At 44.6% G+C, this 57,671-nt stretch carries 54 protein-coding genes and 1 tRNA gene (2 of these 55 only partly in view); 8 read left to right on the forward strand and 47 right to left on the reverse strand.

All coding sequences use genetic code 11. The annotated features are described in order from the left end of the window. The 4 genes in view from ACHZES_RS10455 to ACHZES_RS10470 are tightly spaced (at most 10 nt apart) and all read right to left on the reverse strand, a layout consistent with a single transcriptional unit that may run on beyond the window. Nucleotides 1-255: the start of a phage tail sheath family protein gene (locus ACHZES_RS10455; RefSeq protein ID WP_395548035.1), read on the reverse strand. 1,044 nt of this gene lie to the left of the window's left edge; only the first 255 of its 1,299 coding nucleotides appear in the window; the start codon lies at nucleotides 253-255; the stop codon falls past the left edge of the window. Next, a complete protein-coding gene (locus tag ACHZES_RS10460) occupies nucleotides 249-449 on the reverse strand; it encodes a hypothetical protein (protein ID WP_395548034.1) in 201 nt (66 codons plus the stop codon). The genes ACHZES_RS10455 and ACHZES_RS10460 overlap by 7 nt, the downstream gene beginning before the upstream one ends. A 10-nt stretch (nucleotides 450-459) precedes the next feature. Next, nucleotides 460-873, reverse strand: a complete 414-nt coding sequence (locus ACHZES_RS10465) for a DUF6838 family protein (protein ID WP_395548033.1) — start codon at nucleotides 871-873, stop codon at nucleotides 460-462. Further along, entirely contained in the window at nucleotides 866-988 is a 123-nt protein-coding gene (locus tag ACHZES_RS10470) for a hypothetical protein (RefSeq protein WP_395548032.1), read from the reverse strand. Before ACHZES_RS10470 ends, ACHZES_RS10465 begins: the two co-directional genes overlap by 8 nt. Nucleotides 989-1,323: 335 nt before the next feature. On the opposite strand from ACHZES_RS10470, the gene ACHZES_RS10475 reads away from it, so the two are divergent. Genes ACHZES_RS10475 through ACHZES_RS10485 form a run of 3 tightly spaced genes read left to right on the forward strand, consistent with a single transcriptional unit; the run spans nucleotide 1,324 to nucleotide 2,526 of the window. After that, the gene (locus ACHZES_RS10475) at nucleotides 1,324-1,806 is read left to right on the forward strand and encodes a helix-turn-helix transcriptional regulator (RefSeq protein WP_353655143.1); all 483 of its coding nucleotides are present in this window, start codon (nucleotides 1,324-1,326) and stop codon (nucleotides 1,804-1,806) included. Between the two features lie 16 nt (nucleotides 1,807-1,822). Continuing rightward, on the forward strand, nucleotides 1,823-2,284 hold the full coding sequence (locus ACHZES_RS10480; protein ID WP_334290958.1) for an ImmA/IrrE family metallo-endopeptidase: 462 nt from the start codon (nucleotides 1,823-1,825) through the stop codon (nucleotides 2,282-2,284). Nucleotides 2,285-2,343: 59 nt separating this feature from the next. Further along, on the forward strand, nucleotides 2,344-2,526 hold the full coding sequence (locus ACHZES_RS10485) for a DUF6774 domain-containing protein (RefSeq protein ID WP_038280980.1): 183 nt from the start codon (nucleotides 2,344-2,346) through the stop codon (nucleotides 2,524-2,526). Between the two features lie 87 nt (nucleotides 2,527-2,613). Here the strand turns inward: ACHZES_RS10485 and ACHZES_RS10490 are convergent, their stop codons facing one another. The 21 genes from ACHZES_RS10490 to ACHZES_RS10590 all read right to left on the reverse strand — a co-directional run bounded on the left by ACHZES_RS10490 (nucleotide 2,614) and on the right by ACHZES_RS10590 (nucleotide 33,799). Further along, entirely contained in the window at nucleotides 2,614-3,816 is a 1,203-nt protein-coding gene (locus ACHZES_RS10490; RefSeq protein WP_395548031.1) for an AI-2E family transporter, read from the reverse strand. 55 nt (nucleotides 3,817-3,871) lie between these two features. Then, nucleotides 3,872-4,843 carry a DNA polymerase III subunit delta gene (gene holA / locus ACHZES_RS10495; RefSeq protein WP_038280982.1) on the reverse strand — a complete coding sequence of 324 codons (972 nt, stop codon included), beginning with the start codon at nucleotides 4,841-4,843 and terminating at the stop codon, nucleotides 3,872-3,874. A gap of 37 nt (nucleotides 4,844-4,880) precedes the next feature. After that, nucleotides 4,881-7,277, reverse strand: coding sequence for a DNA internalization-related competence protein ComEC/Rec2 (locus ACHZES_RS10500; RefSeq protein ID WP_395548029.1), 2,397 nt, complete (start codon nucleotides 7,275-7,277; stop codon nucleotides 4,881-4,883). Between the two features lie 53 nt (nucleotides 7,278-7,330). Next, on the reverse strand, nucleotides 7,331-8,320 hold the full coding sequence (locus ACHZES_RS10505) for a GerMN domain-containing protein (RefSeq protein WP_038280985.1): 990 nt from the start codon (nucleotides 8,318-8,320) through the stop codon (nucleotides 7,331-7,333). Nucleotides 8,321-8,337: 17 nt separating this feature from the next. Beyond that, on the reverse strand, nucleotides 8,338-9,780 hold the full coding sequence (locus tag ACHZES_RS10510; protein ID WP_038280987.1) for a cell wall metabolism sensor histidine kinase WalK: 1,443 nt from the start codon (nucleotides 9,778-9,780) through the stop codon (nucleotides 8,338-8,340). 27 nt (nucleotides 9,781-9,807) lie between these two features. Continuing rightward, nucleotides 9,808-10,674 carry a DegV family protein gene (locus ACHZES_RS10515; RefSeq protein ID WP_038280989.1) on the reverse strand — a complete coding sequence of 289 codons (867 nt, stop codon included), beginning with the start codon at nucleotides 10,672-10,674 and terminating at the stop codon, nucleotides 9,808-9,810. A 101-nt stretch (nucleotides 10,675-10,775) separates the two neighbouring features. Continuing rightward, nucleotides 10,776-12,554, reverse strand: a complete 1,779-nt coding sequence (locus tag ACHZES_RS10520) for an ABC transporter ATP-binding protein (RefSeq protein ID WP_038280991.1) — start codon at nucleotides 12,552-12,554, stop codon at nucleotides 10,776-10,778. Nucleotides 12,555-12,562: 8 nt separating this feature from the next. Beyond that, complete coding sequence (locus ACHZES_RS10525) at nucleotides 12,563-13,810, reverse strand: hypothetical protein (protein WP_038280992.1); 1,248 nt, start codon at nucleotides 13,808-13,810, stop codon at nucleotides 12,563-12,565. 167 nt (nucleotides 13,811-13,977) lie between these two features. Then, nucleotides 13,978-15,516: a 2,3-bisphosphoglycerate-independent phosphoglycerate mutase gene (gene gpmI / locus ACHZES_RS10530; protein ID WP_395548028.1), complete on the reverse strand. Its 1,539-nt coding sequence runs from the start codon at nucleotides 15,514-15,516 to the stop codon at nucleotides 13,978-13,980. A 205-nt stretch (nucleotides 15,517-15,721) separates the two neighbouring features. After that, entirely contained in the window at nucleotides 15,722-16,474 is a 753-nt protein-coding gene (tpiA, locus tag ACHZES_RS10535; RefSeq protein ID WP_038280997.1) for a triose-phosphate isomerase, read from the reverse strand. Between the two features lie 23 nt (nucleotides 16,475-16,497). After that, a complete protein-coding gene (locus ACHZES_RS10540; RefSeq protein WP_395548027.1) occupies nucleotides 16,498-17,709 on the reverse strand; it encodes a phosphoglycerate kinase in 1,212 nt (403 codons plus the stop codon). Between the two features lie 167 nt (nucleotides 17,710-17,876). Beyond that, nucleotides 17,877-18,908 (reverse strand): type I glyceraldehyde-3-phosphate dehydrogenase, encoded by a 1,032-nt coding sequence (gap, locus tag ACHZES_RS10545; protein ID WP_038281001.1) that lies wholly within the window; start codon nucleotides 18,906-18,908, stop codon nucleotides 17,877-17,879. A gap of 120 nt (nucleotides 18,909-19,028) precedes the next feature. Next, nucleotides 19,029-20,699: a Na/Pi cotransporter family protein gene (locus ACHZES_RS10550; RefSeq protein ID WP_038281002.1), complete on the reverse strand. Its 1,671-nt coding sequence runs from the start codon at nucleotides 20,697-20,699 to the stop codon at nucleotides 19,029-19,031. A 234-nt stretch (nucleotides 20,700-20,933) separates the two neighbouring features. Next, nucleotides 20,934-24,050, reverse strand: a complete 3,117-nt coding sequence (locus ACHZES_RS10555) for a hypothetical protein (RefSeq protein WP_395548026.1) — start codon at nucleotides 24,048-24,050, stop codon at nucleotides 20,934-20,936. Nucleotides 24,051-24,057: 7 nt separating this feature from the next. Beyond that, a complete protein-coding gene (locus tag ACHZES_RS10560; protein WP_038281005.1) occupies nucleotides 24,058-24,879 on the reverse strand; it encodes a carbohydrate ABC transporter permease in 822 nt (273 codons plus the stop codon). A 16-nt stretch (nucleotides 24,880-24,895) separates the two neighbouring features. After that, a complete protein-coding gene (locus tag ACHZES_RS10565; protein ID WP_038281007.1) occupies nucleotides 24,896-25,789 on the reverse strand; it encodes a carbohydrate ABC transporter permease in 894 nt (297 codons plus the stop codon). Nucleotides 25,790-25,862: 73 nt separating this feature from the next. Then, complete coding sequence (locus ACHZES_RS10570; protein ID WP_395548025.1) at nucleotides 25,863-27,188, reverse strand: ABC transporter substrate-binding protein; 1,326 nt, start codon at nucleotides 27,186-27,188, stop codon at nucleotides 25,863-25,865. A gap of 104 nt (nucleotides 27,189-27,292) precedes the next feature. Next, on the reverse strand, nucleotides 27,293-28,861 hold the full coding sequence (locus ACHZES_RS10575) for a response regulator (RefSeq protein ID WP_395548024.1): 1,569 nt from the start codon (nucleotides 28,859-28,861) through the stop codon (nucleotides 27,293-27,295). Beyond that, nucleotides 28,833-30,572 carry a sensor histidine kinase gene (locus ACHZES_RS10580; RefSeq protein ID WP_395548023.1) on the reverse strand — a complete coding sequence of 580 codons (1,740 nt, stop codon included), beginning with the start codon at nucleotides 30,570-30,572 and terminating at the stop codon, nucleotides 28,833-28,835. The genes ACHZES_RS10575 and ACHZES_RS10580 overlap by 29 nt, the downstream gene beginning before the upstream one ends. Nucleotides 30,573-30,630: 58 nt before the next feature. After that, on the reverse strand, nucleotides 30,631-31,035 hold the full coding sequence (locus ACHZES_RS10585) for a hypothetical protein (protein WP_395548022.1): 405 nt from the start codon (nucleotides 31,033-31,035) through the stop codon (nucleotides 30,631-30,633). Nucleotides 31,036-31,096: 61 nt separating this feature from the next. Then, complete coding sequence (locus tag ACHZES_RS10590; protein ID WP_395548021.1) at nucleotides 31,097-33,799, reverse strand: GH36-type glycosyl hydrolase domain-containing protein; 2,703 nt, start codon at nucleotides 33,797-33,799, stop codon at nucleotides 31,097-31,099. 197 nt (nucleotides 33,800-33,996) lie between these two features. On the opposite strand from ACHZES_RS10590, the gene ACHZES_RS10595 reads away from it, so the two are divergent. Genes ACHZES_RS10595 through sdaAA form a run of 3 tightly spaced genes read left to right on the forward strand, consistent with a single transcriptional unit; the run spans nucleotide 33,997 to nucleotide 36,396 of the window. After that, nucleotides 33,997-34,794: a histidinol-phosphatase HisJ family protein gene (locus ACHZES_RS10595; RefSeq protein WP_038281016.1), complete on the forward strand. Its 798-nt coding sequence runs from the start codon at nucleotides 33,997-33,999 to the stop codon at nucleotides 34,792-34,794. Between the two features lie 39 nt (nucleotides 34,795-34,833). Further along, a complete protein-coding gene (gene sdaAB / locus ACHZES_RS10600; protein WP_038281018.1) occupies nucleotides 34,834-35,490 on the forward strand; it encodes an L-serine ammonia-lyase, iron-sulfur-dependent subunit beta in 657 nt (218 codons plus the stop codon). Nucleotides 35,491-35,499: 9 nt separating this feature from the next. Beyond that, nucleotides 35,500-36,396 carry an L-serine ammonia-lyase, iron-sulfur-dependent, subunit alpha gene (gene sdaAA / locus ACHZES_RS10605; protein ID WP_395548020.1) on the forward strand — a complete coding sequence of 299 codons (897 nt, stop codon included), beginning with the start codon at nucleotides 35,500-35,502 and terminating at the stop codon, nucleotides 36,394-36,396. Here the strand turns inward: sdaAA and ACHZES_RS10610 are convergent. The 15 genes from ACHZES_RS10610 to ACHZES_RS10680 all read right to left on the reverse strand — a co-directional run bounded on the left by ACHZES_RS10610 (nucleotide 36,391) and on the right by ACHZES_RS10680 (nucleotide 51,887). Beyond that, nucleotides 36,391-36,882: a YcxB family protein gene (locus tag ACHZES_RS10610; RefSeq protein WP_395548019.1), complete on the reverse strand. Its 492-nt coding sequence runs from the start codon at nucleotides 36,880-36,882 to the stop codon at nucleotides 36,391-36,393. The two genes, sdaAA and ACHZES_RS10610, sit on opposite strands and share 6 nt — an antisense overlap. A gap of 146 nt (nucleotides 36,883-37,028) precedes the next feature. Beyond that, entirely contained in the window at nucleotides 37,029-38,321 is a 1,293-nt protein-coding gene (locus ACHZES_RS10615; RefSeq protein ID WP_038281024.1) for a TRAP transporter large permease, read from the reverse strand. Next, the gene (locus ACHZES_RS10620) at nucleotides 38,321-38,845 is read right to left on the reverse strand and encodes a TRAP transporter small permease (RefSeq protein WP_038281026.1); all 525 of its coding nucleotides are present in this window, start codon (nucleotides 38,843-38,845) and stop codon (nucleotides 38,321-38,323) included. Before ACHZES_RS10620 ends, ACHZES_RS10615 begins: the two co-directional genes overlap by 1 nt. Nucleotides 38,846-38,911: 66 nt before the next feature. Beyond that, nucleotides 38,912-39,985 (reverse strand): TRAP transporter substrate-binding protein, encoded by a 1,074-nt coding sequence (gene dctP, locus ACHZES_RS10625; RefSeq protein ID WP_038281027.1) that lies wholly within the window; start codon nucleotides 39,983-39,985, stop codon nucleotides 38,912-38,914. A 227-nt stretch (nucleotides 39,986-40,212) separates the two neighbouring features. Beyond that, nucleotides 40,213-41,586, reverse strand: a complete 1,374-nt coding sequence (gene argH, locus ACHZES_RS10630) for an argininosuccinate lyase (RefSeq protein ID WP_038281029.1) — start codon at nucleotides 41,584-41,586, stop codon at nucleotides 40,213-40,215. Between the two features lie 35 nt (nucleotides 41,587-41,621). Further along, nucleotides 41,622-44,507: a YfhO family protein gene (locus ACHZES_RS10635; protein ID WP_395548018.1), complete on the reverse strand. Its 2,886-nt coding sequence runs from the start codon at nucleotides 44,505-44,507 to the stop codon at nucleotides 41,622-41,624. A gap of 15 nt (nucleotides 44,508-44,522) precedes the next feature. Then, nucleotides 44,523-44,948 (reverse strand): GtrA family protein, encoded by a 426-nt coding sequence (locus tag ACHZES_RS10640; RefSeq protein WP_038281031.1) that lies wholly within the window; start codon nucleotides 44,946-44,948, stop codon nucleotides 44,523-44,525. Nucleotides 44,949-45,066: 118 nt separating this feature from the next. Next, nucleotides 45,067-46,032 carry an FAD:protein FMN transferase gene (locus ACHZES_RS10645; protein ID WP_395548210.1) on the reverse strand — a complete coding sequence of 322 codons (966 nt, stop codon included), beginning with the start codon at nucleotides 46,030-46,032 and terminating at the stop codon, nucleotides 45,067-45,069. 32 nt (nucleotides 46,033-46,064) lie between these two features. Then, complete coding sequence (locus ACHZES_RS10650; protein WP_404820365.1) at nucleotides 46,065-46,841, reverse strand: sirohydrochlorin cobaltochelatase; 777 nt, start codon at nucleotides 46,839-46,841, stop codon at nucleotides 46,065-46,067. Next, complete coding sequence (locus tag ACHZES_RS10655; protein ID WP_395548016.1) at nucleotides 46,816-47,019, reverse strand: hypothetical protein; 204 nt, start codon at nucleotides 47,017-47,019, stop codon at nucleotides 46,816-46,818. The genes ACHZES_RS10650 and ACHZES_RS10655 overlap by 26 nt, the downstream gene beginning before the upstream one ends. 14 nt (nucleotides 47,020-47,033) lie before the next feature. After that, on the reverse strand, nucleotides 47,034-48,224 hold the full coding sequence (locus ACHZES_RS10660; protein WP_395548015.1) for an iron-containing alcohol dehydrogenase: 1,191 nt from the start codon (nucleotides 48,222-48,224) through the stop codon (nucleotides 47,034-47,036). Nucleotides 48,225-48,348: 124 nt separating this feature from the next. Beyond that, nucleotides 48,349-49,269 (reverse strand): LysR family transcriptional regulator, encoded by a 921-nt coding sequence (locus ACHZES_RS10665; protein ID WP_154522539.1) that lies wholly within the window; start codon nucleotides 49,267-49,269, stop codon nucleotides 48,349-48,351. 17 nt (nucleotides 49,270-49,286) lie between these two features. Beyond that, complete coding sequence (locus ACHZES_RS10670; RefSeq protein WP_395548014.1) at nucleotides 49,287-49,949, reverse strand: redox-sensing transcriptional repressor Rex; 663 nt, start codon at nucleotides 49,947-49,949, stop codon at nucleotides 49,287-49,289. Between the two features lie 56 nt (nucleotides 49,950-50,005). Then, complete coding sequence (gene queA, locus ACHZES_RS10675) at nucleotides 50,006-51,055, reverse strand: tRNA preQ1(34) S-adenosylmethionine ribosyltransferase-isomerase QueA (RefSeq protein ID WP_038281037.1); 1,050 nt, start codon at nucleotides 51,053-51,055, stop codon at nucleotides 50,006-50,008. 64 nt (nucleotides 51,056-51,119) lie between these two features. Further along, on the reverse strand, nucleotides 51,120-51,887 hold the full coding sequence (locus tag ACHZES_RS10680) for a hypothetical protein (RefSeq protein WP_395548013.1): 768 nt from the start codon (nucleotides 51,885-51,887) through the stop codon (nucleotides 51,120-51,122). A 112-nt stretch (nucleotides 51,888-51,999) separates the two neighbouring features. On the opposite strand from ACHZES_RS10680, the gene ACHZES_RS10685 reads away from it, so the two are divergent. After that, nucleotides 52,000-52,071: transfer RNA gene (locus ACHZES_RS10685), tRNA-Arg, on the forward strand. A gap of 270 nt (nucleotides 52,072-52,341) precedes the next feature. On the opposite strand, the gene ACHZES_RS10690 is transcribed toward ACHZES_RS10685, so the two are convergent. Continuing rightward, the gene (locus ACHZES_RS10690) at nucleotides 52,342-52,590 is read right to left on the reverse strand and encodes a hypothetical protein (protein ID WP_154527208.1); all 249 of its coding nucleotides are present in this window, start codon (nucleotides 52,588-52,590) and stop codon (nucleotides 52,342-52,344) included. 159 nt (nucleotides 52,591-52,749) lie between these two features. Here ACHZES_RS10690 and ACHZES_RS10695 point away from each other — a divergent pair, with 159 nt between their 5' ends. Continuing rightward, nucleotides 52,750-53,715: a DUF5688 family protein gene (locus ACHZES_RS10695; RefSeq protein ID WP_395548012.1), complete on the forward strand. Its 966-nt coding sequence runs from the start codon at nucleotides 52,750-52,752 to the stop codon at nucleotides 53,713-53,715. On the opposite strand, the gene ACHZES_RS10700 is transcribed toward ACHZES_RS10695, so the two are convergent. The 6 genes in view from ACHZES_RS10700 to uvrB are tightly spaced (at most 30 nt apart) and all read right to left on the reverse strand, a layout consistent with a single transcriptional unit that may run on beyond the window. Further along, nucleotides 53,678-54,097 carry a threonine/serine exporter family protein gene (locus ACHZES_RS10700; protein WP_038281095.1) on the reverse strand — a complete coding sequence of 140 codons (420 nt, stop codon included), beginning with the start codon at nucleotides 54,095-54,097 and terminating at the stop codon, nucleotides 53,678-53,680. The two genes, ACHZES_RS10695 and ACHZES_RS10700, sit on opposite strands and share 38 nt — an antisense overlap. After that, on the reverse strand, nucleotides 54,091-54,867 hold the full coding sequence (locus ACHZES_RS10705; protein WP_154527205.1) for a threonine/serine exporter family protein: 777 nt from the start codon (nucleotides 54,865-54,867) through the stop codon (nucleotides 54,091-54,093). The genes ACHZES_RS10700 and ACHZES_RS10705 overlap by 7 nt, the downstream gene beginning before the upstream one ends. 24 nt (nucleotides 54,868-54,891) lie before the next feature. Continuing rightward, nucleotides 54,892-56,889: a ferrous iron transport protein B gene (gene feoB, locus ACHZES_RS10710; protein WP_395548011.1), complete on the reverse strand. Its 1,998-nt coding sequence runs from the start codon at nucleotides 56,887-56,889 to the stop codon at nucleotides 54,892-54,894. Further along, a complete protein-coding gene (locus tag ACHZES_RS10715; protein WP_038281099.1) occupies nucleotides 56,882-57,115 on the reverse strand; it encodes a FeoA domain-containing protein in 234 nt (77 codons plus the stop codon). Before ACHZES_RS10715 ends, feoB begins: the two co-directional genes overlap by 8 nt. Beyond that, a complete protein-coding gene (locus ACHZES_RS10720) occupies nucleotides 57,102-57,224 on the reverse strand; it encodes a hypothetical protein (protein ID WP_404820366.1) in 123 nt (40 codons plus the stop codon). Before ACHZES_RS10720 ends, ACHZES_RS10715 begins: the two co-directional genes overlap by 14 nt. A 30-nt stretch (nucleotides 57,225-57,254) precedes the next feature. Then, a protein-coding gene (gene uvrB / locus ACHZES_RS10725) for an excinuclease ABC subunit UvrB (RefSeq protein ID WP_154527201.1) crosses the window boundary here: on the reverse strand, nucleotides 57,255-57,671 show its end. 1,569 nt of this gene lie beyond the right edge of the window; only the last 417 of its 1,986 coding nucleotides appear in the window; its start codon lies beyond the right edge, outside the window — the gene reads right to left on this strand; it ends in the stop codon at nucleotides 57,255-57,257.

Consider the following 57,671-nt stretch of genomic DNA (forward strand, 5'->3'; position numbering starts at 1 on the left):
ATTCTGGAAAAGTTCTCTGACTGGAAGCATAGCCGCATCATCCATTGCATAGCCAAATATTTCTTTGCACCTTTTCTGGAAATCCTCTGCTGTAACCTCAAATACCTCTTTCTCCGGTCCCCATTCAAGAACCATAGGGATTGCTGCCACCCCCCGGTTTCCCATGGATGCCCCAGCCGAAGCGGTACTTACAAAATTGATATATGCACCAGGAAATATTTTATTTTGAATTGTAAAATTTCCTCCACCTAACATACTTTCACCCTTCCTTTCATAAATTGATTCATGATTTCTTCTGCTTCTTCTACGGAATATACTTTCTTACCGTCAAGCAAAGCACTTAATAAGTCCCTCTGATTACGATACTTTTCTGAACGGATCAGCTGATCCTTCGTGTAACGTGCACCAATGGCCTCATCCGTTTCTTTTACGTTCTTTTTTGCCACCATAACACCTCTTTCATTTTAATTTAATATCTTCCATAACTTCTTCTGACTCCCTGTTCTTTAAAATGTAGACCTGATAATCCACTAGGAAGTTTAAGGCCTCCCCCTCAAATTTCCCCTTTCTGCTGCTACCTCTTATCAAAGAGCCGTTTTCCAGAGTAATGTATTCCAGCTTGTCCATTAAAACATCCAGAACAAGATACCTGTCCCTAGATGGCTGTTCTGAATCCTGGCAGTAATATGATACATACATGCTTATGCTGCGGAAATAACGCTGCCCATTCACTGGCTTTTCAAATGTTTCTAAAAGTCCGACCTCAAAATAAGGTTCAACAATGCCTTCCCCATAAGGACTTGAACTGATCCTGGCTTCCGGAAAGAGCTCTTTCAACCGTTTGATAACTCCATCCATGATTTCGTTATACATGTAATCCCTCCTTTCCTATTATTCCATCCTTTCCCTCCGGCACCTGCCCTTGCCTATAACAGATACATTCCTTTTTTGTCGGGCTCCTTACCTTTCCCTGTTCCTTTACTTTCATAGGACTCTCCTTTTCCCATTATGTATGTAGTCATTTTGCCTACGCTGCGGGCAAAAAAATACTTATCCTGCAATAATGTATTCTTCAACAACCTACATAGTCTTTTGTCCGTTTGAAATACCCAGTTCTGCTATAGCTCGACCCTTTTCAGTTCGGACTTCTTGATTTCGTCAATCAGCTAAACTGTATCTTTCATACTTTCCTCTTTTCCCTTTGTAGTCATATCGTCTACAATCGTTATCATACTACTATGTCCTATATATGTCAACAACAATTTGAAATTTTGTTGAACATTATTCTACACCGTGATATAATGCTGCTATGGAGGTGATCCTGTGGAAATAGGACAGATTATTAAAAGAAGACGGGAAGAGCTTGGAATCTCACAGGAAGAACTGGCGTTAAAGGCCGGCTATAAATCCCGTTCTTCCATTAATAAAATCGAGGTAGACGGAAGAGGGCTTCCCCAGTCGAAAATCATAGCAATCGCCAATGCCTTAAGGACAACCCCAGCCTATCTCATGGGTTGGGAAAGCGATACTGCTTCTGCTTTTGATTATATCAGCGGCCGTTTCGGGGAATATGCAGGAGAATTGATTGAGAATTTTCACCGTTTAAATGAGAAAGGGCAAATGGAAGCATTAAAACGTATCAAGGAAATGGTTCATATCCCCGAGTATGTAAAAAGCCAAAGCCCGGTTAAGATTTTAAATACTGACAGCAGAGCCTATCTGGAGCCGGTAGCTGCCCATGAACGGACCGACATTGAAGTGACAGAAGAAATGAAACAGCATGATGATGCCTTTTTTGATGAATGAGAAATAACTCATTGAGGTGATTTATTTGAACTATGAATCTTTATTAGAAGAAGCGGATTCCCACGGAATCATCATAAAGGAACGGCCGCTGATAGCCAATGACGGCAGGATAAAGGGTACCCAGATACTGATCCGCCAGGATATGACAGACTGTCAAAAGGCCTGCGTTCTGGCGGAAGAGCTGGGACATTACCATACCACCACCGGCGACATTCTGGATCAGTCTGATGTATCCAACCAGAAGCAGGAACGTACCGCAAGACTTTGGGCTTACAATAAGATGATAACCATAGATAAGCTGGTTGCGGCAAAAGAAGCTGGATGCCGGAATGGGTTCGAAATTGCAGAACATTTAGATGTAACGGAAGAGTTTTTGCTGGAAGCCATTCACTGCTATCAGGCCATATACGGAAAAGGAATGCAAAAAGACGATTATCTGATACTTTTTGAACCTTTAAACATCTATAAGTTAGTGTAAGAGATTTTTTCTGACTTACCGCCCGTCTGCCACATATACTATCCAGAGGTGATATATTTATGCAACCCTGCGAACTAGTAGTGCTTATATCAACCCTGGCCTGCCATATCGCCGAGGGCCGGTCTGCCGATGAAATCGCTTTGATAAGTTCCATATTCTCACAGCTTGGTGACACACTGAGCACTATTTCAGCCTTTCAGGATCTCTGTTGTGATAACGAGGAGGAAAAAGATACCAACTAATGAAATGAAAACCCGGTCCATAAAGAAAGGAGTGCTGCTTCCATAGACAAACAATTATCTATGAAAGCAGCACTCCTTTCTTACACCCTAATCCAAATGACTGGAAGAGCCCTCCGGGGAAGGGTCCACACTTACTGGGATCGGGGCTGTATGAGCTTCCCGAACCTTTCTTTCTCTGGCCGCAATGATATCTCCGGCAATTGTCTTAAATATATGAACAACGGGTACCGCCAAAACCATTCCCCATATCCCGGCCATGGCGCCACCTACAGTGATTCCTATAACGATCAAAGCCGGGCTTAAGGAAAATGAGTTTCCCATAAGCTTTGGCTGTATCACATTCCCATCAATCTGCTGCGTAACAAGTAAAACCAGTCCAGCAATCGCACCTGTATTGATACCGCTTGTACACGCAATGATAATAACAACGCCAATGGAGCCAAAAATTGATCCAAAGTAAGGTACAATATTACAGATACCCAGCATAACCCCAAGCGCCAGCGAATACCTGGAACCAAGTATGGTAAATTCAATGGTGGTAATCGTACATAAAATCAGAGAATCTAAAAGCTGGCAGACAATAAATTTCTTAAAGCTGTCATTTATTATGGTTCCGTACCTATAAGCTACTTTTCTGATGTTTTCTTGAAGAAACAAATCCATGAGCCGCTTTATCTGGAATGTAACATTATGAGTTTCCAGAAGGAAATACACGGAAGATACAATTGTAATAAATCCGCTGAAAATATGGGAAGTAACTCCCAAGACAGCATTTAACGAGCCCATTACCTCTTTTAAGCCGACTCCCTCCAACACATTTTTCCAGGCAGTCTGGGTTGGCAAAATCTCTTCCAGCTTATCCGATAAGCCAAACTTTTCCAGCGGCAGCTGTTCAATAGCCGTTATTGCGTTATTATAATAAGTATTAAAGTTTGTTATAAAATCCAATATGCTTCTCTGAAGAAGGGGAATGCCCTTGTTTATGACCAGAACAACAACAGAGATAAATAAAGCATAAATAATAAAAACACTGATCCCTCTGGAACTTTTTTGAAACGGACCAGATTTAAACCTGTTTAAGCGCCGTTCCAGCGCAGAGCATGGGATATTCAGCAGATATGCTATGACAAATCCATAAAAGAAGGGAATAAGTACCTTAGTAAATGACTTAAGCCAAATCATCACATCTGAAACGTTCATAACAATTTTATAAAATATAATAACTAGCATGGCAAGCAGCAGCCTTGATAAAAATACCCTTATCTGCTTTTTTTTCAATAATTCTTCCATCCTGCCCTCCTTTCCAAGATAATTAACCAAATTTTACTAGTTTAATCGTTAAACCCTAATATTTTTGTGTCAGCAGCAATTCCACTGCCATTCGGTCATTTAACCTACCGGTCTTAACTGCTTCTTCCGTTTCTACGCACAAGTTTACATAAGATAGAATCTGATCTTTGGAAAAAGTCCTTGCCTGAGGCATGATCTTTCCTGCTGCAAAAGGAGGGATCTTAAGCTTCGAGGCAATGCCGCCCTTATCCATTCCCTTCCCCATCAGCTCCTTTGCCTGCAGAATCTGATTAAACTGCCTGGCGATCAGAAACAATATCCTCATGGGAGGTTCCTTTAATGTGAGTAAGTCCTCATAAAGGTCCATGGCTTTTTTGGTCTCTCTGTTCACGATCGCCGCCACCATATCAAAGATTTTATTGGTTGTCCGAACGGTACAGATGGTTTCTACATCCTCATCCGTTATTATCTCTCTTCCCAGAGTATAGCTTATGAGCTTCTCCAGTTCCATACGGATGTTTTCCATATCATCTCCGGTCATATGAAGAAACAATTCCATGGTACGTCCTGTGATCTTCTTTCCTTCCCTGGAAAGCAAAGTCCCTGCCCATCTGGCAAGCTGGGCCGTATCCTGGCGTTCCATTTCAGCCGCATAACCCAGTTCCTTCACCTTTTTAAACAGCTTGCTTCGCTTATCTACCTCTGATTCCACAAAGATCAGGCAGGTGGTATCCGGCATCTGGGGCAGATAAGATACTATTTCATCAGAAGCCGATTTTAAAAAGCCGCTGTTCTCTACCAGGATCAGGCGTTTTTCCGCGAAAAAAGGCATGGTATCTGCTAGGCTGATGATTTCCCGCACATCGATCCCTTTTCCTTCAAACTGGTTAAAGTTCATGGTATCGCCTGCCGTAATGGCTGCCTTCATTTGATTTTTATAGCTGTTTCTCAAGAAGGCTTCTTCTCCATATAGAAGATAGACCGGCTTAAAGCTGTGATTTTTAATATCCTGAGTCAGCGTCTGCATGGTATCCTCCCTTTCTGGCATGACTTTTTTATCCCATCTAATTATACCGGGAGAATTTCTCCCCGTCAACGAAACTTTCAAATCGGATCTTCTCCCCATCGGTCCACATCATAATGGCCCCTCCTTCTCCTGTTTTGAAAACCTCGGTTTCCCTCTCTTTTAAACGATCCAAAACCTCTTGATGAGGGTGTCCATAAGAATTGCCCACTCCATAAGACACCACTGCCCACCGGGGCTTTATTGCGTCGAGGAACGCCTCCCCGGAAGAATTTTTCGAGCCGTGATGGGCCACCTTTAGCACATTCACATCCGCTAGCATCTTCCTTTCCCCGGGCCTTTCCAATAACTCTTTTTCTCCTCTTTCCTCCATATCTCCCGTAAACAGCATACGGCAGTTTCCATAGTCCATTTTTAATACTTCTGACTCCTCATTGGTCGTTTCCGGCCGGTCTTCTATTCCCGGATACAGGCAGGTAATTAAAAGGTCCTCTACCTGGACCTGATCCCCTCCTGCCACATAAATCACATTGGTTCCCTGCCGCTTTGCAAGCTCTTCCAGTTTCTTTATTTCCTCATCCTCCCTTCCATGATAGGGAAGCATGAGATTTTCAATTTTTATATCTTCACTATTTTCCAAAAGATAGGCAACACCGCTTAAATGGTCCTGATCCCCATGGCTGATAAATGCAAAGTGAATCACAGGTACTCCCATACTTTTTAAACAAGGCTCCAGAGAATATTTGCCCAGTGATTTTTTAGAAGAACTTCCTCCATCAACTAAAACCGCGGACCTTCCTGTCCGCAGCAGGATGCCATCCCCTTGTCCCACATCAAGAAACACCGTTTCCAGACCTTTCACAGGGCCGGGCTTCAAAAACAGAATACAAAAGCAATACATCCCTGCCAAAGTAAGAACCTTTAATCCATAGAAGCTCCTTTTCTTTTTCTCTTCCTTATTCTCACCGGTTCTTTTCTCCTCATACTTCTCCCAGACTTTCAAACAGGCCAGCCCTGCAAACAGAATAAGACCGTAAGCTGCAAGACGCCCGAATTCCGGCCTGCCAAAGGTCAGACTGTATCCAGAAAGCCCTTCCATGCTTTTACAGATCCATTCATAAAAGGCTAGTATGTAATGTCCTGTTCCTGCCGCGCCGATCCCAAGAAGGGGACTGAAGCTTCCAAGAAAGATAATGCCGATTCCGGAACAAACCACCCAATCCATGAGTGGTATAAGCAGTAGATTTAAAAACAGTCCATAGAAGGGAATCTGAAAAAAATGATATAGTGTAATCGGCATAGTGACCATTTGTACCGCCACTCCTGTGGAGATAGCACCAGACAGAAATTTTTTCCTTCCAAGCCATTTTTCAAGTATGGGCCCTGCCCCTCCGATTGCATAAACAGCTCCAAAGGACAGCTGTACACCTCCATTCATAAGGAGCATAGGTGACTTAAGTCCCAGAAGCAGCAGAGCCAGGGAAGCAGAAGTTAAAAGGTCATAGGTCCTTCCAAGATAGGAGGCCAGAAATGCAACAGACATCATAATCACAGCCCTCACCACCGAAGGACCGCTGCCTGTTAAGATCCCGTACAAAACAACCAGGACAGCTCCCGCCAAACCTGCGCTTCCAAGGCCCAGACCGGTTTTCCTTAAAATCCGGTAAAAAGAAAGACCAAGAAAGGACATGTGCATTCCGCTGATTGCAAGAAGATGGGAAATTCCGTTCTTCTGATATAAAGATTTAATATCTTCCGGAAGCCCGCCTGTATCCCCTAGAACAGCGGCTGTTAATACGCCGGCATCTTCTTTGGATGTATACTTATAAAGGAGGGAGCGACCCCATTCCCTGACCTGGCGTATTCCATCTAAAAGAGGATCTTCTCTTGGATCCAGAATCTCCAGCTCCTTCCCAAGAAACCTTCCGTCAATCCCCAGTCCCTTATAATATCCCTTGCTGTCAAACTCTCCCGGATTCCTGGCCGATGAGAAAGGCTGTACCTCTCCTTTCACTTTGAGGAGCTGCCCCAGACGCAGACTTATATCCTTATTATCACCAGTTCTTTTGGGATATAACAACGTGTCTGTCCCCGGCTCCCCTAAAAGCTTCACAGACACCATCAGACCTGGGACTAAATAGCAGGTTTCCTGTTTCCATACCTTAGTATTCTTTAAAACAATCTGAAGAGATCCATTCTTTTCTTCAAAAGAAGAAACCCTTCCCTCTGTTTCTACAAAATCAAGGGAAAGCTCCTCGATGGTTCTTTCCCTTTCCTCCCACCTTTTGCAATCGTATCCGGCCCGGGCCGCACCAAGGTATAAAAAAAGAAGAGGCAAAAGAACCCAAAGCCGGTTTCTGCCTCTCCAATAACCATAAAGAACAATCCCGGCAGCTAAAAAAGCCGGAACCAAAAGCCAGGATGTCAAAACCAGCAAAGCGGCAGTCTCTCCAAGTACAAATCCCCCTGCGATCAGACATAATGGGCGTTTTATTGTTCTGTTCCTCCTATATCACTGGATACTTCCTCATTTTCCGCATTGTAATCCAGGTTGCGTTCAAAAAGCTGGTTCAAGGAAATGGAATCACGGAACATGACTTCCTGTGAACCGTTTACCGTAATCTGCACCTTATTAATGGAGGAGGCTGCAGCCAGGGAATTCACGATAGAATAAATCGGGATATATTCCTTTACCTCCAGGGTGTTGTTAAGAAATGCGGAATCAAAATTAATGTAACAAATATTTTCATTGACCGACACATTAAGAAGCTTTGTATCCTTCGGCAGAGTCGGATTCATCCCCGGCCTTCCCGGTCCGGCGATCAGCTGTTCAATGACCAGCTTTTCTAAGGATGTGTTTACGTTATGCACCACTTCCCTTGTCTCTTTCACCAGCTTCTCACCGGTATCATCAGAGAAATACAAGGGCAGCTCTGTCTTCTCATAGGAATTGACGTTGCTGATGTTGTCAATAAAATCAGAATTAGCCATAGGCCCTACCGGACTTCCGGAGCTGTCCATCAGGGGCTGTTCCGCAGTATACACGGCAACATAATCCACTCCTTTTACCTGAGTCAGTGTTCTTACCAGGGAAGCCCTGCATAAAATCTCTCTGGTCCCATTCATCATGGCATAATTGTTGTCAAAATACAGATATAGGACCGTGTCCTCCAGCTTGTAGCGTTCAAAGCCCACCTTATCCGGTACCGCTGCCTGCCGGTCTAAGTCCTTAGGCACTGTCCGGAGCTGCTCCATCAGATTCCTGATTCTCCAGTCCGTCACATCTTCCAAGTCATTTTCCGGTTTCTGAGTCATGTGATAATCCTGAGGCTCCAGCTTTGTCATGGCAGAGTTCAGATAGTAAATCTTATACACATCTTCAATGGTTTCCGTTCCCTTTCCTTCTCTTTTTCCACAGCCGGTCAGACATAGAAAGCACACCAGGAAAAGGAGCCCCCTCCTTAGCAGTTTCAGTTTCATCTAATAGCCTCCTGTTTCTAAGAAATATACGTGAGCGGAATCCGTACAGTAAATGTGGCTCCCTCGCCCTCTTTGCTTTGAAGTTTCAATGCTCCCTGGTGCATCAGCACAATTTTTTTGGTAATGGACAGACCAAGGCCTGTGCCTCCTGTTTCTCTGGATCTGGCCTTATCCACCCGGTAGAACCGCTCAAACACATGCTCTTGGAACTCTTCCGAAATTCCGATTCCGGAATCAGCTACCTTTACATAAAAAAACTTATGGTCCGCGTCAAGGGTCACCCGTACCCAGCCGCCTTCTACATTGTATTTGATGGCGTTCTCCACCAGATTGCTTAAAGCCAGGGACAGCTTCATCTCATCCACATCGGCGGTGACCTCCCGAATGCTTTCAAAGGTAAGCTCTACATTGCGTTTTCCGGCAATGGGGCGCAGCCTCTTTAAGATCAGCTCCATCAGACCGTTGATATTCACCTGGGCAATGTTTAAATTTCCTCCAGCAGTCTTGTCCATGCGGACTAAAGACAGCAGGTCATCAATGATCTTATTTTCCCTCTCTATTTCATCGGATATATCACTTAAAAATTCCCGGTAAAGTTCTGCCGGAACATCTTCCATTCCCACCAGAGAATCGGCAAGCACCCGGATCGATGTGATCGGAGTCTTCAGTTCATGGGAAACATTTGACACAAATTCTTCCCTGGACTGGTCCACTGCCTTTAGCTTCTTAAGAGTTAAGTTAATGGTTTCCGTAATCTGCATGGTTTCCTTATAAGCATAGGGACTGATGTTCTCGTCCATATCCCCCTCTGCGGCTCTGTTTAACGTCCGCTGCAGCTCCCGGAAGGGCTTCATCATAAATTTTGCGAGAAAAACCACAAAAATTGCCAGGACGGAAAAGATCATAAGCTGAAGAAACGCTCCCTTTTCCGATACCACAGAAACCCGGTTCAGCAAATCCTCCGTAGACGCCGTCACAATCATAACCCCGGCAATTTCCTTTTCCTGGCTGTTGGAATAAATAGGTATCGTCAGAGCCGAATAATGTTTATCAGAATTATATTTGCTGCTGTTTTCTCCGTCAAAGCAGCGGAGAACCTCCTCAGATATATTAAGCTTTCCCACAGAAAGGGAAAAGGTATCGCTGATGATCCTGAAATTCCGGTTCACCACCACAATCCGTCCATTGAACATATCTGCCTTTACGGACATTTCATTATCTAAAAGCGGGTCCCTTGGCTCCATGGTCAGGTACCCGATCCTTGTCATTTTGTTGCTTAAAATCCAGCACTGGTTTTGGATGTCCTGCATTCTGGACTCAATGAGGTTCTGCCGGTAAGTACCCAGCATGACGGAATTCTGGATAAATACCGGAATGGTTCCAACCACCAGAAGGGCTATAATCAGGGTAACCCGCAGGCTTATGGCATGTTTCTGATTAAAAAGCTTTATCTGCAACATGACCCTGCACCTCCAACCTTATTCCTGTCATACATCCAACCTTTTCGTACATGCGATGGCCAGCGCTCCCGGCCCAATGTGGCAGGATACGCTTAAAGAAAGATTGTCCACGTAGATTTCTCCTGTATTTGGAAAAACCTCCTCCAGCTCCTTCTTAAATTCCATGGCAGCCGCTTCATTGTTGGAATGAGCAATGGCAATACTGGTACGGTTTCCTTCCGGATCGCCAAATCGTTCCTCCATATCTTTTTTCGCAGCCGTAATCATCATGGTTTTTGCCTGCTTCATGGTTCTTGCCTTGGCGAAGGCGTCCAGCTTCTCTCCCTGAATGGTAAGAACCGGTTTGATCCTCAAAAATGTCCCCAAAAGAGCCGCTGCCGGAGTGATTCTTCCACCCTTTTTTAAATATTCCAGCGTATCCAGGGTAATATAAATGGTAGATTCCATTTTCGTCTCTTCCAGCTTTTCCTTAATGGCAGCCGCGGTCATTCCTTCGTTTGCCATTCTCTTCGCTTCCAGAACTGACTGTCTCTGAGTGACAGAAATCCTCTGATTATTGACGACAAATACCTTTCCCTCATAATCTTCCGCCAGCATAATGGCAGTCTGACAGGCACTGCTCAAACCGCTGGACATGGGAATGTGTACAATTTCCTCATATTCTTCTAACAGTCCGTTCCACAGATCCAAAAGATCGGCCGGAGATGGCTGAGAGGTGGATATATCTACCCCTCCCTCCAGTTTTTCATAGAAATCCTTCTGTGTCAGGCTGATATCCTCATAAAACGTTTCCTCCGCCATCATAAATGGCATGGGTACTACGTAAATCCCAGCTTCCTCTCCTTGTCTTTGGGTAATTCCGCTGTTGCTGTCTGTTACAATCGCTACTTTCATTTCTGTTCTCCTTTATTTCTGCAGGCAATGAGCCAGGCGCATAAATGCTTGTATTTATGCATCGGGCGAATGCTGTCCGTAGTCTGCTGCATGGTATTTGACTACCTTGTAAGGGCAGCCTGTCCTTCTTCATCCGCAGACGTATAAAGCTGATAGTACATTCCCCGCTTTAAAAGCAGCTCCTCATGATTTCCCTCTTCCACAATATTGCTGTCGGACAGCACCAGGATCCGATCCGCATTCTGGATCGTAGTTAAGCGGTGGGCAATGGTCAGTGTGGTGCGGCCTACTGCCAGACGTTCCAGGGACTGAGAAACCAGATGTTCGCTCTCGTTATCAAGAGCAGAAGTGGCTTCATCAAGGATCAGCACCTGAGGATTTTTAAGAAATACTCTGGCAATGCTGATGCGCTGCTTTTGTCCTCCTGAAAGCTTTACGCCCCGCTCTCCCACATAAGTATCGTAGCCGTCCTTAAGCCCTGTAATGAATTCGTGAGCTCCGGCCAGCTTTGCTGCCTGGATCACTTCCTCCTTGGAAGCTCCGGGGTGACCATATTCAATATTTTCAAAAACCGTTCCTGAGAACAGATATACATCCTGCTGCACCACGCCTACAGTGCTTCTTAAACTCTCTAAGGTCACGTTCCTGATATCCTGGCCGTCAATGAGGATCTCACCTTCCGTCGGATCATAGAAGCGGGGGATTAAGTTGCATAACGTTGTCTTGCCGCCTCCGGAAGGGCCGACAAGGGCCACCTTTTCTCCCTTTTTGATATCAAGGTTTATACTGCTCAGCACCGGATTATGGTCATCCGGGTATTCAAAGGATACATGATGAAAGGTGATATTTCCTTTTACATCGCAAAGCGGCTTCGCTCCTTCTTCATCAAAGATGTCTACGTTGGCATCCATTAACTCCATAAAACGTTCGACTCCAGTTATTCCTCTCTGGAACTGTTCTGCAAATTCAATGATCCTGCGGATTGTGGCAAGCAGAGTGGTCACATATAAGGTGTAAGCCACCAGATCCCCGGGCTCGATCAGTCCTTTAATCATGAATATGCCGCCTGCAACGATAACCACCACATACATCAGACCGTCAAACATCCGAATGGTATTCTGGAAAGCAGCCATGTATTTATAGGTTTTTCGTTTAATCTCTAAAAATGCCAGATTATCCCGGTTGAACTTTTCAATCTCGATTTTTTCATTGGCAAACGCCCGGACTACCCGGTTTCCTAAAAGGCTGTCCTCAATCCTGGCATTCAGCTCACCAATGTGATTTCTTTGATGTTTAAACGCATTTTTCACCTGTAAGTTAAAGTAGGTACAGGATATCCCCATAACCGGAATCAGCAGGAAGATAATAAGCGTCAGAGGGAGATTGATCCCTGCAAGTATAATAAAGGATACCACCGTCTTTAAGAATGCAATGAAAAATTCCTCCGGGCAGTGGTGGGCAAATTCCGTCACGTCAAATAAGTCGCTGGTGATCCGGGACATGATCTGCCCAACCTTTGTATTGTTAAAATAGTTATCCGACAGCTTCTGCAAATGTTCAAATGCATCCTGTCTCATATCAGTCTCAATCGCCGCTCCCATAACATGGCCAGTGTAAGCCATATAGAAGCTGGCCAATCCATCTATGATCCTGAGACCAAAATAAAGGGCACCGATCCCGATGATCGTACGAATCGTAAGGGTTGTTACGTCTCTTAATCCCTGATTGGTAATATAACGTAAGATCAAAGGCAATACCATCTCACAGATGGTGGTAAGTGAGGCACAGAATAAATCCATGACCATGACTTTCGTATATTTTTTATAGTAGGGCACAAAGCGTTTTAACAATGTGCCCGTTTTCATCTCATTTTGTTTCATATAATCCTCTACTCTGTAATCTTAATATTTTTAATAAGCCCCAAAGCCCAATCCCTTTCTCCAGGCTTTCTGCTTACAATATTAATGTTCATGCGCTGCTCCTTGTAAAGTACCTGTGCGGACATCACATAAAGAATTTCCCCGTCCTTCTCTTCCGGTTCATAAAAAGCCACCCGTGCTTTGGCCTTTTCTATGTCAAAATCCTCGATTTCCGGACTTTTCCCCTGCTCAAACCACTGCTTCTTAAACTCGGCCTTACGTCCTTCAAAAACTGCGGCGTAGACATAATAATCATGGCCACCATACCCTTTCCCGTCATAGTAGTGATCCATGCTGCCGCTATTTGACTCATCATAAAGAAAATTTCCCGGTATCCCGAAGCTCATATTGCCGATCTTTCGGTAAACCAGGTGCTTCCTGCATCCAATGGAAACCTCCTCTGAAAAGGGTGTAACTCCTTCCAGATTCACAGGAACATGGCCGGCAAGGCTGCATACCTCCAGATATTCCTTCTTGGGGAAGGGAAGCCTGCGGTCCATGGAAAGCGTTGTCTCCAGGAACTGGATGATCTGCTGGTTCACCTGCTCATCCTGCCTGCTGCGGACTGAAGGCATGAAATAACAGAATTGGTGAAGCAAAACCATGGCGCTGTTTCTGTAATAATAAGCATCCCTCTCCAATTCATTCCATACAAAAAAATCCCTGGCAAATGCGACGCCTATACCAGAATGCATCATCCCTTTTATCTCTTTAAAAGAAAATGACCGAATATGGGTGACCAGTTTTCCCTCCTGACGGTCCGGTATATAATAGACCGCAGGCCAGCAAAACATGTATTCCCCATCCCCGCTCCATCCGGATACCAGCTTCATAAGATCGGAAAACCACTGGTAAAAGTACTTTTGCCTCATGGCAAGAAAGTCCCTCTTAATATAATATCCTGTCCTGTCCTCGACCTTTAGCCTTAGCTTTTCTTTTTTTGCCAGCCGCTCCAGAAAATCGATAGCTGCCGCATGGAAACCAGGGCCGGCAATATTCGTCTGGCTCTCTCCTTGAAGCTTGCTCTTGCTCCACTTAAACCAGACATAGCCTTCCTGGCATAGCTGCACAATCATAAATCCTTCGATCCGAAAACAGCGGTACCCCATTTCCTTTGCCAGCTTTTTTGCCATACCTTCCGCTGACTGGCCATTCCAGTCTATTCCTGAAAATATTTTTTTCTTTGGCTCCAAAGAAAATCTGATTCGAATACTCATCTGAAACCCTTCCTAAGATATCTTTCTCTATTCTATCTTATTTTCATTAGAAATGGAAGCATAAAAAAAATAAGGACAAATTTAATTTTCCTGTGGATTCATCCATATACAAAAATGAGGGCTGTCCAGCATGCCGCTGGAAAGCCCTTATTTTTAGCATCGTTAACTTATTTTACGAGTAATGATTTACCTGTCATCTCTTTTGGCTGCTTTAATCCCATCAGTTCAATCAGAGTAGGAGCGATATCAGCCAGGCAGCCGCCTTCTCTTAACTTATATGCCGGGTCAGCATTTACCAGGATAAACGGAACCGGATTGGTGGTATGAGCGGTAAATGGTTCTCCTGTCTCATAATCCAAAAGCTGTTCTGCATTTCCATGATCAGCGCAGATGAACATAATTCCATCTGTTTCCTTGATCGCCTCCACAGTTCTTCCTACACAAGCGTCAACCGTTTCAATTGCTTTAATAGCTGCGCCTTCGATTCCTGTATGGCCAACCATATCCGGGTTTGCAAAGTTTATAATGATCACATCATATTTTCTGGATTTGATCGCCTCTACCAGCTTATCGCATACAATAGGAGCGCTCATCTCAGGCTGTAAGTCATAGGTGGCAACCTTAGGAGAAGGAACCAGGATCCGATCCTCTCCCTTATTCGGATCTTCCACTCCGCCGTTAAAGAAAAAGGTTACATGGGCATACTTTTCAGTTTCAGCGATTCTTGCCTGAGTCATGTTGTTCTGAGCCAAAAATTCGCCAAAGGTATTTAAAATGGCTTCTTTTTTGAAAGCAACCAGTTTGTTTTTAATGGTTTCATCGTAATCCGTAAAGCATACATAGGTCAGGTTCAGGCGTTTTTCTCTTGGAAATCCCTTAAATTCATCATCACAGAATGCTCTCGTTATTTCTCTTGCCCTGTCAGGACGGAAGTTAAAGAAGATCACGGAATCGCCGTCCTTCACCGTAGCTAATGGTTTTCCATCCTCTGTCACAACAAAAGGCTCTACAAACTCATCATGAACCCCTTTGTCATAGGAAGCCTGGATTCCGGCTGTTGCCGATTCCACATGGTTTCCTTCTCCCTTTGTCATGGCATTGTATGCGCGTTCCACACGGTCCCAACGGTTATCCCTGTCCATAGCATAGTAACGGCCCATGACTGATGCCACTTTTCCTGTACCGATTTCCTTCATCTTTGCTTCCAACGCTTCCACGAAGCTCTTTCCGGAAGCCGGAGGCGTATCACGTCCATCCAGGAAGCAATGAACATAGACCTTGTCAAGGCCGTTTCTCTTTGCCAGCTCTAAAAGGCCGTAAATATGGGTGTTGTGGCTGTGAACTCCGCCATCGGATACCAAGCCCCACATATGAAGGGCTGAACCGGATTTCTTACAGTTTTCCACTGCCTGTAAAAATTCCGCCACTTCAAAAAAGTCACCGTCTTCTATAGACTTTGTAATCCTGGTCAGCTCCTGATATACAATACGGCCTGCGCCCATATTTAAATGTCCTACTTCTGAGTTTCCCATCTGTCCATCAGGAAGGCCGACGGCCAGTCCGCTGGCATTTCCTTTAACAAATGGGCACTGGCTCATAAGCTGATCCATGATCGGGGTTTTGCCTTCACAGACAGCGTTATGGTCGCAGTTATCATTTAATCCATAACCATCAAGTATCATTAATACAATCGGTTTTCTGCTCATAACTAGTTCTCCTTATTCTCTTCTTTGTTCTATTGTAATAGAAGCATCGAAATCATTGTCTCACAGTATATATTTTACATGATTTGCCTATTTCTTGCAACCGGTGAATGATGAAATAATAATCAGTCTCCGGGATCTGCCTTTACTATGTGGAAAAAGCTGCCCTCCCCTACCGTTAAAGGAAGGGGCAGCAGCTTTTACCCGCTTATTTGTTGTAATTTACGATCTTTCCAAACTCCGGTTTTAAAGATGCTCCGCCAACCAGACCACCGTCAATATCAGGCTGTGCAAATAGTTCCGGTGCACTTGCTGCAGATACAGAACCGCCATACTGGATGCGAATGGCTTCTGCGGTTGCTTCGTCATAGATTTCAGCGATGCATTCGCGGATCGCGCCGCAAACTTCCTGTGCCTGCTCGGTTGTCGCTACCTTTCCGGTACCGATCGCCCAGATTGGCTCATAAGCGATTACCGCATTGGCTGCATTCTCTGCCGGTACATTTAAGAAAGCGATCTTAATCTGCTGGCGAATCCAGTCAAGAGTGATTCCCTGCTCTCTCTGAGTAAGTGTTTCTCCGCAGCAAACGATAGGAGTAATGCCGTATTCAAAGGCCTTAAGAACCTTTTTGTTCACAGTTTCATCGGTTTCCGCAAAGTATTCTCTTCTTTCGGAATGGCCGATTACCACGTATTTTACCCCTGCATCTTTTAACATGGCAGGAGAAATCTCTCCGGTGTAGGCCCCTTTATCCTCATAGTACATATTTTCAGCACCGATGTGGATATTGGTTCCCTTTGCAGCCTCCATAGCTGGCATTATGTCAATAGCCGGAACACAGAAAATAACGTCCACCTCATCATTTGCCACCAGAGGCTTTAATGTATTCACCAACTCAACCGCTTCGGTTGGAGTCATATTCATCTTCCAGTTACCTGCAATAATTTTCTTTCTGGACATAGTATCAACCTTCCTTTAATTTCTTATTTATTATCTGCTGCAGCAACACCTGGCAGTTCCTTGCCTTCTAAGAATTCTAAGGAAGCTCCTCCGCCTGTAGAGATATGGGTCATCTTGTCTGCAAAACCAAGTCTCTTAACCGCATTTACGGAGTCACCGCCTCCGATTACCGTAGTAGCATCAGAAAGCTCTGCAACTGCACGGCATACCTCTAAAGTGCCTTCAGCAAAATTAGAGAATTCAAATACGCCCATCGGTCCGTTCCAAACAACAGTCTTGGCGCCCTTTAAGGCATCCTTGAAAAGTTCAATGGATTTTGGTCCGATATCAAATCCTGACCAGCCTGGATCGATCTCGCTTACTACCTTTCTTTCTGTATCATTAGAAAACTCCTTGCCTTCTAAGTTATCTACAGGAAGCAGCAGTTTTACGCCCTTAGCCTCTGCCTTTTTAATCATCTCTAAGGCATAGTCAAGCTTATCTTCCTCACATAAGGAATTTCCGATCTCCTTGCCCTGAGCCTTTGCAAAGGTATAAGCCATACCGCCGCCGATGATCAGAGTATCAACCTTATCAAGCAGGTTATTGATTACGTTGATCTTATCGGAAACCTTTGCTCCACCCAGGATTGCCACGAAAGGACGTACTGGATTCTCAACTGCCTGGCCCAGGAATTTGATTTCCTTTTCCATCAGATAACCAACTACGTTGGTTGTTGTGTATTTGGTAACACCTACATTGGAGCAGTGAGCTCTGTGAGCGGTACCGAATGCATCATTTACGAAAATGCCGTCGCAAAGGGAAGCCAGCTCTTTTGCATATTCATCTGCGCTATCATCCTTACCGTACTTTGTCTCTTCCACTCTGTAACGGGTGTTCTGAAGCAGCAGAACTTCTCCATCCTTTAATTCTTCAGCGATCTTTCTGGTCTCAGGACCTGTAACCTTTGGATCGTTTACAAATTTCACTTCTACTCCAAGTCTTTCACTTAAAGCTGGAGCAACCGGCTCTAAAGACATCTCCGGAAGAGGCTCGCCCTTCGGTTTTCCTAAATGGGAGCAAAGAATTACTCTTGCGCCCTGATCTAATAATTTCTTAATTGTAGGAACGGCTCCGTCAATACGGTTAAAGTTCTGAATCACTCCATCCTTTAACGGCACGTTAAAATCACATCTCACTAAAACTTTCTTTCCCTGTAATCCGGTTAAATCATCAACTGTTTTCTTATTAAGCATATTTCAATGCTCCTTTCCTATTTTTTGCCCATGTTTTCTGGGCAGAGCCCACCCCGTTTTATAGGGTGTAAAGGGACACCTGTAAGGTGTTTCCTATTTTACTATATCTTCAAAGATTTATAAAAATAAAAGGCCCGGTCCATAACGACCGGACCCTTTGTGGATCATTAGCCTAATTCAGCAAAGTACTTAATTGTACGAACCATCTGGCTTGTATAGGAGTTCTCGTTGTCATACCATGAAACAACCTGAACCTGATATAAATCATCGCCAATCTTGGAAACCATGGTCTGAGTAGCATCGAATAAAGAACCAAATCTCATACCAACAACATCAGAGGAAACGATTTCATCTGTATTGTATCCGAAGGAATCGCTTGCTGCTGCCTTCATAGCTGCATTAATGCCTTCCTTGGTTACGTCTGCACCCTTAACAACTGCTGTTAAGATGGTAGTGGAGCCTGTTGGAACCGGAACACGCTGAGCGGAACCGATTAACTTGCCGTTTAATTCCGGAATAACCAGACCGATTGCTTTTGCAGCACCGGTGGAGTTAGGAACGATGTTGGCAGCGCCTGCTCTTGCTCTTCTTAAATCACCTTTTCTGTGAGGTCCGTCAAGGATCATCTGATCGCCTGTGTAAGCATGGATTGTGCTCATGATACCGGACTGGATCGGAGCATAATCGTTAAGAGTCTTAGCCATAGGAGCCAGGCAGTTAGTTGTACAGGAAGCAGCGGAGATGATCTTGTCATCTGCTGTTAATACATTCTCGTTTACGCTGTAAACGATTGTAGGAAGATCGTTTCCAGCCGGAGCGGAGATAACAACCTTCTTAGCGCCTGCATCAATATGAGCCTGAGCTTTGTCCTTAGCGCAATAGAAACCTGTACACTCAAGAACTACATCAACGCCGATCTCTCCCCATGGAAGTTCAGCAGCTTTTGCCTGAGCATAGATTTTAATTGTCTTTCCATCTACAGTAATGGAGTCCTCGGAAGCTTCTACAGTGTGAATACCCTCACCATAGTATCCAGCGTATCCGCCCTGTGCAGTATCATATTTTAATAAATGTGCTAACATCTTTGGATCTGTTAAATCGTTAATAGCTACTACTTCATAGCCCTCTGCGCCAAACATCTGTCTGAATGCAAGACGGCCAATACGGCCGAAACCATTAATCGCCACTTTTACTGCCATAATTCAATTCCTCCTAAGAATAAAATTAAATTTGATTGTTAAATATTAATCAACTACCCTTTATTTTACCTAATATTCCACTAAATAGCAAGTCCTTTTTTAATTTTAATCCCGGCCTGCTTAAATCTCACTTTTCACATAGCTGGCCAGATTGTAGGAATGGTCGGAAATACGTTCCAGATTACTGATAAGCTCCAGGAATACAACACCTGCCGATGGTTTGCACCCGCCTGAGGAAAGTCGTTCAATATGCTTTTCCCGAAGTTCCTCTTCAAGAAGGTCTACTTCATCCTCACATTTGCTCACTTTACGGACATCTTCCATATCCCCTTTTCTCCTGGCCTCTATGGAATGGAAAAAGGATTTGTAAGCCGTTTGACAGATAACCTCCAGATCAGAAGCACCGGTTCCGGAGAAACTGATTTCATGCTGAATCATATAATCCGCCTGCTCCGCCAGGTTTTCTGCGTGATCTCCTACCCGTTCAATATCATTGATGCTGTAAAATAAGTTGTTGATTACCAATTTTTGTTCCTCTGTTAAGGACAGATTGTTGATTTTGACCAGATATTCCATCAACATCTTTTCCATATTATTAATCGTCTTTTCTGTTTTATACACTTCTTTTACTTTATCCGCATTTTTCGTGAGAACCGCATCCATGGCCAGCTTCACATTTTCTAAAGTGATCTGCCCCATATGTACCACCTCCATGGAGGCAGTTTCCACAGCGAAAGCCGGGGATTCAAAGATCCTCTCATCCAGATGTTTCATGGTCACAGCTTCTTCTCCGGCTATCTCACCATCATCGTTTCTTCCTTCCGGAATGACAACTCCTGATAAGTCCACCAGCTGTTTGGCAAAGGGGAACAGGAGGAGTGTATTGGTCAGGTTAAAGAAGGTATGGAATATGGAAATCTGTACTGCAGTTATGTTATGGGCCGCCAGAACCGGAGAGGCTGCAAAAAGGATGAAAGAACCAATGCCAAATATAATTGCTCCCATCACATTAAAAGACAAATGGATCACTGCCGCCCGCTTTGCAGTCCTGGTGCCGCCGATACTGGAAATAAGGGCTGTTACGCAGGAACCGATGTTCTGCCCAAGTGTTATAAAAATAGCGGCATTGGTGGTAACCACACCATTCATGGCAAGGGTCTGCAGGATACCTACCGATGCGGAGGAGCTTTGAAGAAGAGCCGTAACAATGGCACCGATCAGCATGCCAAGCAATGGATTTTTTCCTAAAATACGGAATGCCTCAGAAAAAATAGGGGCATCAGTATAAGGAGAAATTGCTCCTGACATAAAATCCAGGCCAACAAACAGCATGCCAAGTCCCACCAGGATCTCCCCTATGGTTTTCATCCTCTGCTTTTTACCGAACAACAGAAGTACCGCTCCGATTCCGATAAAAAGAGGAGCCCAAAAGGAAGGCTGCATTATGGAAAACGCATCTCCCAGCTGATTCATGGATACAATCCAGGCCGTAATCGTGGTACCAATGTTCGCTCCCATGATAACGCCGACTGCCTGAGTCAGATTAAGCACTCCTGCGCTTACAAAGCCGACTACCATGACCGTGGTCGCTCCGCTGCTCTGGATGATAGCCGTTATCAGTGCTCCCAGGAGTACCGCCAGGAAACGATTGTTTGTAAGCATTCCCAAAAACCGGCTCATCCTGCTTCCTGCACTCTTCTGCATGCCATCTGCCATGGTGTTCATGCCATACAGGAACATTCCCAGCCCCCCTAAAAACCCAAACAGACTCGATATGTCATTTATAGACATGTGTTACCTCCTTATAAACACTAATTATGGTTTTATTCCAGTGCTTTCCACCTCTCACCGGTAGACGCACCGTTTAAAATATAGCATAGGCAGAATTGCTTTTTCAATGTTTTTTAAAAATTATGTAAAATTTTGGTGAAGTTTAGGTAAAATCAGCACTTATTTTCAGCAAAAAGACCGCCCTGCTGATTGAAAATCTGCGGACGGCTCTTGCCGGAGAGAAATTCACAGGATTTAGATCCCGTTTTTTTCTCCCATCTTTATAACAAGAGATTTCACTTTTCCATCTCTTAATTTCAAAGCTTCAGTTCCAAAAAGTCCTGCTTTTTTTATCTCCTTTCTCTGCCCATCAAGGTATTCCAGTTCCATCCGTTCAATGCGGTAGGAGCCGGGTATCATATCCCGTTTTTCAAAAAAATGATAGACGATCTTTGTTTTTCCTAAAAAGCTGGCTTCAACGGTTTTATCCTCCGGTATAAGATACCCAGGAATCGCAGGCTCAAAAAAGCAGCATAGCTGACCTCCTTCCATGAAAAAGGGCTTTTCTCCAAACATCATAATCTGCCACATCTGCAGGAATTCAGCCGTGGAACCGCTCAGTCTTGCCACAAAGCCTCTTCCATGAAGCTTATCATCGGCATTTGCACTGCTTACAAGAAAAGAGGAGTTCTCCAGCAAGCTTCTTCCGTATACCTCCTCATCCAAAAACGGAATGCAGGCATTGTGGAAATCCCGGAAGAATTCGTCATATAATTTTGATTTAAGTAATTCCAGAAGATATTTATATTCCATGTGAAGCCAAATGGACTCATTTTCCAGCCAGCCGGGTGAAAATGCTTTTGCTCTTCCGATCTCAAAGGATGCATTGTCCATAGATTCATTGACCTTGTACATCTTTAATTTTGTATCATATAATCCGGTCTCCTTAACCTTATGGTACAAGGATAATTTTTCTTCCCTGGGTACCGGCAGTTTCATATACCGGACAAACCCTTCCAGGAACAGAGGAAGCGCAATGACCTGCAAGTTTTCAGGAATGATATGAGTTCCAGCCATTTCATAGCTGTCAAGCTGATGAATATAATAGGTGGGAATCCCTCCATCTTTCTTACAGGCTGATTGTATGCCGTCTTCCACATAAGAAATCCACTTACCTAGAATACTGCAAAATTCCCGCCCGGACATGGTTATCTCATCACCCCGGACGCCTTTTGCCGTAATCTCCCTGTAGTGCTCCTTATAACCATTGCACTCATTCCATACCCACAGCCTGCTCTTAGACTTTTTTTCATAGGAAGCAAAGGTTTTATCCAGACCTTTGATAAAATCATATAACTCGGCCGGTACCGTAACCCCTTCTCCATACCGCTCCAGGGCGCTTTCTATAAATTTCAGCAATCGGTACAGCTCAAAGGTTTCCGGCATAGAGGAGCCTAAAAGTCCTGGCAGCCCATTTAAGGCATCATACCAGCCCGGCTTTCCCGCCTCCATTTCTATCCCTAAGCCTGACATATCCAGAGAAGCGGTTTTATTGGCAGCCACCACCACAAGCTTTGTCATCAGGTTTGTGGCATAAATGGTTCCTTTTCCATAATCAGTGTATACAGTATCCTTTAAAGCTTCCTTTTTCCGGTCCTCACAAAGAGCATGGTACTGCCTGATTCCCCGTTCCGTCTGCACATAACGTTCATGGCGCGGCCTCACAACCGCTCTCGATTCGTAATACGTGTAGCTTTTATCAGTAAACAGCAGGTGCTCTTCCATTTCAGGATAAACGGAAAGATAAGCTTCAATCAAATCAAGATGATATGTCCAGTGATCGGTCCAGTATCCTTCACCAAAATCTGCGTGGAATGTAAGACTGCTGTGCTCCACCACCGTACTTAAGAATTCCTCCCTGCTGCATTCTAAGGAGATGGAGTGGTGTTCCAGAAAGGCAAACAAGCTCCCCGGCGAAAACTCCTTCCGGAAAAATTCTTCCATAAGGCTTTTGCCTCCCTGTTCCACAACCTTAAGAATCTTATCCGCACGGACAGCTTGATAAGTAACCTGGCGCACTACCAGGGGATTATACCCATCAAGCTGCAGCAGATTGTAAAACAGCTTGATGTTATGGTCTTTCACATAAGGTGTAAATAAAACATCGCTTCTCCGGTTTTGGTTTACATCTCTGAAATTACCATTTCCCTGAGTAAAGTACTCCGGAATCATGGAAAAATCATTGTAATCCCGCTCCATATCCCCATGCTTTCTGGAATACACGTAAAAAACAGAATCCTTCCCTGTTTTTATTGGAAACCCGCCCCGCAGCACGTTATCAACATAGGTTTGTTCGCAATAGGCATCAAACACCGGATCAGAGGTTTTCGTGCGGATGAAGCTTCCCAGTTCCCGTGTTTTTTCTGCCGCCTTTTTGTATTTCTCCTCGAAATAACTTCTGTCCAAGGTGCATTCCCCATAATCGGATAATATTTTCTTAGTTGAAGCCTGACCTGCCACACTGTTCCAGCCCACAGTCTCCCCGGCAGACAAGACCCTGGTCAGACAGGAAAAACCGGAAGGCACAATATTTTGAGTGATCTGCTTTTTTTGCAGCAGCTCATCAAGACTGTGTTGGATCAGGCCCACAGGATGTTCCAATGCCGTATCATGTTCAAACACAAGCTCAGGATCTGCAATAATGGGTAACAGCCGGCCGGATTCTGATAAGGAAAGTATAAAATTACCTTCTTCCACCCTAGAAACAACTGCCGAATCCCCTGTGCTGTACCGCACCCGGTAATAAGGCATCCTCTTCTCCACATCCTCCACCTGCATCCAGGCTTTCATGGTCTGGGCCATTTCCTTCATTTCTTTTAATTCAATTCCATAGGGGATGACTCCAGGCATTCCATCCAGTATCTGTAGGTCTAGCTTCTGTTTGGAGATGTTTTGTATGGTCACCCTTCTCACCAGGCCGGCAACCGCTTCATCGGGAAGGGTATAATACAGGACATTGGTTTTTAGACCTTTTTCCTCGTTGATTTCTTCCAGCTCCAGTTCATTCATACCCACATACATACGAGTTTTCACGGAATCCAGGCGAAATGGTTCATATACCTCATTCCCAGTTTTTATAAAGGTGCGAAACCCCATGTTCCTTACAAGCTGGTAAGCCTGATGGGCCGGATAAAATTCCATAATGGAATGATTCTTATTTTCTACGCCAAAGCTTACAACTGCCTGGCCCCGGTTTGTATAGAAGCACCAGAGAGGGATGCCGTAAATTCCGCTGATTCCTGGAAGGAAGCTGGAAAATGCCGGTTTCTGATTATAATCTTCTATTATAAATCTTCCTCTTGAATCAAACATATTCTTATCATCCTTTCACCGCACCTGCAACCAAGCTATCCTGGATCTGATTGCTCAGAATAAAATAAATGACAATGGTAGGCAGGGTTGCAATGACCATGCCCGCTCCGATTAACCCCCAATCAGTGGAATATTGACCTGCAAAGGACATGATTCCTACAGGCAAGGTCCGGTACCGGTCGCTGTCCACAAAGGTATTAGCTAACATCAGCTCATTCCAGGTCCCTAAAAAAGTAAAAATAGAGGCGGTGGCAATCGCCGGCTTGATGATGGGAAGTATAATGGTTGCAAAGCACCGGAAAATCCCGCAGCCATCAATACAGGCTGCCTCTTCTATTTCTATGGGAATGCTTTTGTAAAATCCGATTAATATCATAATGCTCATGGGAAGGGCTCCCGCAATATAAGGAATGAGAAGCCCTAAATATCCGCCTTTTAATCCGGTTTTATCAAGGACCTGAAATAAGGGCAGCAAGGCAGCCTGGGCCGGAATCATAATTCCCAATGCGAAAATTCCAAATACCAGGGATTTAAGCTTCCATTTCATTCTGGCTATTGCATAAGCAGCCATGGCAGATAAAATTCCTGCAACGGCCACAGTTGCCATGGAATAGAATACGGAGTTTAAAAAGTACCGGATCAGGTTTGTCTGGGTAAATGCATTCCCGTAATTTTCCCATCTCCAGACCTGGGGAAGCCCGATGGGGTTATCTCCAAATATCTCCCCATTGCTTTTTAAGGAAAAGGTAAAAAGCCAATATAATGGAAAGAGCTGAGTCAGTGCAATGAGGCACAGCAGCAAAAACTTTATCTTTTTTTTCATCTTCATAGGACCGCCTCCTCATCTATATGGCTGATGCATTTTCTTCCGCTTTTTTAAATAACTTACTTACAATAAAGGTGAACAACAGGCATTCCACCACAATGAAAAAAGCCTGTGCGCTTCCATACCCATATAGGCCCCTACGGAATAAATTGTTGTACATCAGGGTTGCAGGTACTTCACTGGCATGGTTCGGACCGCCTCCGGTCATGACATAAATAAGATCAAAGGCCCTTAGAGAACCGGTAATGGAGAATATGACACAGGTCTTGATAACCGGAGCCAGGAGAGGCAGTGTAATCTTTGTATTCACCTGCCACTTACTGGCACCATCGATTTGAGCTGCCTCATAATAATCCTGGGAAATGGATTTGATCCCAGCATAAAAAATCAGCATGTGGTAACCGATATACTGCCACACCGCAGGAATCAAAGTGGAAAGAAATGCTGTTTTGGGATTGGAAAGCCAGGAATAGCTGAAATCAGAGGCTCCCAGAGCGCGGATTAAATGGTTTAGAAGACCATATTCGCTGTTAAACATCTTCATCCAAAGCTGACCGATTACCATACTGGAAATGACCACCGGCAAAAAGTAAACGGTGCGAAAGAACTTTTCTCCTTTTACCCCCCTAGCCAGAACCATCGCCAGTAAAAGGGAGATGGGAAGCTGAATGAGTAAGGAGGCACCCACTAAAAGAAAGGAATTTAAAACAGCCTTCACAAAGTGGCGATCCTCCGCAAACAGCCTAATATAATTCACAAGTCCGATGAACTTCATTTCCCCCATGCCATCGTACTGGAAAAGGCTGTAGGCTCCGGAAATAAAGAGGGGGATCATACTAAAGCTGATAAACAGGATGAGCGCAGGCAGCACAAAGCAGGCCACAAATCTCTTTTTCCCCAACATGTTATTCATAATCAGTCTCCTCTACTTTGGGCAAAAAATGGGTATCGCCCGGTTCTGTAAGCGATACCCCCTTTGCTCTTACTTACTTATTGATAGCTGCTTCATGTTCCTTTATAAATTCACCCGTATCGGCGCCTGGAGCGAACAGGGTCTGCACCTGTTCATTGTGAATGGTGGCCGGTTCTGCATCAAGAGAGGTATCCCATGCAAGGACTGAGGTCTTTCCTTGAAAAAGGAGATCCTTGATCTGTACGAAAAGAGGATTTAAGCCCTTTTCATCTACCTCAGTTTTCCAGCCGCTGAAACCAGTGCCTGACTCATAAGCAGCTTCACCCATCTTCTCATTTATGTAGATTGCAAATTTAGCAGCCTCATCCGGATTCTTCGTGCTCTTATTCACCCAGAAGGATTCTACGAATCCGCCGCAATAATCGGTTTCATTTCCTTTGCCGGTAATCATGGGGATTTTCATTGCCACCACATCCTCCGGATTGATGGTAACGGCTTTATCTGTATAAATGCCGTTCGCAAACCAGCTTCCCATAAGTCTCATGGCCGCCCTTCCGGTTCCAAAGGCTGCATTGGCATCATCATTGCCCTGTTCCAGAGGATTGGCTCCAAATGCGCCCATCTTGTATAATTCCTGGACCTTATCAGCCGCTTCTGCATAGCCTTCTCCTTCAAAGGGAGCCTGACCGGTAAGCATCTTGTTGATTCCCTCTGCCCCTACGGTTCTTAGTGCCAGCGCCTGATAGATAAATGCTGCATTCCAGCCATCTTTTGCGCCAGAAGCCAGAGGGGTTACCCCGTCAAGAGCCTTCAGCTTTTCAACTGCGGCTACCAGCTTGTCGTATGTATCGGGTAACTCTGCTCCTGCCTGATCAAATAATGCCTTATTGCAGTATAAGGTCATATACCAGGAAAAGGAAGGAAGAGAATAGGTTTTTCCATTGTATTCAAAAGCTGCCGTGGACCCCTCTAAAAGTTTTCCCCTGATCTCGTCTGTGAGATAGGAATCCAACGGAAGAAGTTTATCCGCATTGATCATCTTTCTTGCGGTCCCTGCCCCCCAGTAATAGAACACATCAATTCCCTTTGCATCTCCAGCAAACTCTGCGGAAATCTTAGTTTTATAAGCCTCCGTATCCAGGGTCTGCGTGTTGATTTCCACATTGGGATTTTCCGCTAAGTAAGCGGCAACCGCCTCGTCATACTTTTTCTTTAATTCATTGGTATCGTTGGACCATTGGTGCCAGACATTTAATACGGTCTTTTCCGTCTTTCCCTCCCCCGAACTGCCGGCGTTTGTTGGAGCAGCACTGCCTTTGCTTCCACAGCCTGTCATACCTGCTGTCAGGGTTAAAGCCAATGCCACGGCTGAAACTCTTTTTAATAAACTTTTTTTCATCTCAATCTCCTCCTGGGTTTTCTTTGTTTCCTTCTGATATCAGTATACCGAAACTCCTTTTTTAACTCAATTTAATATTTTGACCCAAAAGGTTAGAAATTTTACTACCTTTGCTTATATTCCTTAACAGTCACTCCCACATGCTTTTTAAAGCAGATGCCAAAGTAATGGGAATCCCTAAATCCTACCTTTTCTGCTATTTCGTATACCTTAAAATCCGTTGTATTAAGAAGGCGGATCCCTTCTTCAATCCTTTTTTTCAGAACATATTCAATAAGGCTCTGACCTGCCTCTTTTTTAAACACCCTGCTTAAGTAGCTTTCATTGGAAAAGACTGCCGAAGCTACGGTTTTAAGAGAAAGCGCAGGATCACAAAAGTTTTTATCGATATATTCCAGCGCCTCGTTTACCACCTTATTTCCCTGCTTTGCTTTCTTGCTGTTATGATAGTTCAGTATCATATGGATGGATTCTTCCAGAAACGGACGGCACTCCTCCACGGTCTGAATGGATTGTATGGATTCATACAGACGGTCTTCTCCTATAAGCTGTTCCAAGCTGACCCCATACTTATTAAGGGTACTTCCGGCCTTAGACATTAAATCCATAACCGTAAGCCTTAAATATTCCACTTCCGTTACCCTTGAATTCCTGACTACTTCCACATAATCCTCGATTGCGGCAGACACCCTGTCGGAAATTCCATTGGTCAGGGAAAAAAGGAAGTCCTCCCAGTCAAAGGCCAGCTTATCCGGATTTTTTTCCATAATATGCATGTATTCTTCGTATGTGATGATCCGGTTATCCCCTAAAAGCACCGATGCACTAAGGGCATGTTCCGACTCGGCAAAAGCCTCTGCAATTCCCTCATAGCCCTCATGGCTGCGGCTGATGCCAATGGTGGAAACCATATGGTTCTCCTTAAGCCTTTGATGGATTTGCCGTGCAATTTCCCCGCTGTCCTTTAGTCGCCTGACCGTACAAAACAAGATTATATTTTTCATGTAGTGAAGAAAAGATATGGTTCCGTCAATGGGATCCCTGCCTAGGAGTTCCATGGCCCTTTTATGAAGGCTTCCGTCTGCCTCCCCTGACCGTTCCTCTTTTAAATGAATATTTAAGCAGCAGCACCCTTTTAGCATCGCTTCGCAGTCATAGGCAAGAAGCTTTTTCTCCGCTTCCTCCTCACTGGTACGCTTTTCCACCAGCCGTTGAAAAAAACTTTCCATTATAATGTCCTGATCGGCGGAAACGCTCTGCTTTAACATCTCCACCTCTTTGCGCCGGGCCTTTTCTTTTATGATTTTCCCCCTGATCTTAAGAGCGATTTCCATCAGCTCATTCATATCAATGGGTTTTAAAAGAAAATCTTCTACCCCCAGCTTTACCGCCCGCCTTGCATATTCAAACTCCCGGTATCCTGTAATCATAATTACATGAATGCTCTCATCCAATGCTGAAATATGTTCCGCAAGCTCCAGACCATCCATATGGGGCATATTGATATCAGTTAAAACCAATTCCGGCTTTCTGTATTTTATAAATTCCAATGCTTCCGTACCAGAGGAAACCTCCCCAATGACTGAAAAACCATAATCTTCCCAAGGAAATCCTCGTTTGATCAGCACCCGTTCCAGTTTTTCATCATCCACAATCAGTACCTTGATCTCCATGTTCCAACCCCTTTGCTTCCATACGCTTTACTCTTACTGCTATTTCCGTTCCATTTCCAATCTCACTGTGAATAAGGACCGGCTGCCTGATCCCATGATAGAGGGTAATCCGCTGTTTTAAGTTATAAAGGCCGAATCCCGACTTACCGGTCACGGTCTTTCCTTCCATGATTTCTTCGATCTTTTCCTCGCTCATGCCCACCCCGTCATCAGACACCAGAAAAATAATTTCATCCTCATCGGAAAAGGCCTTGATGGAAATAGTTCCTTTTCCTTCCCTGGGCTTAATTCCATGGTGAACGGCATTCTCCACCAAAGGCTGTAACAGCAGCTTTAATATCCTGCAATCCTTAACCTCTTCTTCCACGTCCACCTCTACCTTTATTTCATTGTCATAGCGGATATTTAAGATGGTTAAGTAGCTTTGTATACAACTTATTTCATCCTTAACCGTAATAAAATCCAATCCGCTGTTTAAGCTGTTCCTGTAAAAGCTTCCCAGGGCCTGGGTCATTTTAAAGCAATTGTCATAATCCCGCATGAGAGCAAGAGCGGATACCGCATCAAGGGTATTGTATAGAAAATGGGGATTAATCTGAGCCTGGAGCAAATCCAGTTCCACCTTTGCAATGATCTGCTCTTCTTCTTTTACCTTTTGGATCAGGCTTTTAATGGATCTTGCCATATGATTAAATACACGCTTCAGATTATTGATTTCGTTTTTCTGCCGGTCCACCTCCATTTCATCAAACTGGCCCTTTTCCACCAGCATCATATGCTTTTCCACCTTTAATAAGGGATGGAAGATAAAACGGGTGAGCATGACCGAGCAGACAAAGACAAAAGCAACATTCATACACATGATCAACAGGATGATCGTGGAATAATAGGGCGCCATAGCGGTCATGTTATCCAGCTGAAAAGATCCGGCCAGCTTCCAGTTTTCTATGCCGATGTCCTGGGTGATCACCAGTCGGTTTTCACCGGTCCGCTGTCCGGGATTCCCAGGGGCCACAATGTATTCGCCCTCATCGCCCAGAATATAAAAGTCACTGTCACTGGAATTGCTGACCCCATTAAAGTAATTGCGTATTGTTTCCTCATTGACCGTAACCAGCAGGATGGCCAACGGTTTATATGTATTTTCATCCCGGATCTCCCGGATGTAGGTAATATAAGGGGTGTCTCCATAAAATTCAATAACCCCCTCACTGCCTTTCATAAAAAAACCGTTTCCCCTGTGCTCACTTAAGTGCCGGTACCACTCAGACTCCAGAATCTTTTCTCCGTATATGCCCTTGGGTGTTTTTTTATAAGAGCTGTACACATTATGATAAGAATCCATAATCAGAACGCTGGAGATGTATTCCCCTGACAAGATCATATTCACCAGACTCTGCTTGATGGTTCTCTGAATAGACGGATCAATGGCCCTGTTATCCACATTTCTTAACGCCTCTTGAACATTTCTGTCAAAGTAGATCAGGTTTGAGAACTGGGTCACATTATCAAAAATCAGGGACAAATTTCCCTTAAGGGCGCTGACCGTCTGAGTACCTGCTCCCATAATTTCTCTTTTCGTGTAGGAGGTATTAATGACAGATATGACCGAAAAGGTGATTACAAAGGATAATAATACGACCGTTAAATACATAATCAGGATCTTTGTCTTAATCCTCATATTTTTCCAAGCATCCATCAGACCAGCCATAGCAACCTCCCACTCATATGATTTTTCACCCTTATTCTAGCGAGTTTGGCAGGGGATGTCAAAAGAAAGTTCGGATTGCCTCAATCTGCTCCCTGTTTAAAAGCTCAGTAGGGGAATTCTTATCGCAGGTATCCTGATTCTCTATAATAAGGACGCTCCCTTCCTCATCCAGGGCATGGGTGTGCCAGACGCCTTTTTTTACATTATAAAGCTGGTTTTTCTCCATTTTCACACATTCCACCACTTCAGGCCGTTCCCCATTCCCGCCTGAGATCAGGACGCAGCTGCCTTCCAGCAATACAAATACCTCATCTGTTTCCAGGTGCCTCTGCATGGAGTTAAGACGGTTCGCTCTTACGTCATCACAAAACTTAAGCACCGCCACTCTCCATGTCTGATAATCCACAAGAGGGGTATATCCCTCCCTCGAAATCTTTATAATATCAATCAATTCTCTTTCCATTCTTTCCTCCTAAATAAAGCAAATATTCCCAACCGTTTTCATACTCAGCTCTGAACACTGACTATATTTCTAAATTCAAATCGACCGTGATGATATGGAGCTCCTGATCCGGCAGATTTAATAGTTCTTCTCTCTTAATGCTCCAATCCCCACCAATCCGGCAGGGAACCCCATTTAAAGAAATACCGGTAATCCCATAGGCATCCGGGTCCAAATTCCGAGGATTTCTATAAATGACCTTTAGGTTTTTTCCGGCAAATATGAGAGAAACCGAAGCCTCATGCTGATTGTCAAATTGTTCCTTTAACAGCTGGGGTTTAAAAACCAGGCTCCCATAATGCCCTCTGATTCCAAACATCTCAGTGACAACCGTAACCAGATACCAGCTGGCGGCTCCTGTCAGATAGTGATACATTCCTCTTCCCCCAGCATCCACGTACTCAGGAATTCCCGGATATATCCTGCTCTTTTCGGAATCGCAGCAATGGTCAAATAAGGACATAAGGGCATGATATCCTTCCTTTGAAGCGTTACGCCGGTATAAGGCATTCCCGAACATGGTGGACATGTGGGAGAATACGGCCCCGTTTTCCTTGTGCCCATAAGCAAACCCAAACATCCTGCCTAAATCCATTTTTACCTCATGGAAATCCGTATTTAAGCGGTATCCTCCGATTTCCTTTCTGTACAGGTGGGCATCGGAAGCCTTCACAATCTCTTTGACCTGCCGGTCTGTCGCAACTCCCGACATGAGGGAAAATACCTGACTGGTGAGCATCATGCGAACCCCTGCTCCTGTTTCACCCTCCACTTTATTTCCGGAATTGTCGTAGTATCCGTTATACCAGCCAAACCCTTCCCTTGAAGTGACCCATTCCGTTTCCCGTATATGATCATAGATCCAGGAAGCCTTTGCCCGCAAATCAGCCTGTAATTCCTCTCCTTTTATAATTTCCTTTTTTCCTGAAATAGAATGGGAGCAGTCTCTGCAATAACGGGCAAGTACTTCCTGCTTCTTCCTTATGTCATCATAAACTGTCCTGTCCCCTGCCATCAGCTGCCTTACTTCTTCCGCAACTTCAAATTCCTCCACTCCCTGCACTTTCATCTCTTCCAGGAAATCGGCAAGCCCCTTTAGGTTATACCCATACATACAGGAAAAGGCTACGCTCTCTCCTCTTTGGGAAGCTAAGTCCAGGGCATCATTCCAGTCCGCGCCCCTGATCCTGATATGGTTGTGCTCTCCTACATCATAAAAGGATGTAAGGTTCTGAACCAGCAGATGCTCCAGAATGGTTCCTGAATAAATCTGATCCTTGTCAGCCCGCTGCCGTTCCCCGTCTTCTGTCGTCCACTTAAGATCCTTATCCTCTCCGCGGCAGATTTGCATATCCTTAAAATAGCTGTTGTTTTCCAGCAGGATCCCAAGATCTCCGGTCTGGTGGATATATAATTCCGTGGTCAGAAAGGGCCATACCCCATGGTCCATCCAGACCCTTGTAATGTTGTTTCTATCCGCAATAAACTCTCCCTGCCCGCTTCCAATGATTGTGGCATTGGTCCCATCCATTCGTACCCCGCCAAAATTATCAATAAGCATCTGGCGGACCCCCGACGAGTCCATCATCAGCAATGCCAGACAGTCCTGCCATAAATCTCTCCAACCTCTTCCGCCTTTTCCATAGTCATGATGGGGTAAAAAGGAACAGCCATAAATTCTTCGAAGCATGGGCTGAAAGCTTACCCAGCGCATCCAACGGTCGAAAACAGAGTTACCTGTGCGAAACCTCACATTGACCTTTTGGTTCCAATATTCTTTCGTCTGTTCCCAGGAACTGTCAAATGCTCTTTCATTTAGAAACTGCTCACAGCTATGTATCAGTTCTTCTTCTGAATTTCCATATCCCATAGCCACAAAATAGGTTATCTTTTCCTTCGGCCCTATCCTGCATTCTTGAAAGCAAAGTCCTCCCAGAGCTTCATAGCCGCCTGTCTCATAATCCATCCCCTGAGGCTTTAAAGGGATTTCATATAAAGCTTTTGGATTTTCAAGATTGCCGCCTTCTCCTGTAAAGTCCTCTAAAACAGGGTAATATCCTACAGGGCGCTGGGATTCATTTCCTCCAAATACACCGTAAGACCGGTGGTTCCTCTTATGACCCCGTTCATCAAAGGTCATAGTGGGGGTCACGATGACTCCGGAAGACTTCGTCTTAATTCTATGGAGAAGAGATGTCACATGCCGGTGGTCCCTGATATTATCCGCAGAACGGGCATAGAGAGGAATGGCTGTGACTACCTGAAGACATTTATTTTCTTCCGAGATATTTTCTATCTGGATTTTCATCAGTTCCACCTTCTCCCCGGTGGCCGGAACAAGGCTCTTAATTACCCCTTTTATACCCAGCTGTTTTGAAGATCTGGTTACCTTATGATGCATGAAGCCCGCTTCCACAGCCACCGGCTCCTTGTTCTCAGAAAAAAGCTGGGCCTGCTGCCAGGAAGAACGGCCGGTAAGAGACCATAATGCCGTTCCATCAATCCTGCACCATACATTTCTGGAGGATTTGTCGTTATGTAAACTTTCACAGCTGACTGGAGGCATGAAAAAGGAATTCTGATCCATCTTGCTGTCCCCTCCCAGATCAGGAGATACACAGCTCATTACCCCGGACTCATTTGCCAGGGGAAAATATAAATAGCTGGTCAGATCCGGATTTTCCACATAAAAATCACCCTGATTTCCTTTAAACTCATATTTCATCCCAAATTCCATCCTTTCATACCGGTAGTTTTCTTAAAGTATATCCCAGGTGGATGGATTACTAAATTTAATTATTTTGCTGAAAAGGTGATTTTTTTTACTTTATCAAATTCGTTTCGTTAAAAACTCCGTTTCTCTGCGTTGCTTTTCTCCCTGGGATTGATTATAATGAATTTAATTTTTGAAAGGAGAAACCCATGCTGCCAGATTATCATTTTCATACAAATTTTTCAGGAGACTCCGACACCCCAATGCGGGATCATTTAGAGCAGGCCATAAACCTTGGAATGACCTCCCTCTGTGTTACAGACCACCATGATTATGACGTGGACTCTATCATCGATTTTACGCTTCAGACGGATCAGTATTTTGAAGCGATGTCTGCTTTAAGGGAAGAATACAAAGACCGGATTGACCTTCGCATAGGAATCGAGCTGGGTCTTCAGACTCATTTAACAGAATACTACAGGGAATTGCTATCAAGCTATCCCTTTGACTTCGTCATCGGCTCCACTCACTTTATTAACAGAAAGGATCCTGCTTATCCCGTATTTTTTGAAGGAAGAAAGGAACAGGAAGCATATCTTCAGTATTTCCAGGCTACACTGGATAATGTGAAAAATATAGACAACTATGACGTAGCCGGCCATATCGACTACATCGTCCGTTATGGCCCGAATAAGGCTCGCTATTACAGCTACGAAGCATACCGGGATATTCTAGATGACATTTTAAGAGCAATTATAGAGCGGGGAAAAGGAATTGAATGCAACACAGCCGGTTTCCGAAAAGGAATCGGACAGCCAAACCCCTGTGCTGCTATTATAAAGCGCTATAAAGAATTAGGCGGGGAGATCATAACCATCGGTTCCGACGCCCATATAACAGAAGATTTAGGAGCAGATTTTCAGACAGCGGGAGAACTTCTTAAACAATGCGGATTTTCTTATTATACGGAGTTCCGGGGACGGAAACCCGAATTCAAACCCTTGTAAACAGATAAGAGAAATAATACTTGAAATTGGAGAATTGCCATGAATGTATTTGATATTATCGGCCCTGTTATGATCGGGCCTTCCAGCTCCCATACGGCCGGAGCTGCCCGAATCGGTAAAACAGCTGCCCTGCTTTTAGGCGCACCTGTGGCTAAGGCAGATATCCTGTTTCACGGCTCCTTTGCGAAAACCTACAAAGGTCATGGTACAGATAAAGCCATTGTAGGAGGAATCCTAAAACTGGACCCCTGGGACCCGGGAATCCGTACAAGCCTTGAAACGGCAAAAGAACAAGGGATATCCGTCACAATCCGCACCGGCACTATAGAAAATGCTCACCCAAACACAGCGCTGGTCACCTTGACCTCTGATCAGGGCAGCACCATCTCCGTCCAGGGAGCATCCGTGGGAGGCGGCAATATCGTCATAAATAAGGTAAATGATATGGAAGTTTATTTTACCGGGCAAAATACCACCCTGATTGTTATGCATCAGGATATTCCCGGCATTATCGCCCACGTTACGAACCTGGTGGCCGTGGGCAATGCCAATATCTGCAATTTCCGCTTAAACAGGCAGGAAAAACGCGGACTTGCCATTATGACCATTGAGATGGACTCCGATTTTGACCAGTCTTTAGTCTCCCAAATCCAAACCATCCCTCATGTATACAATACAATTTTATTGAAATTATAGGAGGAACCTATGCAGTTAAAATATAATTCTGTGGAAGAGCTTGTGGCTGCTGCTTCATCTTCCAATAAAAAAATATCGGAAATCGTGCTAGAGCAGCAGGCTGAAGATATGGAGACCACAAAGGAAACCGTCTATTCAACCATGGAAAACAGTTTTGAGGTCATGAGGCAATCTGTCTTAAACGGTATGGATGAGACTCTCCGTTCTTCCAGCGGACTTTCCGGAGGCGCCGCTGCCAAACTAAAAAAAGCAGTGGACGAAGGAAAAAACCATTACGGTCATCTCCTTGGCAATGCCATAAGCATGGCTCTGGCGGTAACGGAATACAATTCCTGCATGGGACAGATCGTTGCAGCACCTACGGCAGGCTCCTGCGGCGTCATACCGTCAGCCCTCATTTCCGTATTGGAGGAATTTGACTTACCAAAGCATGATATTATCATGTCCCTGTTTACCGCATCAGCCATTGGCATGGTCATAGCCAAATGCGCCAGCATCGCAGGAGCTGAGGGCGGGTGCCAGGCCGAAGTGGGTTCAGCGTCCGCTATGGCTGCTGCTGCACTCACGGAAATCTTTGGCGGAACGCCCCAGATGGTTTCCGACAGCTGCGCCATTGCCCTTAAAAATACTATGGGCCTTGTATGCGACCCGGTGGCAGGGCTGGTTGAGGTTCCCTGTATTAAACGCAATGCTATGGGAGTTGCCAATGCCTTTACTGCCTCAGAGCTTGCATGTGCCGGTATCACAAGTGCCATTCCTGCAGATGAGGTAATCCTTGCTATGAAGCAGGTGGGCGACCTCATGTCTACCGCCTTAAAGGAAACTTCAGAGGGAGGCCTGGCCGCAACCCCTACCGGCTGTCGCCTGCGCAAGCAGATCTTTGGAACAGATTCCGCTTCTTCATGAAGCCGTACGCTTACCGCCTGTCTTGATTTTTGAGACAACATAGGCATAAAACTCATCTTTTTCTTCTTTTAAAACCCTGGTCGTCAGTACAAATCCATGGGTGGAATCGGAAAAAATCAAGATCATATTGGGTTTCTTTGCAATTCTCTTGATTTTTTCCCATTTGATCTCCGAACACTTCTCTCCCTGCTTTATATGGATCCCCCAATCATCAAAGCTCACTTTAGTATCCCGATTAATGACTGCCGCCTGCTTCCTTGCCTTCCAGTAAATTAAAACAGGCTGAATCAAAGGAAACAGGCAGAAACCCAGTATGACACCGAATCTGAAAAAAAGACCTGATGAATTCCATCTGACAATTCCCAGAACAAAAACCGCAGTGGTAAAAATGATATTGCATACTCCAACCAGAGAACCATAAATATAATACATGGACAGCTGCCAGATATCTGCAGCCGTATTCCGATACGTATATTCGTATTTCATTTCATTCCTCCCTTTCATGATAAAAGTATACCCCTAGAGTAATTCTTTTAAAAAAAGGAATCAGGCACTAATCGAAATGAATGCCTGATTCCATAACCTGTTTATCGGATCATAATACCATTGCCCACAGGGCAGGTGCAGGATCGTTATTTAATTAACAGTGCCGGCAGCCCCAAACTGATGGCCGGTATAAAGGTGATCAACAGGAGCGTGATAATCATACAAAGATAAAACGGAAGTGTCGCCTTAACCACTTTCTCCATCGGAAGTTTCGCCACCGCAGAACCAATAAATAATACGGCGCCTACCGGAGGAGTCAGAAGACCGATACCGCAGTTCAACACCACGATAATACCGAACTGAACCGGATCAATACCAATGGAAGTTGCAATAGGCAGTAAAATAGGAGTTGCAATCAGTATAATCGGAGACATGTCCATAATACAACCTAAGATCAGAAGGATCAGGTTCAAAAGCAATGCCAGGATAATTGGATTGTCGGTTATTCCAGTAATGGCACTTGCTGCCAGATCCGGAACATGCAGAGTGGTCAGACAGTAACCAAATACATTAGAGGTTGCAATCAGAATAAGCACAATGGCAAGAGTATTGACACAATCCTCCATAACCTTCCATACGCCCTTCCAATCCAGGCCTTTGTAAATAAATACGCTGACGATTAAACTATAAATAACTGCAATGGCTGCAGATTCTGTTGCTGTAAATACGCCGCCTACTACACCAAATACAACGATCAATACGGCTGCCAAAGCCCAGAAGGAAATTCCAAGCTGTTTCACAAGATTCTTAACGCTGAACTTATCTCCCTTAGGATAGTTTCTTTTTACTGAGATAATATAAGAACCGACCATAAGAGACAGTGCAAGAAGTGCTCCCGGTATATAACCGGCCAGGAACAAGCTTCCAACGGAGATTCCGCCTGCCGTAGTCGCATAAATAACCATGTTGTGACTAGGCGGTACCAGAAGTCCCTCACAAGAGGAGGTAATGGTTACAGCCGTTGAAAAATCATCGTCATAGCCCTGTTCTACCATCATAGGGATCAGAATAGATCCTAAAGAAGCAGTATCAGCTGCTGCGGAACCGGAAATTCCTCCAAAGAAATAAGAAGCAACGATATTAACCATAGCCATACCGCCTCGCATCCAGCCGACACAGGCATTGGCTAAAGCAATCAGCTTTTCAGAAATACCGCCGGAGCCCATTAATACTCCCATGGTAATAAAAAACGGTACTGCCATCAGGCTGAAGGAACTGATTCCCTTTACCATCTGCTGACAGATAATGGTGAAGGATTTGCCTTGGGAAAGCAGGCAGAACACGGCTGAAAGAGCTACCGCATAAGCAATGGGAAACCGAAGCAGAACCATTAAGAAAAAGCTTCCCAGTAAGATCAGGATTACGATATTACCACTCATCACAGATTTCCCTCCTTTACATAAAAACTTTTTATATGGTTATACAAAGACTCTGTTTCAAAAATAATCATGGCCGCACCTGCCAGAGGTACCGGGAAATACATCCAGAATCTGGAAAGCCATGGCATGCTGGTATAAAATCCCTTGGATCCGATACCGGTAGCATATTTCCAGCCCACCGTTAACATGATAACCGCCAGAGCGAAGATAGCCAAATCCGCCAGAATATCCAGAGCTTTAATCATATTCTTTGGCAGATAAGCGTCAAATGCTGTCATACGGATATGGGAGCCTTTCCGGATAGCAAGAGCCGCGGAAAGAACCGCCATGTAACACATAAAGGTCAGAACAATCTCCTCGCTCCATGCCGGATCAGGTATAAATGAAATATATCGGCCCGCAACCGACATACTGGTTATTAAAACATCCCCGATCAATAGCAGCTTACAGACTAACATAACAAAATTATAGGTTATATCATAAGCCGGCTTTATTTTATCAATCTTTTTAAATATTTCTGGCATAAAGATCCCCTTTCTAATGATCAGGGCACAGAAGTCTAGGCTTCCGTGCCCTCCTTATAAAACTGATTATTTCATATCAAGGATCTGCTGATAAAGGTCTGCGTTCTCCTTTGTATTCTCAGTAATAACATCCTTGCAAGCTTCCTGCCATGGAGTAATGTCAGTAACTTCAACCACGTTGACTCCTGCTGCTTTCAGCTCATCCAGTACTTCAGTTTCTGCATCCTGGGAAAGCTTTTTGTTAAAGTCTGATGCGTATTTAGCTGCCTCGGTCATAGCCTTCTGCTGGTTCTCGGTCAGCTTATCCCATGATTCATCAGTGATAATAACCTGAATGGCTCCAAGGGTATGTCCATCAAGAATCAGATTTGGAGCAACTTCCTGGAATGCATTGCCTTTATAGTTTGCAATTGGCTGCTCAGCAGCATCAACAACACCTGTCTGAAGAGCTGAATAAAGCTCGTTCATGCTTACTACGGTCGGATTTGCACCCAATGCGCTTACCATACCAGTCATAACCGGGTCACTTGATACACGGATCTTCATTCCCTTTAAATCTTCCATGCCATTTACCGGATTCTTTGAGAAGAAATGACGGAAGCCCTCTTCTCCATAAAAAAGACCTCTTACGCCCAACTGCAGATCATGCGGTTCCATTAAGAATTCTGGAGCCAGATCACTGTCTACGAATTTCCAGTAGTGATCCCGGCCTGCAAATGTATAAGGAATAGACAGCAGCTTGGATTTGGTAGCACCATAGCTGGTCAGAGCAAATGCGGAGATTCGGGACATATCGATGGTACCGCCACCGCCAAGCATGGTATCAAGAACGTCATTTTCCGCTCCCAGAACACCGCTGGCCTGAAGGTCAATCTTGATGGATCCGCCGGACAGTTCTTCAACTTTATCCTTAAATGCCTGATCCGTTTTTCCTACGATAGTATCCAGGGGATTAACCTCAGCATACACCAATGTAACCTGTGGATCTTCAGAAGCAACCTCCTTGGATTCTTCCCCTTTTTGTGTTTCTCCAACAGTCGCCCCAGTAGTTGCAGTATTTTTAGCAGAACCACCACATGCTGTCAAAGATACAGCTGCAAGCGCAGCTAACATTAAGACACTTAAACTTCTTTTTTTCATGTTTGAAACCCTCCTTTTTTTTCATATTAACATAGGAGGACATCAGTTACTACCGTAAATTTTTATGAATCCTAGTATAATTTTAACATCTTCTTAACGGAAACAGCATATATCTTTACACTAAATTAACATAATTCTATTTCTCTTTGGTACGAGAAAAAAAAGAAGCACCGCCCATGACTGTTCTTTCGTCATGGTGCAGCGCTTCCTTTTCAGCATTTTTTTATTTATTTTTCAAGTTTTTTCTTATAAATTTCTATAACCTTTTTCATGGCTTCCTGACCTGGTGCTCCAATCGTCATCCTCTTTTCCACACAGGTCTTTAAGCTGATCGCCTCATATATATCTTCCTCAAACACTGGACTGATGGCCTTATATTCTTCCAGACTCATATCATCCAGGGCAATGCCCTTTTCAATACAGAAAAGTACAAGCTGTCCTACGATCCCATGGGCATCCCGGAAGGCCACTCCATGGTTAACCAGATAATCAGCCGCATCCGTTGCATTGGTAAAGCCGTTCTTTGCGCTGGCTTCCATCACATCCTTTCGGAAGGTCATAGTGGAAATCATTCCGGTAAACAATGCAAGGCAGCCCTTTACCGTATCAATGGCGTCAAAAGCCAGTTCTTTATCCTCTTGCATATCCTTGTTGTAGGCAAGGGGAATTCCCTTCATGGTAGTCAAGAGAGACACCAGTGCGCCGTAAACCCTGCCTGTCTTTCCCCGGATCAATTCCGCAATGTCCGGGTTCTTCTTCTGAGGCATAATGCTGCTTCCGGTGCTGTAGGAATCATCAATTTCCACAAAACGGTATTCATTGGTGTTCCAGATAATAATCTCTTCACAGAATCTGCTTAAATGCATGGCAATGGTCGATAAAGCACTTAAAAGCTCGATTAAGTAATCCCGGTCGGCCACAGAATCCATGCTGTTAAGAGTCGGTCCTTCAAAACCTAAAAGCTCTGCCGTATATTCCCGATCCAGAGGATAAGTAGTTCCGGCCAGGGCGCCGGAACCAAGGGGACAGTAGTTCATCCTTTTTTTAATATCATGAAGGCGGGAATGGTCCCTGTCAAACATTTCAAAGTAAGCACCTAAGTGGTGAGCCAGAGTGATAGGCTGCGCTTTTTGCAAATGGGTAAATCCAGGCATATAGGTATCCAGATTTTCTTCCATAAGCGTTAATAACTCCGCAAGAAGCCCTTCCACCAAAATGTTCAGTTCATCAATCTCGTCTCTGGTATACAGCCTCATGTCAAGAGCCACCTGGTCATTGCGGCTCCGTCCGGTATGAAGGCGCTTTCCGGCCTCCCCGATCCGTTCCGTTAAAACAGCTTCCACGAAAGAATGGATGTCTTCATGCTCCCCCGTTATTACCAGGGCCCCGCTTTCTAAATCCTCCCGGATCTCTGTAAGACCTTTTACGATCTTATCTCTGTCTTCCTCCGTAAGAAGCCCTTGTTTTGCCAGCATCTTCACATGGGCAATGCTTCCCTCAATATCCTGATGATAGAATTTTTGGTCAAATGATATGGATGCATTAAAATTGTGAACCAGCTGATTGGTTTCTTTTGTGAAGCGTCCGCCCCATAGTTTCATAATTTAGAATTCTCCTTTCCTTTGTATTGCTGCGGTTATTCACCTGTAGAATGAACCCGCATGGGTCTGCGCTTTTTCCCTTTTCCTGCAGATACACCTGCAAGTATCAGCAGAAAGATTACGCTTCCAGCCGTTATGATACCGCCTGTTTTAAGTCCCTCTGGCATATATTCCATAGAAATCTCATGGGTTCCGGCAGTCATATGCACGCTTAAAAACGTATCAAATATTTTATATGGCTCCACGACTTTCCCGTCAACCTTGACGGTCCAGCCCTTGTCATAGGGAATGCTTAAAAACAGCAGGCCGGCTTTATCAGCTGTGACGGTTCCCTGGATCTGCGTATCTGTCCATTTTGTAAGCTTCATGGAATTCTTGTCTAAAATGTTGTATACAGACTCAAGACCCTCAGGCTCAAACCGGTAAGCGACCGCTACCAGATCCTGATCATTATCATCGTTTCGCAGGGTAATCTTTTCTCCTGATTTCAAAAAACCAAGTTCCAGCAGATAGCCGCGGCTTACATTATCAAAGCTTTTGCTCTTTTCACCCAATTGGGCGTTAACCTTTTCAACCTTTTTATTGCTGACAAACACATAATAGTCTCCATCCGTTTCCGGTGTAAACGTAAAGCTTTTCCCGGTGATTTCGCTTGGAATCTCAGAAAGTACCGGGGTGCCTCCTAGTACAACAGAAAAATCATTCTGGACATCCGCCGGATTTGTTAAGTCCAGCTGCCAGTTATCCTCAAAGTCATAAGGCAGCAGAAAGCCCAAAGACAGGGCAAAGATGTTTTCCCGTAGATACATATCATCTTTTGCATCAATCGGTTCGGATATGCCATTATACTCAGTTTCTTCCGAGTACAGCCCGTATTTTACCGCAAAAAGGGCATCTACCAGAGGCGTGCTTCCTGTAATGCTGTAAGCATTGGTGGAGCCTTCACAACCTATTTTTTTAAAGAATGCCGTAAGATCTGCATTGGCGGTGGAAGAAAAAAGGGAGACCGTAGGAAAGTTCAGCCAGGCTCCGTCATTTTTGGTTTTTCGGGTGACCTTTTCGATCCTGTAAAAAGAGGTACCCGGAAGCAGGCTTTCTGCCAGCTCCGTAGAAGCTTTATTATCCTTCACATAGCTGGTCCTGCTGGTGGTCGTCACACTGGTGACCGTGGTATTAACTGCGGCTTCTAAGGAGACCACACCAAGGGCCAGAAGTACCAGCACGTTCCGGCTGACCCCCTTCTGATAAAGGTTGATAAGGCCGGCATAAAAGGAAAGAAACAAAATAGCCACATAAAATACGGAAAAATGATAGGCCTCATCCGTTATAAGCTTCTGCGCCATCAAAACAAAGACCACCGAAGCAAAAAAGGCCATTACTACATGCTTCCATGGAATCTCATGTAAGTGGATATAAGCTTGATAGCACGTAAACAGCATGAGAAAAATATAAATAAAAGACTGTCTGCATGGCAGGCTGTTGGGATAATGAAACCCATGCCAGATAAAATTCAATGTGTTAACGGAAAAGCTGGCAAAGAAAAACAGCAGCAGGGAACACATAACAATCTTTTCCCTTTGCCTGATCTGTTTACATCCCAGGTAAAGAAGGAAGAACATGAGAACTGCCACACCGCAGTAAATATTTGGCCAGTGATCCAGCCCGATCTCCGGCTCCACCGCAGGGAGATGCCTGGCAATCATATCAAATATGGAAAAGTAGGAGCTGATGGTCTGGGGAAAATTAAAATCTCCCGAAGCGGTCGACTGCAGTGCATAAATTTCAGGAAGCAGAACGACAGCGGAAAGACCTCCTGCCAATAGGGAAAACAGAGCAAACAATCCTCCACGAATGAAGATTTCCTTCCATGACTTCAAGCCTTCTAATACAAGAAGAGCAATAAAGTAAAACACCATAAAAATACATATCATAATGGATATGTAATAATTTGATAAAATTGATAATCCCAATGTAATACAGTATAAGAAACACTTTTTTTCTTTAACCAGGTTCTCAAGGCCAAGCATAATGAGCGGGAATAGAAGAATACAATCCAGCCACATAATATTCCAGCTGTAAGCTGCCATATACCCGGACAGAGCATAGAAAATGCCAAAAAAAGCGACTCCAAAATCCATGGTCTTGCTATGCCTGCGAAGATACCAGGAAAAGGAAAGACCGCTTAAACCGATCTTAAATACGATCATATAGGTCATAAATTCTATGACGTAGTTCTTCGGACAGAGTACCAACAGCCAGTTTAAAGGACTTGCCAGATAATAGGCATAAAGGGCGGCAAAATTCACACCCATACCGATATCCCAGCTGTACAGAAGGCTTCCGCCGTGAGTCAGTTTGTAACGGAACTCAGAAAAAAACGGAGCATACTGATGATACATATCAGTCCTTAAAAAGCTCTCTTCCCCAAAAGGAAAAATTCCCCGCTGGGCAAATATGATGACCATGATCACCATTGGCACAAAAAATGCAGCTAAGAGTCCGTCGGAAGGCCTTACCAGGCTGGCGGAACTTCTCTCTTTTTTACCCATGATCCTTTCTTTAAAGCTTTCTAACTGCCCTATTTCCAATTCTTCCTCATCTTCCGGTTCCTCAGGAACCTCCATGAAATTCTGATCTGGAACGGAATCTTTTATCTGCTCTAAGTCCTCTCCGTAATCCATATCCCCGTCATATAACTCCTCCATCCCGTCAACCGGTATATCAAGACGTATCCTGGGCGCGGATGCCAGGTCAAGTTCCTGTTCCGCCTTTTCTCCCTGGGGATCGTAAGTCACCCTCTTCTCTTCATATCCTTCTTTAAAGTCCTTTTCCCCTGTTGTAATTTCTTTTTCACCTGATGTCATTTGCAGCATATCCTCTATTTCTTTCGATATCTTTTCAATCTCGTCATCGTGTTCCATTTCATTTACCTCTCTCTACAGGGGTTCTTCCTTTCTCTTCCGGAATATGAAAGCCTTGCTGAATCCATAGTTTGCAATGACTACGACCACGGATACCAGGATTTTACTTACGTATTCATCCATTTTGAGCCAGGAAACCATTATCACCATAAGAACCATTTCCATGACACCTGACGCTGCTCTGCATGCGGTAAACGATAGAATCTCCTTCATGACAAAGCTCAGATGCAGGTCATAGCTTTGAAAAACAAAGATTTTATTTACTATAAAGGCAAAGAGGACGGAAACAACCCATGCTGCCGCCGTAGCGGCCCGGTAGTCGATGCCGGCCTTCACCATAAACCAATAGACAACCCAATTAACCAGGGTTGTCAGCACTCCAAATATCAAATAGGAAATGACTTCCCGGTTCATGACCTTGTCCCAGATTTTTCTAATCATCTTTTCTCTCCTGCAAAATTAGTTTTCCTCTTTTCCGCCCATGTATATTGGGCATACAGGTATACCCGCAGGGTATTTCCTCTATTGTATTATAGGGAAAGAAAATTGTAAAGGGATTCTAAGGCTTCACTGCCAGAAACTCCCTGGCTCCCTGAGAATAATGCACCTCATAATCCTCCGTAATAAACACGCCATACACGCCTTCCATGGAATCTAAAAGCTCCATTCCCTTATTAAGTCCAAGGGAAAAACAGGTGGTAGAAAGAGCATCCCCGTCAGCGGACCGTTCCGATAAAATAGTGACGGACACAAGCCCATTTTCATATGGATATCCATCCCTTGGGTTTAAAATATGATGGTAGTTCACACCATCCTTAACAAAATGCCGCTCATACACCCCGGAGGATACCACGGACATGTCATTAATATTCAAGGTTTCTATGGTTTCATTCCGGTCTGCGTAAGGTTTTTGCAGGCCTATTTTAAATGGTGTGCCATTAGGCTTTTGCCCCACACAAAGGACATTTCCGCCCAGATTAATCACAGCACTCGTTACTCCCTGCTCTAAAAGAAAATCCTTCATCCGGTCTGCAATATATCCCTTGGCGATTGCCCCAAAATCAAGAGCAGTATCCGGAGATAAAAAAGTAAGAGTATTTCCCTCAAGCGTTAAATTCCGGTAATCAACCTTATTCCTGGCCTCCTGGATCTTTGCATCAGGCGGTACAACCGGGTTGGGGGATGTAAAATCCCATAGAGAGGATAAGGGCTCCACAGTAATGTCAAAAGCCCCATCTGATTTTTGGGAATAATAAAGGCTCTTGGAAATAAGAGCCTCCACATCCGGAGATACTGTTACGGTCTTTTCACCGGCAGGCCTGTGATTTAACTTATACACTTCACTGCCCTCAATGGTTTTACTGAAAATATTTTCATAGGATCGGCATAAATCCAGACAGTCCGATAAAATTTTAGGATCATCCTTATCATAAAGAGTCACGGTTACAAAGGTGTTCAGCATAAAATCGGATTTGCTGAGCGGTTCCACCTTTCTTTCACAGCCCATAAGTAAAAGTGCTGTCATACCTGCGATCAAAACAACTGCTATCCCTTTCTTCATCCCATGTCCTCCAGCTTCTTACATGCCTCCCTGGCATGATCCAGGAACATCCTGCGGACTCCTTCCAGTTCTCCCATGCCCTTTAACCGGCAGACCACCTGATAGCCGTCAGTCTCCAGCTGACTTTTCCAGGACTCTTCGCCTTCTCCTGCCATATCATTATGAGCATGATCCCCGGATACGATCATAAGCGGCTGCAGCACCATACGGCCGGAACCAGTTTTTTCCACCTCTTCTTTCACAGCTTCAAAGGATGGTTCCGCCTCCACGGTTCCTATATGATACCTGCTGTATCCATTCTGCTTAAAAACCTCCGCCAAGCGCGGATAGCACTCATTGGCTTCATGTACCGTACCATGTCCCATGAATAGGATCTCCGTTCCTTCCCGATCATATTCCTTTGTGTCCTCTGCCAGCACGCTGCAAAGCCTTTTATAATCCTCTTCCTCCGAAAGCAGCGGCTTTCCCCACAGGATCCGGTGGAACCGGTTCTCATACTGCTTTACGGCAGCTATCATGCCATCATTCTCTTCCCCTCCCATCACAAGAGTGGGCTGAACGACTACACGCTGAAAACCTTCCAGAGCCAGCTTTTCCAGAGCTTCCGCCACACTGTCTATATAAATGTTGTCTCGCTTTTTTAATATTCCAATAATAATCCGGCTTGTAAATGCGCGGCGCAGCTCATACTTAGGAAACTCTTCCTTTATGGACTGCTCGATGGCTTCTATGGTTTTCATTCTGCTTTCATGATAAGTAGTTCCAAAACTCACTACTAAAACTGCCTGCTTCATTCTGATATCCCATGCTTTCTGTTATGGTTCGGTAAGTCTGAACTTCAATTATTTTCCCGATTACCATATCATAGATGAACTTTACTGTCAAACCTCTTTTCACGCACAACAGGCGCAAAACCAAAGGTTCTGCGCCTGCCGCACACATTGCATTCATATGCTGGAGATTATTTAAAAATCTACCTCTTTATCATAGTAACAACAGGTTAACAGTTTCTCCATCTCAGCGGCCGTGATCGGTCTTGGGTTGGAGCCGGTGCATGCATCACCTACTGCCAGCTCTGCTACTGTCCCTAATTTATCATTGAACTCTGCTTCGTCAATGATTCCGCCTTCATACTCCTTAATACTAGCAGGAATATTAAGCTTTTCATTCATGGAACGGATCTCTGCAATCAATGCATCAACCAGTTCTTCATCATTATTCCCCTTCAGATCAATGAAGCGGGCAATTTCTGCATAACGCATTGCAGCCTCCGGAACTTTGGAATTAAATTTAACTACCTTTGGCAGGTACATGGCATTTGCACAGCCATGAACAATATGTCCCCCTGAATAAGCGGCGCCTGTTTTATGAGCCATGGAATGAACAATTCCTAACAGTGCATTAGAAAATGCCATACCAGCCAGACACTGGGCATTATGCATGCGGGCACGGGCTTCCTTGTCCCCGTTATAGGAATCAATTAAGTCATTATGTATCATCTTAATTGCATGAAGTGCAAGAGGATCGGTGTAGTCACAATGGAGGGTTGATACGTAAGCTTCCACCGCATGAGTCAGAGCATCCATACCGGTATGGGCGGTCAGCTTCTGAGGCATGGTCTCAGCCAGGTCCGGATCTACGATTGCGATATCCGGTGTGATGTTGAAATCTGCCAGCGGATATTTCACTCCCTTTTTATAATCCGTAATGACACTGAATGCCGTTACCTCGGTGGCCGTACCGGAAGTAGACGGAATGGCACAGAATCTTGCCTTTGTTCTTAAAGTCGGGAAATTAAAGGGGATGCATAAGTCCTCGAATGTGGTATCAGGATATTCATAAAATGCCCACATTGCCTTTGCCGCATCAATAGGAGATCCTCCGCCGATTGCAACGATCCAATCCGGCTCAAATTCCCGCATCATTTCTGCACCCTTCATCACCGTATCCACGCTGGGATCCGGCTCTACGCCCTCAAACAGCTTTACTTCCAATCCGGCTTCCTTCAGGCAGGTTTCCACCCTGTCAAGAAATCCAAAACGTTTCATGGAGCCGCCGCCGACAACCACGATCGCTTTTTTTCCTTTTATATTTTTAAGCTCTTCCAGGGCGCCTTTTCCGTGATATAAGTCTCTCGGTAATGTAAATCTTGCCATCGTATAATCCTCCTTGTGAGTATCCAGTTCTTTGCTATAGCTATATTGTAGCTCAAACAGGCATGAAATACAAAGGTAAAAAAATATATATCAGTATATAAATACTGATATATATTTAACATTCTTATTCTAAAAAAATATTCTTCACTGCCTCCAGCTGTTTTAAAAACTCTTTATCCCAGGTCGTAAAAGAATACCCTTTCCTGTAGATCAGCGCATCCCGATATGTCCCGGCCTTTTTTTTGCTCTGCCGTTCCACCAGGCCATACCTTGTAAGGAGCTCTTTGGGCATGGGTGAGACCCACATATACGTGTGAGGATCTTCCTCCAAAAGGTCGAACTGGCTTCCCCGCTCAAATACGTAAACACGCTTTGGAGATTCCGGAGCTCTTCCTTTCTTTTCATAATTCTCCCGACGGCCTGATGGTCCGTCGCCATGAGCAATTTCAATATATGGCAGCAAATCTTCCGCCATAATTTCCTTTTTCCCTGCCAGAGGATGATCTTTGGACATGAGAAGCCTTAGGGAGTATTCCGAAACCAGTTCCAATAGAAGACCTTTTGCAGCTGCTGTCTGTGCATAGTATCCTTCTGAAGAAGACTGATACCGAATGATTCCCAAATTGTATTCTCCTGTTTCCACATCCTTTAAGGTATCTGCGGAATTTGTTTCCCGCAGCCATACATTCATACCCTCTTCCTTGTCAAGGCTTCGGATAAACTTAGAAAATGCAAGGCTTAAATAACTTGCCCTTGGCATGGAAAGGGAAAATTCCACCCCTCCCACCTGATCCGGTTTATATAAATGTTCCATTTTCTCGATCTGGTCCAGGACATTTCTGGCATGCTCCAGAAAAATCCTTCCCCTTGCCGTAGGAACCACGCCCTTGGAAGTACGTCTGAAAATCGGTGCGCCAAGGCTTTCTTCCAACGTTTTAATCGCCTTGCTTAAATTAGGCTGGTCCATATAAAGGTTGGCAGCCGCCTTAGTTATGGAGCCTGTTTTTTCCACCTCCACGGCATATTGTAACAATACAGTATTCAATTATCTTCCTCCTCAGTCTACTGCATGCCTTCCTTGTCCGCCTCATATAGATATTTGGACAGAGCCGCCAGTGACACAGCCATGTTCTCATTCTGCACCAGAACATGGTCAGGTACGGTTAAGTGGGTGGGAGCAAAGTTCCATATGGCCTTTACACCGCCGCTTACCAGACGGTCGCATACTTCCTGGGCAAATCCCGCCGGTACCGTGATGATGCCGATGTGAATGTTCATTCTCCTGCAGAGGTTTTCCAGCTTGTCCATGGGAAAAACCGGCTTGCCTCCTGTTTTTGTATTCACTCTTCTTCCATCAGAATCAAAGGCCAGGACAATCTCCACTCCGTACTGCTCAAACCCTTTATAAGACAGCAAGGCTTTTCCCAGGGATCCGACTCCTACCAGAGCCGCCTGGTTCGTATTATGAAACCCTAAGAACTCTTCCATGTCTCTGATTAATTCCTTCACCACATATCCCAGTTTAGGCTTTCCAGCTGTTTTGGCCACCATTGCCAGATCCTTGCGCACCTGGACCTCATTAAGCTGCAGATCCAAGGCAATGGCCGGCGCCGATATGGTCTCTGTTCCTTCTCTGTATTTCCGTTCCAGATAATGATGATACATTGGAAGACGCTCCAGGGACTTCCTGGATATGCCTCCGACCATGTTTTTTTTCTCTTCCATAAGTGTGCACCCCTATCCATTCTCCCTTAACATTCAAACCTCTTGCGTTTCAGTTCTTAAGACTCTTCTTCATGATGAAGGTCTGTAAGAAACATGGCATCCCCAAAGCTAAAGAAACGGTAACGCTCTTTAATGGCTTCCTCATAGGCATGAAGCACATGATCCCTCCCGGCAAGTGCGGATACCAACATTACCAACGTAGATTCAGGCAAGTGGAAATTCGTAATAAGACAATCCAGAATCTTAAAACGGTATCCTGGATAAATGAAGATTTCCGTCCAGCCGCTTCCTGCCTTTAAAATGCCTTCCTCCGTGGAAGCAGACTCTACCGTACGACAGCTGGTCGTTCCCACACAGACAATGCGGCCCCCATTTTTCTTCGCCTCATTGACCTTTTTCGCCTCCTCTTCTTCTATAATATAGAATTCAGAGTGCATATGATGGGATTCGATCTCATCTACCTTCACCGGCCGAAAGGTTCCAAGCCCTACGTGAAGAGTCACATGGGCGATGGTTACCCCCATAGCAACAATTTCCTCTAACAGCTCTTTTGTAAAGTGCAGACCTGCTGTAGGCGCAGCTGCTGATCCCTCATGCTTTGCATAAACCGTCTGATAACGGTTCTTATCCTTTAGCTGGTGGGTAATATAAGGCGGCAGAGGCATCTGACCTAAGCGGTCCAATATCTCTTCAAAAATTCCCTCATAGGAAAACTGGATCAACCGGTTACCTTCTTCTACCACATCGATCACGGTACCTTTTAACAGGCCATCTCCAAAGGAGATCACAGTTCCAACCTTTGCCTTTTTTCCTGGTTTTACAAGAGTTTCCCAAATATCATTCTCTCTTCTTTTTAATAAGAGTATCTCGATCTTTGCTTCCGTTCCCTCTTTCACTCCAAACAATCTGGCCGGAATGACCTTAGTATCATTAATGACCAGACAATCCCCTTTCCTCAAATAGGAAAGGACATCCCTAAAATGCCTGTGTTTTATCTCTCCCGTATGTTTATCTAAGACCAGAAGTCTGGAAGCAGAACGGTCCTCAAGGGGGTCCTGGGCAATCAGCTCCTGGGGCAGATCAAAATAAAAGTCCCTAACGTTCATAAACTTGCTTTCTCCTTTATCAAAAATGCTCCTCTGCAGGGTGCCACGCAGAGAAGCATCTGTTTTACGTATTGTTTGATTGGCTGCTTGAATCAGTTGTTTCCTCCGGCTCTTCTTTCTCATCCATCAGAAGATGATAAACAGCCAGAAGATTTTCGTCCGACTTTAAAGCATTCTCAAGACCGCTGTTTACCTCTTTTGCAAGCTTTTGCACGGCCTCAGACTGGTTTGCCCTCTCCATAAGTTCAGATTGTTCTGTACTGGTATCTGCAACCAGATAATAGCTTCCATCTGCTGCTGTTTTAACATAACATACAACCAGGCTGGGCGCTAGAGTTTCCGCTTGACGGAATTTGATATCAAATCTGGCATATACCACGTAATCGCCATCGTCCACTCCCGGAACCGTATAGCATACCAGGTTTTCAAAACTCTGGTAGAATTTTACTTCCTCTTCCATTCTGGTTTCCTGTTCTCTCAACGCCTCTCCAGAACAGGTATCGCCGAATACCTTTGTAAGAGCCTCTATGTCGCAAGTCTTCCTGGCTTTAAAGTAAGCTTCCATCAGATCATGAATCGCCGGTATGGCCTCTTCTTGCAGCGTAACCGCTTCCTTTGCTGACTCTGATGGCGTACCCTCAGCCTCTCCTGCCGGCGGATCCACTGCTTCTGCGGAAATATTAGCCGGATCATTTCCTGCCTCTTCGGGCTTATCCAAAACAATAACGGCAAAAATCAGTATCATCGCTGCCAAGGGAAAAAACAGAAATTTCAATAAACGTCTGATCTCTTCCTTGGAAACCTTTTTCCATTTTTCAATTAAGTCCTTCATATGGGCTTGACCTCCTGGAGAATCAATCTCCTTTTCATTCTAACAAAAAAACAGACAAAAATCAACAAATACTATTGCGCTTTAAAACAATCTATAGTAGAATGTAAAAGATGCATCTGTAGCTCAGTGGATAGAGCAGTGGCCTCCGGAGCCGCGTGCGTAGGTTCGATTCCTATCAGATGCATTTTTTATTTGTCTGGTTTATTTATCTAAAACCCTTGATTTACGGGCTTTCTTCCATCTCTCTATTTATAAATCCCATTTTAAAACAAAGTTTTTTAAATTCTCATTCCTGTGCTAAAAATTAGCCGTAATATTATGTATTCCACTTTTACAGTGTATTTCATGTTGTCCACATTATATTCCTTAATTTTACGCTTCCCTTTCTTTTCACTTTTAACAGCGAAAAGTTTATAGACTCCTTCGCCTCAACACGACTATGGTTGAATTTAACTTACCACTTGATTAATTCCTGAAGTCTCTTCATTTCTCTGTGTTCAAATCCCAATTCCTTCAATGCCTTACAAATACCTTCTGCATATCCCCAATGCCTGTCTGATTTTCGCTGATTCCTTTCACATTCATACATATCATCATTTTTAAAACACTGCTTTACAGTTTCAAACTCTTCTCTCGACTGCTCTGCGATTCTGATCGCTTCATATAGCAAATCCTCACATTTTAAAGCTTCACGTTGTGTCATAGTGCAATCCTCCTGTGCTAAAACTATAATATACTTTCAATGATTACGAAGCTGGAAATTATTTCCAGTAACTGCACAAGACCTACGTTTCACTTCATTCTATTCTCGTTGTAACTCTGCATTGAGCAGTTTACATAAATAAAATAAGGAGGTATCCATATGGTATACGAAACATTTCTGGAAACGATCAAACATTCCCTGAAAGAAAAGCTGGGGCCGGAATTCACCCTGACACTCCAGCCCATCACCAAGAACAACGGACTTATCCTGCATGGACTTTGCATCGGGAAGGCCGACGAACGGGCAGCCCCCACCATCTATTTAAACCATTTCTATGAATCATACCAAAAGGGCAGGCCTTTTCATGCCATCCTTGATGACATCCTGTCTCTTTACCAAAGCAGCCCCCTGCCGGCAGAACTTCCCATAGAAGAATTCCTGTCCCAGGAACAGATTATGGAAAAAGTTATCTTCCGGCTTATTAACGAACCGGCCAACCGGGAACTATTAAAAGAAGTCCCCCATATTTCCTATCCGGAGCTGGATCTTTCTATTACATTCTACCTTTCCGTTCAAAGAGACGAAGACAGTCTCCTTACTGCGCTCATCTACAACCGACATCAAAAAGCCTGGAACCGGTCTACGGAAGAATTATATCTGGCTGCCAAGTCAAATACTCCCCGCCTTTTCCCGGCCCGTATCCGTTCTCTTCCCGAAGCCATTAAAGATATTGTGAAAAAATCGTCGGAACATGGAGTAAACGAAGATTCCCTGGAAGAAATCTTTGATAACACGCCCCTGTCTCCTCCTATGTACGTACTGTCCAATTCCTCTGGAATAAACGGGGCAGGCTGCCTGCTTTACGAAGGCATAATAAAAGACTTCGCATCATGCAGCGGCAGCGATTTGATCATACTGCCCTCGAGCATTCACGAAGTCCTCATTATTCCATACAGCAAAGACATTTCTTTTGATGAATTAGCAGAAACCGTTTTCTCCATTAACCAGGAAGAGGTACCGGAAGAAGACCGTCTGTCCAACCACATCTATTTCTATTCCAGAAGCAGCAGTAAGCTATCCATTGCATTCACCTCTTCTGCCCCAATCGGAACAAAGAATCCATGATAAAAATAGCCATTGCTATGGCACCCGAAACCTGAAGCGTTTCCACCAGATAATGGCTGGAAAGATCCGGATTGTTTGCAATCACATAAGACACGCTCCGGTAAATGGACGTTCCCGGAACCGACGGCAGAATGCCTGCCACCAGGAACACCGTGACCGGAGCTTTAAAAATCCGGGCGAAGATATGGCTGGTTAATGCCACCAGCAGACTGGATAGAAAAGCCGCTGCTATGACAGAACCGGAGGATGCATGCACCAAAAGATAGACAAGCCAGCTGGCTGCTCCGATTCCTCCCGCCAGAATTACATGCTTCTTTGGAAGCTCCAATATTAAAGAAAAGCTGATTACAGCCAGGAAGGCCCCTATCGTCTGTACTACCATGAAAGCCCTCCTGTCAGCCACTGAAATAAGCCCATGCCTGCTCCCACGCCTGCTGCCACTGCAAGAGCGATCACCACCGCCTCCATGATCCTGGCCGTTCCCGAAGCATAATCACCATTTAAGGTATCCCGAATTGCCGTGGTAAATATAACACCGGGAACCAAAGGCATGATAGCTCCGATAATGATAATATCACTTTTAATACCCGGTATAAGCCACTGTCCCATAAAAAGGGTGGCAATTGCTATTAAAAATGCACAAAATGCATTAGCGCAGAAATCATTGAGCCTGATTCTTGCGGAAACCTCCATAGCCGCCGCTAAGGAAATTCCGGTCACAGCTGCCGCCAGGCAGTCTCTTGCTCCTCCCCCTAAAAGCAGAGTAAAAAATACTGCCACGCCCATGACTCCAATATCCTTTAGTCTCCTGCCGTATTGAACTGAATCCCGTATATCCGTCAGTCTTACGTAAGCTTCCTCCACTGTCATGCGGTCCTCACACAGCATTCTGGAAACATCATTGACCAGGTAAACCCTGTTTAAGTTGGTGGATCTTCCCGTAACCCTTCGTGCTACCGTTATAGCCTCAATGGCGGGGTCATTAAGGGACGCAAAGATCCCTGTTGAAAAAACAATGGCTTCCGCAGTATTCCTGCCTGCCTTACGTAAAATGTGGTCAATGGTATTCTCCACCCGGTAAATTTCCGCACCGCTTACCAGCATAATCTCACCTGCCAGAACCGCAGTTTCCACAAGCAGCTTATCATTCATAGGCTTATTCCTCTGATATTATGTTTAAAAAATAAGACTTCCAATCTGAAATACCAGTACAGAAGCAGCCCAGGCCACTGCCAACTGGAAAAGCACCATACCAAGGGTCCAACTCATAGAACCCGTTTCCTTTTTAATCGTTGCAACGGCTGCAATACAAGGGGAATACAGGAGGCAGAAAATCATCAACGCATAGGCATTCACGCCGCCAAAGCCAAAACCCCCAAGGATCCCTGAAAGTTCTCCCATTCCCGCTGCGGAATTTATATTGTTGATTCCAAAGAGAACCGAAAAGCTGGAAACAACCACTTCCTTTGCAGAAAGCCCGGATATAAGGGCTACTGCTATCCTCCAGTCTCCAAGGCCAGCCGGGCGAAGAACAGGAACTAAAACTCTTCCGATGGCGGCTGCAAAGCTCTTTGAAACATCTGCCACAAATCCTGACGGTCCGCTGTTTAACACAAACCAAAGCACTATGGTCGCAAGGAAAATGGTAGTTCCCGCTTTACTTAAATAATCTCTAACTTTGTCCCATACATAGATAGCCACCGTTCTGCCATTTGGTGTCTTATATTCAGGAAGTTCAATAAGCAGGGTATCCTCTTCCTCAGCTTTAGACATCCGGTGGGTCACATAAGCGATCGTAATAGCAACCATGAGTCCGATGAGATACAGGGAATAGGCTACAATCAGAGCATGTTTCGGGAAAAACATCTGGGAAAACAGGACGTATATGGGGAGTCTGGCAGAGCAGGACATAAAAGGCGTAATCAAAATAGTCCTCTTCCTGTCCTTTTCACTGGGAAGAGACCTGGCCGCCATAACTGCCGGAACGGTACATCCAAACCCCAATAGCATGGGAAGAAATGCCTTTCCGGAAAGCCCTACCCGCCCCATAATCTCATTCATGACATAAGCAACCCTTGCCATATATCCGCTGTCTTCCAGAAAAGCCAGTGCAAGGAACAGAATAAAGATATTAGGCAGGAACGTCAGGATTCCACCGACTCCGGCTATAATTCCATCTACCACCAGGGAATTAATCCAGGCGGAAGCATGGATGCCTTCCATAAACTGATACATGTAGGTGGAAAGCATAGTTAAAGCGATTTCAAAATACCCCTTTAAGAAATCACCTACCGTAAAGGTTAAAAAGAACACCAGCGCCATAATACCCAGGAAAAACGGTAAACCTAAAAAGGGGTGGGTCAGATATTCGTCAATCTTATCTGAAAATGCGGCTTTTTGTTCCTTGTTCACCAGGCATTCGTGGATGATGCTTTCTATATAGTCGTATTTCTGATTGATAATCTCTTTCTCATAATTATGGTCTATGATATTGCTTAAATCAAGGGGATGGTCATTCCAGACCTCCTCATCATATTCCAGGAATTTAATGGCATGCCACCTTAGATTATCCATCTTCCCATAATGAGCCTTTAACACGGTTTCTATCTTGGAAATTTTATTCTCAATTTTAGGCGTATAATTTACGACCACGCCTTGAGGGTCTTCTTCATAATGGTGTACTACTGCATGAAGCAGGACATCAAGCCCGGTCCGTTTTCTTGCAGAAACCGGCACCACCGGAATGGACCCCAACATCTCAGGAAGACGATGCAAGTCAATTTCCATTCCCCTGTCCTCAACGATGTCCATCATGTTAAGGGCTAGAATAACCGGCTTTTTAAGTTCCAGAAGCTGAAGGGTCAAATACAGATTCCGTTCCAGGGATGAGGCGTCAACCACGTTGATGATCACATCTACCTCTCCGCTTTCCAGACATTTCCTTGTTACTTTTTCTTCCAGGGTATAGCAGGTAAGGCTGTAAATCCCAGGGGTGTCAATGACCCGGATGGGGCGTCCCTTGTAGCTGGTCTCTCCTTCCACTCTCTCCACGGTAACACCTGGCCAGTTGGCCACCTTAAGCTTTGCTCCTGTAAATGCATTGAATAAGGTTGTTTTCCCGCAATTGGGGTTTCCCACAAACCCGACTCGAATCATTTTGTTTTCCTTATTCATGTTTTGCAGCCTCCCTGATTTCAATTCCTTCTGATATCCTTCTGCCGAGAGCAAGGCGGGTACCCCTGACCTTGATAATCACAGTGCCGCTTCCCTTCTTATTCATCAGGGTAACAGGCGTCAGCTCATTGACTCCAAGAGCTTCCAGCCGCCTGGTGATGGCATCCTTTACCATCACGCTGTAAACGATGTAGGTTTTTCCGATTTCTCCTTCATATAGCTTCATAATAATCTCCTCTGGATGCAGCCATTTCCAACCGATGGCGTTCCAAAGCTCCTGCCTCAAATGCATCCATTGAGATTTTACTCTTATTGAGAATCATTGTCAATACCAATCATCTGTTCTGACAACATTATTTATTTCCTTATTCTTCCATTTCTAAAAGCATCTTTTTTACCTGGACCATCCGGTCACGCAGCTTTGCCGCCTCCTCAAAGTTAAGCTCTGCTGCAGCCTGGTGCATCTTCTTTGTAAGCTCCTTGGAAAGCTTTTCCAGTTCCTTGGCATCCATGGATTCCGGATCCTTCTTAAAGTCCTTCTCATCCTCAATGGCCGCCTTAGATATGGCAATGAGGTCGCGGACTGACTTTTTGATAGTAGTAGGAGTAATTCCATGCTCTTCATTATAACGCTGCTGGATGGCTCTCCTTCGGTTTGTCTCCTCAATCGCCACCCGCATGGAATCCGTTACCTTATCTGCGTACATGATTACATGGCCTTCGGAGTTTCTGGCCGCCCTTCCTACGGTCTGGATCAGGGAGGTCTCCGAGCGGAGAAAGCC

It is taken from the genome of Lacrimispora sanguinis (assembly GCF_044987295.1).
Taxonomy (GTDB): domain Bacteria; phylum Bacillota; class Clostridia; order Lachnospirales; family Lachnospiraceae; genus Lacrimispora; species Lacrimispora celerecrescens_B.

Bases quoted from the DNA above. Each gene is read 5' to 3' on its own strand.
- ACHZES_RS10615 (WP_038281024.1), bottom strand. From the start codon at position 38,321: ATGAGTGGTAATATCGTAATCCTGATCTTACTGGGAAGCTTTTTCTTA.
- ACHZES_RS10520 (WP_038280991.1), bottom strand. From the start codon at position 12,554: ATGAAACAAAATGAGATGAAAACGGGCACATTGTTAAAACGCTTTGTG.
- ACHZES_RS10580 (WP_395548023.1), bottom strand. From the start codon at position 30,572: ATGGCTGGTCTGATGGATGCTTGGAAAAATATGAGGATTAAGACAAAG.
- ACHZES_RS10560 (WP_038281005.1), bottom strand. From the start codon at position 24,879: ATGAAGATGAAAAAAAAGATAAAGTTTTTGCTGCTGTGCCTCATTGCA.
- ACHZES_RS10700 (WP_038281095.1), bottom strand. From the start codon at position 54,097: ATGGTAGTACAGACGATAGGGGCCTTCCTGGCTGTAATCAGCTTTTCT.
- ACHZES_RS10550 (WP_038281002.1), bottom strand. From the start codon at position 20,699: ATGTCTATAAATGACATATCGAGTCTGTTTGGGTTTTTAGGGGGGCTG.
- ACHZES_RS10510 (WP_038280987.1), bottom strand. From the start codon at position 9,780: ATGTTGCAGATAAAGCTTTTTAATCAGAAACATGCCATAAGCCTGCGG.
- tpiA (WP_038280997.1), bottom strand. From the start codon at position 16,474: ATGTCCAGAAAGAAAATTATTGCAGGTAACTGGAAGATGAATATGACT.
- ACHZES_RS10570 (WP_395548025.1), bottom strand. From the start codon at position 27,188: ATGAAAAAAAGTTTATTAAAAAGAGTTTCAGCCGTGGCATTGGCTTTA.
- holA (WP_038280982.1), bottom strand. From the start codon at position 4,843: ATGCAGACGCTGACTCAGGATATTAAAAATCACAGCTTTAAGCCGGTC.
- ACHZES_RS10655 (WP_395548016.1), bottom strand. From the start codon at position 47,019: ATGAATGCAATGTGTGCGGCAGGCGCAGAACCTTTGGTTTTGCGCCTG.
- ACHZES_RS10690 (WP_154527208.1), bottom strand. From the start codon at position 52,590: ATGACACAACGTGAAGCTTTAAAATGTGAGGATTTGCTATATGAAGCG.
- ACHZES_RS10620 (WP_038281026.1), bottom strand. From the start codon at position 38,845: ATGCCAGAAATATTTAAAAAGATTGATAAAATAAAGCCGGCTTATGAT.
- ACHZES_RS10540 (WP_395548027.1), bottom strand. From the start codon at position 17,709: ATGCTTAATAAGAAAACAGTTGATGATTTAACCGGATTACAGGGAAAG.
- sdaAA (WP_395548020.1), top strand. From the start codon at position 35,500: ATGCAGTTAAAATATAATTCTGTGGAAGAGCTTGTGGCTGCTGCTTCA.
- queA (WP_038281037.1), bottom strand. From the start codon at position 51,055: ATGAACGTTAGGGACTTTTATTTTGATCTGCCCCAGGAGCTGATTGCC.
- ACHZES_RS10705 (WP_154527205.1), bottom strand. From the start codon at position 54,867: ATGAATGATAAGCTGCTTGTGGAAACTGCGGTTCTGGCAGGTGAGATT.
- ACHZES_RS10680 (WP_395548013.1), bottom strand. From the start codon at position 51,887: ATGAAGGACTTAATTGAAAAATGGAAAAAGGTTTCCAAGGAAGAGATC.
- ACHZES_RS10590 (WP_395548021.1), bottom strand. From the start codon at position 33,799: ATGAAATATGAGTTTAAAGGAAATCAGGGTGATTTTTATGTGGAAAAT.
- ACHZES_RS10660 (WP_395548015.1), bottom strand. From the start codon at position 48,224: ATGGCAAGATTTACATTACCGAGAGACTTATATCACGGAAAAGGCGCC.
- ACHZES_RS10565 (WP_038281007.1), bottom strand. From the start codon at position 25,789: ATGAATAACATGTTGGGGAAAAAGAGATTTGTGGCCTGCTTTGTGCTG.
- ACHZES_RS10585 (WP_395548022.1), bottom strand. From the start codon at position 31,035: ATGGAAAGAGAATTGATTGATATTATAAAGATTTCGAGGGAGGGATAT.
- ACHZES_RS10465 (WP_395548033.1), bottom strand. From the start codon at position 873: ATGTATAACGAAATCATGGATGGAGTTATCAAACGGTTGAAAGAGCTC.
- ACHZES_RS10635 (WP_395548018.1), bottom strand. From the start codon at position 44,507: ATGGAACACGATGACGAGATTGAAAAGATATCGAAAGAAATAGAGGAT.
- gap (WP_038281001.1), bottom strand. From the start codon at position 18,908: ATGGCAGTAAAAGTGGCGATTAATGGTTTCGGCCGTATTGGCCGTCTT.
- ACHZES_RS10715 (WP_038281099.1), bottom strand. From the start codon at position 57,115: ATGAAGCTATATGAAGGAGAAATCGGAAAAACCTACATCGTTTACAGC.
- ACHZES_RS10460 (WP_395548034.1), bottom strand. From the start codon at position 449: ATGGTGGCAAAAAAGAACGTAAAAGAAACGGATGAGGCCATTGGTGCA.
- ACHZES_RS10525 (WP_038280992.1), bottom strand. From the start codon at position 13,810: ATGAGTATTCGAATCAGATTTTCTTTGGAGCCAAAGAAAAAAATATTT.
- gpmI (WP_395548028.1), bottom strand. From the start codon at position 15,516: ATGAGCAGAAAACCGATTGTATTAATGATACTTGATGGTTATGGATTA.
- ACHZES_RS10595 (WP_038281016.1), top strand. From the start codon at position 33,997: ATGCTGCCAGATTATCATTTTCATACAAATTTTTCAGGAGACTCCGAC.
- ACHZES_RS10610 (WP_395548019.1), bottom strand. From the start codon at position 36,882: ATGAAATACGAATATACGTATCGGAATACGGCTGCAGATATCTGGCAG.
- ACHZES_RS10640 (WP_038281031.1), bottom strand. From the start codon at position 44,948: ATGATTAGAAAAATCTGGGACAAGGTCATGAACCGGGAAGTCATTTCC.
- ACHZES_RS10485 (WP_038280980.1), top strand. From the start codon at position 2,344: ATGCAACCCTGCGAACTAGTAGTGCTTATATCAACCCTGGCCTGCCAT.
- ACHZES_RS10695 (WP_395548012.1), top strand. From the start codon at position 52,750: ATGGTATACGAAACATTTCTGGAAACGATCAAACATTCCCTGAAAGAA.
- ACHZES_RS10490 (WP_395548031.1), bottom strand. From the start codon at position 3,816: ATGGAAGAATTATTGAAAAAAAAGCAGATAAGGGTATTTTTATCAAGG.
- argH (WP_038281029.1), bottom strand. From the start codon at position 41,586: ATGAAACTATGGGGCGGACGCTTCACAAAAGAAACCAATCAGCTGGTT.
- dctP (WP_038281027.1), bottom strand. From the start codon at position 39,985: ATGAAAAAAAGAAGTTTAAGTGTCTTAATGTTAGCTGCGCTTGCAGCT.
- ACHZES_RS10645 (WP_395548210.1), bottom strand. From the start codon at position 46,032: ATGACAGCACTTTTACTTATGGGCTGTGAAAGAAAGGTGGAACCGCTC.
- ACHZES_RS10575 (WP_395548024.1), bottom strand. From the start codon at position 28,861: ATGGAGATCAAGGTACTGATTGTGGATGATGAAAAACTGGAACGGGTG.
- ACHZES_RS10515 (WP_038280989.1), bottom strand. From the start codon at position 10,674: ATGAAAGTAGCGATTGTAACAGACAGCAACAGCGGAATTACCCAAAGA.
- ACHZES_RS10555 (WP_395548026.1), bottom strand. From the start codon at position 24,050: ATGTTTGATTCAAGAGGAAGATTTATAATAGAAGATTATAATCAGAAA.
- ACHZES_RS10470 (WP_395548032.1), bottom strand. From the start codon at position 988: ATGAAAGTAAAGGAACAGGGAAAGGTAAGGAGCCCGACAAAAAAGGAA.
- feoB (WP_395548011.1), bottom strand. From the start codon at position 56,889: ATGAATAAGGAAAACAAAATGATTCGAGTCGGGTTTGTGGGAAACCCC.
- ACHZES_RS10505 (WP_038280985.1), bottom strand. From the start codon at position 8,320: ATGAAACTGAAACTGCTAAGGAGGGGGCTCCTTTTCCTGGTGTGCTTT.
- ACHZES_RS10670 (WP_395548014.1), bottom strand. From the start codon at position 49,949: ATGGAAGAGAAAAAAAACATGGTCGGAGGCATATCCAGGAAGTCCCTG.
- sdaAB (WP_038281018.1), top strand. From the start codon at position 34,834: ATGAATGTATTTGATATTATCGGCCCTGTTATGATCGGGCCTTCCAGC.